General features: G+C 66.8%; 40 protein-coding genes, 2 tRNA genes and 1 pseudogene (1 of these 43 cut by a window edge). 15 read left to right on the forward strand and 28 right to left on the reverse strand.

Annotated features, from left to right (window positions below; translation table 11 throughout):
• The 10 genes from pheS to AC1DK4_RS06915 all read right to left on the reverse strand — a co-directional run.
• On the reverse strand, positions 1 to 985 hold the 5' portion of the coding sequence (gene pheS / locus AC1DK4_RS06870; protein ID WP_441616420.1) for a phenylalanine--tRNA ligase subunit alpha. 59 nt of this gene lie to the left of the window's left edge; 985 of the gene's 1,044 nt are visible here — the first part of the coding sequence; its start codon is at positions 983 to 985; its stop codon lies off the left edge, out of view.
• 320 nt (positions 986 to 1,305) lie between these two features.
• Positions 1,306 to 1,662, reverse strand: a complete 357-nt coding sequence (gene rplT, locus AC1DK4_RS06875; RefSeq protein ID WP_092595867.1) for a 50S ribosomal protein L20 — start codon at positions 1,660 to 1,662, stop codon at positions 1,306 to 1,308.
• 28 nt (positions 1,663 to 1,690) lie between these two features.
• Positions 1,691 to 1,888: a 50S ribosomal protein L35 gene (rpmI, locus tag AC1DK4_RS06880; RefSeq protein ID WP_006575466.1), complete on the reverse strand. Its 198-nt coding sequence runs from the start codon at positions 1,886 to 1,888 to the stop codon at positions 1,691 to 1,693.
• 169 nt (positions 1,889 to 2,057) lie between these two features.
• Complete coding sequence (infC, locus tag AC1DK4_RS06885) at positions 2,058 to 2,579, reverse strand: translation initiation factor IF-3 (RefSeq protein WP_477131442.1); 522 nt, start codon at positions 2,577 to 2,579, stop codon at positions 2,058 to 2,060.
• A 45-nt stretch (positions 2,580 to 2,624) separates the two neighbouring features.
• Positions 2,625 to 4,532: a threonine--tRNA ligase gene (thrS, locus tag AC1DK4_RS06890; protein ID WP_441616423.1), complete on the reverse strand. Its 1,908-nt coding sequence runs from the start codon at positions 4,530 to 4,532 to the stop codon at positions 2,625 to 2,627.
• Positions 4,533 to 4,917: 385 nt separating this feature from the next.
• Positions 4,918 to 4,994 (reverse strand) — tRNA-Val (locus tag AC1DK4_RS06895).
• Between the two features lie 97 nt (positions 4,995 to 5,091).
• Positions 5,092 to 5,168, reverse strand: a tRNA-Val gene (locus tag AC1DK4_RS06900).
• 21 nt (positions 5,169 to 5,189) lie between these two features.
• Positions 5,190 to 7,412 (reverse strand): RelA/SpoT family protein, encoded by a 2,223-nt coding sequence (locus AC1DK4_RS06905; protein WP_441616425.1) that lies wholly within the window; start codon positions 7,410 to 7,412, stop codon positions 5,190 to 5,192.
• Positions 7,413 to 7,428: 16 nt separating this feature from the next.
• Positions 7,429 to 7,791 carry a RidA family protein gene (locus AC1DK4_RS06910; RefSeq protein WP_441616427.1) on the reverse strand — a complete coding sequence of 121 codons (363 nt, stop codon included), beginning with the start codon at positions 7,789 to 7,791 and terminating at the stop codon, positions 7,429 to 7,431.
• Positions 7,792 to 7,854: 63 nt separating this feature from the next.
• Positions 7,855 to 8,739 carry an alpha/beta fold hydrolase gene (locus AC1DK4_RS06915; RefSeq protein WP_441616429.1) on the reverse strand — a complete coding sequence of 295 codons (885 nt, stop codon included), beginning with the start codon at positions 8,737 to 8,739 and terminating at the stop codon, positions 7,855 to 7,857.
• A gap of 201 nt (positions 8,740 to 8,940) precedes the next feature.
• Between AC1DK4_RS06915 and AC1DK4_RS06920 the strand changes: the two genes are divergently transcribed.
• On the forward strand, positions 8,941 to 9,729 hold the full coding sequence (locus tag AC1DK4_RS06920; protein WP_441616431.1) for a 3-hydroxybutyrate dehydrogenase: 789 nt from the start codon (positions 8,941 to 8,943) through the stop codon (positions 9,727 to 9,729).
• Positions 9,730 to 9,744: 15 nt separating this feature from the next.
• A complete protein-coding gene (locus AC1DK4_RS06925) occupies positions 9,745 to 10,212 on the forward strand; it encodes a DUF411 domain-containing protein (protein WP_441616433.1) in 468 nt (155 codons plus the stop codon).
• Between the two features lie 135 nt (positions 10,213 to 10,347).
• On the opposite strand, the gene AC1DK4_RS06930 is transcribed toward AC1DK4_RS06925, so the two are convergent.
• Together AC1DK4_RS06930 and AC1DK4_RS06935 are read right to left on the reverse strand one after the other, a co-directional pair.
• Positions 10,348 to 10,986 carry a CoA transferase subunit B gene (locus AC1DK4_RS06930; RefSeq protein ID WP_441616435.1) on the reverse strand — a complete coding sequence of 213 codons (639 nt, stop codon included), beginning with the start codon at positions 10,984 to 10,986 and terminating at the stop codon, positions 10,348 to 10,350.
• Between the two features lie 11 nt (positions 10,987 to 10,997).
• On the reverse strand, positions 10,998 to 11,699 hold the full coding sequence (locus AC1DK4_RS06935; RefSeq protein WP_441616437.1) for a CoA transferase subunit A: 702 nt from the start codon (positions 11,697 to 11,699) through the stop codon (positions 10,998 to 11,000).
• A gap of 176 nt (positions 11,700 to 11,875) precedes the next feature.
• Here AC1DK4_RS06935 and AC1DK4_RS06940 point away from each other — a divergent pair, with 176 nt between their 5' ends.
• Positions 11,876 to 12,421 carry a PAS domain-containing protein gene (locus AC1DK4_RS06940; protein ID WP_441616438.1) on the forward strand — a complete coding sequence of 182 codons (546 nt, stop codon included), beginning with the start codon at positions 11,876 to 11,878 and terminating at the stop codon, positions 12,419 to 12,421.
• A gap of 26 nt (positions 12,422 to 12,447) precedes the next feature.
• Here AC1DK4_RS06940 and AC1DK4_RS06945 read toward each other — a convergent pair whose 3' ends face one another.
• The 7 genes from AC1DK4_RS06945 to AC1DK4_RS06975 all read right to left on the reverse strand — a co-directional run bounded on the left by AC1DK4_RS06945 (position 12,448) and on the right by AC1DK4_RS06975 (position 19,091).
• Positions 12,448 to 12,846 carry an acyl-CoA thioesterase gene (locus tag AC1DK4_RS06945; RefSeq protein WP_441616440.1) on the reverse strand — a complete coding sequence of 133 codons (399 nt, stop codon included), beginning with the start codon at positions 12,844 to 12,846 and terminating at the stop codon, positions 12,448 to 12,450.
• A 61-nt stretch (positions 12,847 to 12,907) separates the two neighbouring features.
• The gene (locus AC1DK4_RS06950; protein WP_441616442.1) at positions 12,908 to 13,555 is read right to left on the reverse strand and encodes a hypothetical protein; all 648 of its coding nucleotides are present in this window, start codon (positions 13,553 to 13,555) and stop codon (positions 12,908 to 12,910) included.
• 410 nt (positions 13,556 to 13,965) lie between these two features.
• Positions 13,966 to 14,670, reverse strand: coding sequence for a DUF2968 domain-containing protein (locus AC1DK4_RS06955; RefSeq protein ID WP_441616444.1), 705 nt, complete (start codon positions 14,668 to 14,670; stop codon positions 13,966 to 13,968).
• 273 nt (positions 14,671 to 14,943) lie between these two features.
• Positions 14,944 to 15,972 carry a DctP family TRAP transporter solute-binding subunit gene (locus AC1DK4_RS06960; RefSeq protein WP_441616446.1) on the reverse strand — a complete coding sequence of 343 codons (1,029 nt, stop codon included), beginning with the start codon at positions 15,970 to 15,972 and terminating at the stop codon, positions 14,944 to 14,946.
• A gap of 112 nt (positions 15,973 to 16,084) precedes the next feature.
• Positions 16,085 to 17,389: a TRAP transporter large permease gene (locus AC1DK4_RS06965; RefSeq protein ID WP_441616448.1), complete on the reverse strand. Its 1,305-nt coding sequence runs from the start codon at positions 17,387 to 17,389 to the stop codon at positions 16,085 to 16,087.
• Positions 17,386 to 18,015, reverse strand: coding sequence for a TRAP transporter small permease (locus AC1DK4_RS06970; protein ID WP_441616450.1), 630 nt, complete (start codon positions 18,013 to 18,015; stop codon positions 17,386 to 17,388). The genes AC1DK4_RS06965 and AC1DK4_RS06970 overlap by 4 nt, the downstream gene beginning before the upstream one ends.
• Before the next feature lie 290 nt (positions 18,016 to 18,305).
• A complete protein-coding gene (locus AC1DK4_RS06975) occupies positions 18,306 to 19,091 on the reverse strand; it encodes an SDR family oxidoreductase (RefSeq protein ID WP_441616452.1) in 786 nt (261 codons plus the stop codon).
• 344 nt (positions 19,092 to 19,435) lie between these two features.
• Between AC1DK4_RS06975 and AC1DK4_RS06980 the strand changes: the two genes are divergently transcribed.
• On the forward strand, positions 19,436 to 21,115 hold the full coding sequence (locus AC1DK4_RS06980) for an electron transfer flavoprotein-ubiquinone oxidoreductase (protein WP_441616454.1): 1,680 nt from the start codon (positions 19,436 to 19,438) through the stop codon (positions 21,113 to 21,115).
• Between the two features lie 106 nt (positions 21,116 to 21,221).
• Here the strand turns inward: AC1DK4_RS06980 and AC1DK4_RS06985 are convergent, their stop codons facing one another.
• Complete coding sequence (locus AC1DK4_RS06985) at positions 21,222 to 21,557, reverse strand: hypothetical protein (RefSeq protein ID WP_441616456.1); 336 nt, start codon at positions 21,555 to 21,557, stop codon at positions 21,222 to 21,224.
• 163 nt (positions 21,558 to 21,720) lie between these two features.
• Positions 21,721 to 22,617: a flagellar brake protein gene (locus AC1DK4_RS06990; protein ID WP_441616458.1), complete on the reverse strand. Its 897-nt coding sequence runs from the start codon at positions 22,615 to 22,617 to the stop codon at positions 21,721 to 21,723.
• A 320-nt stretch (positions 22,618 to 22,937) separates the two neighbouring features.
• On the opposite strand from AC1DK4_RS06990, the gene AC1DK4_RS06995 reads away from it, so the two are divergent.
• Positions 22,938 to 23,642, forward strand: coding sequence for a FadR/GntR family transcriptional regulator (locus AC1DK4_RS06995; protein ID WP_441616460.1), 705 nt, complete (start codon positions 22,938 to 22,940; stop codon positions 23,640 to 23,642).
• A gap of 79 nt (positions 23,643 to 23,721) precedes the next feature.
• Entirely contained in the window at positions 23,722 to 24,828 is a 1,107-nt protein-coding gene (locus AC1DK4_RS07000; protein WP_441616462.1) for an NAD(P)/FAD-dependent oxidoreductase, read from the forward strand.
• Here AC1DK4_RS07000 and AC1DK4_RS07005 read toward each other — a convergent pair.
• The 5 genes and pseudogenes from AC1DK4_RS07005 to AC1DK4_RS07025 form a co-directional block, all read right to left on the reverse strand.
• A pseudogene (locus tag AC1DK4_RS07005) lies at positions 24,756 to 25,987 on the reverse strand (MFS transporter); the annotation flags it as partial. The gene AC1DK4_RS07000 and the pseudogene AC1DK4_RS07005 overlap by 73 nt on opposite strands.
• A 79-nt stretch (positions 25,988 to 26,066) precedes the next feature.
• Complete coding sequence (gene aroC / locus AC1DK4_RS07010) at positions 26,067 to 27,185, reverse strand: chorismate synthase (RefSeq protein WP_441616464.1); 1,119 nt, start codon at positions 27,183 to 27,185, stop codon at positions 26,067 to 26,069.
• Positions 27,186 to 27,286: 101 nt separating this feature from the next.
• Positions 27,287 to 27,997: a glutathione S-transferase C-terminal domain-containing protein gene (locus tag AC1DK4_RS07015; RefSeq protein WP_441616466.1), complete on the reverse strand. Its 711-nt coding sequence runs from the start codon at positions 27,995 to 27,997 to the stop codon at positions 27,287 to 27,289.
• A 46-nt stretch (positions 27,998 to 28,043) separates the two neighbouring features.
• On the reverse strand, positions 28,044 to 29,942 hold the full coding sequence (locus AC1DK4_RS07020) for an MFS transporter (protein ID WP_441616468.1): 1,899 nt from the start codon (positions 29,940 to 29,942) through the stop codon (positions 28,044 to 28,046).
• A gap of 175 nt (positions 29,943 to 30,117) precedes the next feature.
• Positions 30,118 to 30,564, reverse strand: coding sequence for a CBS domain-containing protein (locus AC1DK4_RS07025; RefSeq protein WP_441616470.1), 447 nt, complete (start codon positions 30,562 to 30,564; stop codon positions 30,118 to 30,120).
• A 273-nt stretch (positions 30,565 to 30,837) separates the two neighbouring features.
• Here AC1DK4_RS07025 and AC1DK4_RS07030 point away from each other — a divergent pair, with 273 nt between their 5' ends.
• The 3 genes from AC1DK4_RS07030 (at position 30,838) to AC1DK4_RS07040 (ending at position 33,393) form a co-directional block, all read left to right on the forward strand.
• A complete protein-coding gene (locus AC1DK4_RS07030) occupies positions 30,838 to 32,148 on the forward strand; it encodes an O-acetylhomoserine aminocarboxypropyltransferase (RefSeq protein ID WP_441616472.1) in 1,311 nt (436 codons plus the stop codon).
• Positions 32,148 to 32,972 carry an alpha/beta fold hydrolase gene (locus AC1DK4_RS07035; protein ID WP_441616474.1) on the forward strand — a complete coding sequence of 275 codons (825 nt, stop codon included), beginning with the start codon at positions 32,148 to 32,150 and terminating at the stop codon, positions 32,970 to 32,972. Before AC1DK4_RS07030 ends, AC1DK4_RS07035 begins: the two co-directional genes overlap by 1 nt.
• 103 nt (positions 32,973 to 33,075) lie before the next feature.
• The gene (locus AC1DK4_RS07040; RefSeq protein WP_441616476.1) at positions 33,076 to 33,393 is read left to right on the forward strand and encodes an Mpo1-like protein; all 318 of its coding nucleotides are present in this window, start codon (positions 33,076 to 33,078) and stop codon (positions 33,391 to 33,393) included.
• Between the two features lie 39 nt (positions 33,394 to 33,432).
• Here the strand turns inward: AC1DK4_RS07040 and AC1DK4_RS07045 are convergent, their stop codons facing one another.
• Positions 33,433 to 34,824: a YihY family inner membrane protein gene (locus tag AC1DK4_RS07045; RefSeq protein ID WP_441616478.1), complete on the reverse strand. Its 1,392-nt coding sequence runs from the start codon at positions 34,822 to 34,824 to the stop codon at positions 33,433 to 33,435.
• Between the two features lie 190 nt (positions 34,825 to 35,014).
• Here AC1DK4_RS07045 and wrbA point away from each other — a divergent pair, with 190 nt between their 5' ends.
• From wrbA to AC1DK4_RS07060, 3 genes are read left to right on the forward strand one after another with little or no spacing between them, the layout of a single operon-like run.
• Positions 35,015 to 35,620, forward strand: coding sequence for an NAD(P)H:quinone oxidoreductase (gene wrbA / locus AC1DK4_RS07050; protein ID WP_441616480.1), 606 nt, complete (start codon positions 35,015 to 35,017; stop codon positions 35,618 to 35,620).
• A complete protein-coding gene (locus AC1DK4_RS07055; protein ID WP_441616482.1) occupies positions 35,617 to 36,048 on the forward strand; it encodes a DUF2069 domain-containing protein in 432 nt (143 codons plus the stop codon). The genes wrbA and AC1DK4_RS07055 overlap by 4 nt, the downstream gene beginning before the upstream one ends.
• Positions 36,049 to 36,067: 19 nt before the next feature.
• Positions 36,068 to 37,489, forward strand: a complete 1,422-nt coding sequence (locus AC1DK4_RS07060; RefSeq protein ID WP_441616484.1) for an FAD-binding oxidoreductase — start codon at positions 36,068 to 36,070, stop codon at positions 37,487 to 37,489.
• A gap of 24 nt (positions 37,490 to 37,513) precedes the next feature.
• Here AC1DK4_RS07060 and AC1DK4_RS07065 read toward each other — a convergent pair whose 3' ends face one another.
• Complete coding sequence (locus tag AC1DK4_RS07065) at positions 37,514 to 38,056, reverse strand: gamma carbonic anhydrase family protein (RefSeq protein WP_441616486.1); 543 nt, start codon at positions 38,054 to 38,056, stop codon at positions 37,514 to 37,516.
• A 345-nt stretch (positions 38,057 to 38,401) separates the two neighbouring features.
• Here AC1DK4_RS07065 and AC1DK4_RS07070 point away from each other — a divergent pair, with 345 nt between their 5' ends.
• From AC1DK4_RS07070 to tssI, 3 genes are all read left to right on the forward strand, one after another.
• On the forward strand, positions 38,402 to 38,923 hold the full coding sequence (locus tag AC1DK4_RS07070) for a TetR/AcrR family transcriptional regulator (RefSeq protein ID WP_441616488.1): 522 nt from the start codon (positions 38,402 to 38,404) through the stop codon (positions 38,921 to 38,923).
• A 387-nt stretch (positions 38,924 to 39,310) separates the two neighbouring features.
• The gene (locus tag AC1DK4_RS07075) at positions 39,311 to 39,829 is read left to right on the forward strand and encodes an Hcp family type VI secretion system effector (RefSeq protein WP_441616490.1); all 519 of its coding nucleotides are present in this window, start codon (positions 39,311 to 39,313) and stop codon (positions 39,827 to 39,829) included.
• Positions 39,830 to 39,930: 101 nt separating this feature from the next.
• Positions 39,931 to 40,997 (forward strand): type VI secretion system tip protein TssI/VgrG (tssI, locus tag AC1DK4_RS07080; RefSeq protein WP_441649727.1); only part of this gene is annotated, 1,067 nt, incomplete at its 3' end.

Here is a 40,997-nt window from a genome sequence, read left to right on the forward strand (position 1 = left end):
TGCCGTAGCGGAGCATGGTCAGGCGTTCGAGGCCGGAGCCGAAGGCGAAGCCGATGTAGCGCTCGGGGTCCAGCCCCATGTTGCGCAGCACGTTCGGGTGCACCTGGCCCGAGCCGGAGATCTCCAGCCACTTGCCCGCATTTTTCCCCTCCTCGAAGGCCATGTCGATTTCCGCCGACGGCTCCGTGAACGGGAAATACGACGGGCGGAAGCGCACCTGGATGTCATCGCGCTCGAAGAACTTGCGCAGGAAATCTGCGTAGACGCCCTTGAGGTCGGCAAAGCTCACGTCCTCGCCGATCCACAGGCCTTCGACCTGGTTGAACATGGGCGAGTGCGTGGCGTCGCTGTCGACGCGGTAGGTGCGCCCCGGGCAGATCACCTTGATCGGCGGCATGTCGCGGCCCTTGTACTTCTCCACGTGCATGCGCGCATAGCGGACCTGCATCGGGCTGGTGTGGGTGCGCAACAGCAGGAGCTTGTCCTCGCTGTCGCGGCCGTCCACGTAGAAGGTGTCCTGCATCGAACGGGCCGGATGGTTGTCCGGATTGTTCAACGCGGTGAAGTTCATCCAGTCGGTCTCGATCTCGGGGCCGTCGGCCACGTCAAAGCCGACCGAGCCGAAGATCTGCTCGACGCGTTCCCAGGTACGCATCACCGGGTGCAGGCTGCCGCGCGCCACCGCGCGGCCGGGCAGCGTCACGTCGATGGCCTCGGCGGCCAGCCGCGCGTTCATCAGTGCATCGGCCAGCGCCTGGCGGCGCGCGTTCAGCGCGGCTTCGACCCGCTGCTTGGCCTGGTTGATGCGCGCGCCTTCGCTCTTGCGCGTTTCCGGGTCGAGCTTGCCGAGGCTCTTGAGCAACTCGGTAAGCGCGCCGGTCTTGCCGAGAAAGCGGGCTTTCTCGTTTTCCAGCGTGGCGTTGTCGTTGGCGGCGGCGAAGGCGGCCTGGGCGTCGGCGACGATTTGATCCGGATCCAGAGACATGGCGGCGGTCGGCGATAGATTTGGCGTCCGGGTCACGCGGGGCCCGGGCGTGGGGTTGGCACTAAGTGCGATGTAGATGCCGGGCCCCGCGCGGCACCGGGCGGCGCGGAGCTCGTTTCGGATGCCGTCTTGCCCACCGCGCTTCGCAGCCCGGCGTAGCACACGCAAAAACGGCATTCGAAATAAAAACGGGGCTCGGTGAGGAGCCCCGTTTCTTGCAGGTCCGCCGGAAGTCGAGTCCGGTGGAGATGCTGTCGACCTTGCGGTCGGTGCTTGCCCCCGGCCTGCCACGCGGTTAGCGCGGCAGGCCGGAGCCGGCATCAGGCAACGGAGGCTTTCACCTGGTTGACGATGGCGGCAAAGGCAGGCTTGTCATGGATAGCCATGTCCGACAGCACCTTGCGGTCCAGTTCAATCGAGGCCTTCTTCAGACCGTTCATGAACACGCTGTAGGTCATGCCATGCTCGCGCGTAGCAGCATTGATACGCGCAATCCACAGAGCGCGGAACACGCGCTTCTTGTTGCGGCGATCGCGGTACGCGTACTGGCCAGCACGCATGACCGCCTGCTTGGCGATACGGTAGACGTTATTGCGACGGCCGCGGTAACCCTTGGCAGCGTCAATGACTTTCTTGTGGCGGGCCCGTGCAGTGACCCCACGCTTTACTCGAGGCATGAAATGCTCCTTTCGTTTTCGTTAGGGGTTATGCGTAAGGCATCATTGCGCGAACGGACTTCAGGTTCGTCTCATGGACGTCCTGGGTGCCGCGCAGTTGACGCTTATTCTTGGTGGTCTTCTTGGTCAGAATGTGACGCTTGAAGGCCTGGCCACGCTTGAACGAACCATTCGGACGCGCAGTAAAGCGCTTGGAAGCGCTTTTCTTGGTCTTCATCTTCGGCATGAAAAACTCCAGCTCTTTGACATGCATGCAGGTGGCCGGCTAGCGCCGACGCTTGCATAACCCGCATCCACTTATTGTTGCGCGAGGCCGCGAGCGGCCATCTGCGCTGCATTCGCACGCCGCCACGCCCGGCGGAATTCTCCACCGGGCCGCGGCAACGCGCAGAATCTTACTTCTTCTTCTTGGGAGCCAGCACCATCACCATCTGGCGCCCTTCCATCTTCGGCATCTGCTCGACCTGGCCGACTTCTTCCAGATCCGCCTTCAGGCGTTCGAGCACACGCGCGCCGATTTCCTGGTGCGCCATCTCATGGCCGCGGAAACGCAGCGTGATCTTGGTCTTGTCGCCGTCTTCAAGGAAGCGCTTAAGGTTGCGCAGCTTGACGTTGTAGTCGCCATCATCCGTACCCGGCCGGAACTTGACTTCCTTGACCTGGATGATCTTCTGCTTCAACTTGGCGTCGTGCGCGCGCTTGGCTTCCTCGTACTTGAACTTGCCGTAGTCCATGATACGGGCAACCGGAGGCACCGCGGTCGGCGCGATCTCCACCAAGTCCAAGTCCTTATCCTCAGCCAGGCGAAGCGCGTCCATGAACTTGACGATGCCGAGTTGCTCATTATCAACCCCGACCAGGCGCAATTCGGGTGCGCTGATTTCGCGATTGATGCGATGACCTTTGTCTGTAGCGATGTTGCGTTACCTCAAGAAGACAAAAAACAAGCCGTGCTCATCCCATCAGGCTTTGCTGGCAACGTCCTGTTGCAGACGCTCCACAAACGCGGAAACAGGCATCACACCCAGATCCGCATTGCCACGGGCACGCACGGCCACTTGATTGGCATCCCGCTCCTTGTCGCCCACCACTAGCAGGTAGGGAATCTTCTGAAGGGAATGCTCGCGGATTTTATACGTAATTTTCTCGTTACGCAAATCCGCCTTAGCCCTAAATCCTTGTTTTTGCAGAAGTTGCACGACGTTTTCGGCATATTCTGCCTGTGAGTCGGCAATATTCAGCACTACGACCTGATCCGGCGCCAGCCAGGCTGGCAGCGCGCCCGCATGGTTTTCCAGCAGGATGCCCAGGAAGCGCTCGAAGGAGCCCAGGATGGCCCGGTGCAGCATCACGGGACGCTTGCGCGAATTGTCCTCGGAGACGTATTCCGCACCCAGGCGCTCCGGCAGCACCAGGTCGAGCTGCAGCGTACCGCACTGCCACGAGCGGCCGATGGCATCCTTGATGTGGTATTCGACCTTCGGGCCGTAGAAGGCACCCTCGCCCGGCAGTTCTTCCCACTCCACGCCACAGGCGCGCAACGCCAGCCGCAGGCCTTCCTCGGCGTGATCCCACACCTCGTCCGAACCGGCGCGCTGCTCGGGGCGCAGCGACAACTTGACCGCCACGTCCTTGAAGCCGAAGTCGTCGTAGACGGAGAAGGCCAGCTCGTTGAAAGCCTTGGCCTCGGCGACGATCTGCTCTTCGGTGCAGAAGATATGCGCATCATCCTGCACGAAACCGCGCACGCGCATCAGGCCGTGCAGCGCGCCCGAGGGCTCGTTGCGGTGGCAGGCGCCGAACTCGGCCAGGCGCAGCGGCAGGTCGCGGTAGGAGCGCAGGCCGTGGTTGAAGATCTGCACGTGGCCGGGACAGTTCATCGGCTTGATCGCGTAGTCGCGCTTCTCCGACTCCGTGACGAACATGTTCTCCTTGTAGTTCTGCCAGTGGCCCGACTTCTCCCACAGCGAACGGTCCATCACCTGCGGCGTGCGCACTTCCTCATAACCGGCCTGCGTCAGGCGGCCGCGCATGTATTGCTCCACCGCCTGCCACACCTGCCAGCCCTTCGGGTGCCAGAACACCATGCCAGGCGCCTCTTCCTGCAGGTGGAATAGGTCGAGCAGCTTGCCCAGCTTGCGGTGGTCGCGCTTCTCGGCTTCCTCCAGCATGTGCAGGTAGGCTTCCTGGTCTTCCTTCTTGGCCCAGGCCGTGCCGTAGATACGCTGCAGCATCTCGTTCTTGGCGTCGCCGCGCCAGTAGGCGCCGGCCACCTTCATCAGCTTGAAGACCTTGAGCTTGCCCGTGGAAGGCACGTGCGGGCCGCGGCACAGGTCGACGAACTCGCCTTCGCGGTACAGGCCGATTTCCTGGTCCTGCGGAATCGAGGCAATGATCTCGGCCTTGTACTTCTCGCCCATCGACTCGAACAGCTTCACCGCCTCGTCGCGACTCCAGACCTCGCGCGTCACCTTCTCGTCCTTCTTGGCGAGCTCGGCCATCTTCTTCTCGATGGCAACGAGGTCCTCGGGCGTGAAGGGGCGCTTGTAGGCGAAGTCGTAGTAGAAGCCGTTCTCGATCACCGGACCGATCGTCACCTGCGCTTCCGGATACAACTCCTTGACGGCGTAGGCCAGCAAGTGCGCCGTCGAATGGCGGATCACGTCGACGCCGTCGGCGTCCTTGTCAGTCACGATGGCCAGGCCGGCGTCCTGCTCGATCAGGTAGCTCGTGTCGACCATGCGGCCGTCCACCTTGCCGGCCAGGGCCGCCTTGGCCAGGCCGGCGCCAATGCTCTGCGCCACTTCTGCGACCGTCACCGGGCCGGGAAACTCGCGGCGGGAACCATCCGGCAGCGTGATTGCGATCATCTTGCACCTCATCAGGAATCCGCCCGCCGGTCTCGTTGTCTCGGCAAGCGGATGAAAAGCATCTTGTAGCACCGGGCGACCATGCATCGGCACGGGCCAGGCAGCGGGGACTTTCACCCGGTCGGATCCACCGGGGACCGGGCAGCATATCAGGCAGCTAACGAGCGACAGACGAAAAAAAACGCAGCCAAGGCTGCGTTATTCTCAATTCAACCCCGGACGATCCGGGATCAAGGCGCACCTCGACTACTGTCGCTAATTAGCGGTAGTAGTTCGCGATGTCTTCATCATGGCGCCTTCCATTCCTGTGAACGGGTTGAACCGGGTACTGCGATACTGCGTTTGCTGCTGCTTACTGCCAAGCTACTTCTTGCTGCAATGCTTTTGGTAGGCTCGATTGGACTCGAACCAACGACCCCCACCATGTCAAGGTGGTGCTCTAACCAGCTGAGCTACGAGCCTACTGCCACACTACTGCCGCCTTACTTCATTACTTCATTACTTCTTTTTCTGCTGCACGCTAGTGCACTACCAGAATTGCTTACCACTGCGAATTCATTGGTAGGCTCGATTGGACTCGAACCAACGACCCCCACCATGTCAAGGTGGTGCTCTAACCAGCTGAGCTACGAGCCTAGCGAAAGCGCGAGTATAGCATCACTTTCTTTTCGCCTGCAAGACCCCTGCCACGTCTTCTATCAATCCGAGTGCGCGCTGCAACTGCGTCGCCTCCGACACCTCGGCCGTGAACTGCATGCGCGCCACGCCCTTGCTCGACAGCGTCTTCACGCCGGTAACATTGATCTTCTCGCGCGACAGCACTTCGGAGATATCGCGCAGCAGGCCTTGCCGGTCGACTGCCTCCACGTGGATGTCCACCGGATACACCGCATCGCTCTTCTTGCCCCACTCGGTCTGGATCACGCGCTCCGGCGCGCGCGCCGAAAGCTGGCAGAACGTGTGGCAGTTGCGGCGGTGAATGGAGACGCCGCGCCCGCGCGTGACGAAGCCGACGATATCGTCCGGCGGCGCCGGCTTGCAGCACCTGGACATCTGCGTCATCAGCGAGTCCACGCCCACCACCAGCACGCCGCTCTTGGCGCCACGCGCCACGCTGGTGGCGCGGCTCTTCTTGGTGACGGCCTCTTCCTCGCTCAGCGCGGTGACGGGCCCCGCGCCTTCCGGATGGCGCAGGGCCTGCTCCACATGGCGCAGGCTGAATTCTTCCTTGGCGACGGCAGCGAACAGGTCGTCCGGCGTCTTGAAGCCAAGCCGCGTGGCCAGGTCGTCGAGGTTGACCGCGGTCTTGCCTTCGCGCTGCAGCGACTTGTCGATCAGCGCCCGCCCCTGCGAAATGGTCTCCTGCGAGTCGAGCGCGTTGAACCAGGCCCGCACCTTGGCCCGCGCGCGCGGCGCGGCAAGATAGCCGAGCTCGGCGTTGAGCCAGTCGCGCGACGGCCCGCCCTGCTTGACGGCGATGATCTCCACCGTCTGCCCGTTCTTGAGCGGCGTATTGAGCGGCACCATGGTGCCGTCCGCGCGCGCGCCGCGGCAGCGGTGGCCCAGGTCGGTATGCAGGTAGTAGGCAAAGTCCACCGGCGTGGCGCCCTGCGGCAGCGCGACCACGCGCGCCTGCGGCGTCAGCACGTAGATGTGGTCGTCGATGGCGGCGTGCTTGAGCTGCTCCCACGATTCATCGTGCGCCACCGAGTGGTCGGCGTCGTCTTTCCAGGCCAGCAGCTGGCGCAGCCAGGCGATCTTCTCGTCGTAGCGCTCGCTGGCCGAGAACTGGCCGCTATAGCCCTTGGAACCGGCCTCCTTGTAGCGCCAGTGCGCCGCCACGCCGTACTCGGCGAAATGATGCATCTCCTGGGTGCGGATCTGCACCTCGAAGGCGCGCCCGTCGTCGCCGATCACCACCGTGTGCAGCGACTTGTAGCCGTTGGACTTGGGCCGGGAGATATAGTCATCGAACTCGCGCGGGATCGGCTGCCAGATATGGTGCACGATGCCCAGCACGGTGTAGCAATCCTTGATGTCGTCCACGATCACGCGGAAGGCGCGCACGTCGTAGAGGTCGGCAAAGTCGAGTTCCTTGCCGCGCATCTTCTTCCAGATGCTGTAGATATGCTTAGGCCGGCCCGTCACCTCGGCGCGGATGCCGGCCGTCTCGAGCTCGGATTGCAGCCGCGCGATGGCGCTGGCGATATAGCCCTCGCGCTCGATGCGCTTCTCGTCGAGCAGCCTGGCGATGCGCTTGTAGGTATCGGGCTGCTCGAAGCGGAATGCCAGGTCCTCCAGCTCCCACTTCATCTGCCAGATACCGAGCCGGTTGGCCAGCGGCGCGTAGATGTCCAGCGTTTCGCGCGCCACCCCGGGCAGCGGCTGCGCCTTGACCTGCGCCAGCCAGCGCAGCGTCTGCAGGCGCGAGGCCAGCCGCACCAGCACCACGCGGATATCCTGCGCGAAGGCAAGCAGCATCTTGCGCAGCGCTTCCACCTGTTCCTGGCGCGCGGCGATCTCGTCCTTGGTCGTTTCCGGCGCCCCGCTGTGGCCCACCGCGATGGCGCCGATGCGCAGCAGCTGGCGCACGCCCTTGACCAGCCGCGCGACTTCCTCGCCGAAGCGTGGCTCGATTTCCGCCTCGCAGCCAGGCACGAAGGCCGCCACCGCAAACAGGCACGCGGCGGCGCGCGCGGCATCGTCGACGCGCAGGCCGTCGAGCACCTTCAGCATGCCCTCGGCATGCGTCAGCACGGGCTCCCCGGTCGGCAGCAGCGCGGCGCTGCCGCGCTCGCGCACATAGGCCAGCGCCCGCTCCACCAGTCCGGCATCGGGCGTACCGGCAACCTGCCCGGTCAGGTCAGTCGACGTCACCATCTTGCAGCACCAGCCCTCACTTGAGCGCGGCGGTCACGACCACTTCGATCAGGTACTGCGGATTGGCCAGGCGCGCTTCCACCGTAGCGCGCGGCGGCGTGTGGCCCTGCACCACCCACTCGTCCCACACCTCGTTCATCTCGCCGATGTTGTCCACATTGGTAAGGAAGATCTGGCATGAGAGGATCCGGCTCTTGTCGCTGCCGGCTTCGTTGAGCAGCCGCTCGATATGGCCCAGCACCTCGCGGGTCTGGCCACGCAGGTCGGCGGCGGGATCGACTTCCGGCACCTGGCCGGCAAGGTAGACCACGCCGTTGTAGATCGCGTATTCGGACAGGCGCTTGCCCACGTGGGCGCGCTTCAGTTCATCGGTACTCATGGCAATACTCTGGTCTCTGATGCTTGGTTCATTCGCTTGAAAGGCGGCCGGCCCCGGCCGGCCTCAGGCCGCGCCCAGGAAAAACTGCTTGGCGATGGCCACCTGCGCCGGATCGATGAAGGTCGGCGCATGGCCCACATCCTGCACCTCCACGGCACTGACATTGCGCCCGCGCGCCACCATCTCGGCCACGGTCTCGCGCGTGAGCAGGTCGGACTGGGCGCCGCGCACCACCAGCGTCGGCGCCTGGATGGCCTCGAACATATGCCACAGCGCCGCCTCGCCCGCCGCCACCTGCTCGGGCGTGGTCTCGCGGAACGGCAGCGCCATCGCCGGATCGTAATGCAAGCCCCATTCCAGGCCTTCGGCGCCCTGCACCGGCTTGAGGATGGCGCCGTTGAGCTCGCGCCACTGCTCGGGCGTATGCCGGCCGAACGAGGCGCTGATGGTCTGCAGGTAGGCCAGGCCTTCCTCGAAGGTCTTGAAGCGCACCGGCAGGCCCAGGTAGGCGCCGATCCGCTCCACCGCCGAGGCCGCCAGGCGCGGGCCCACGTCGTTGAGCAGCAGCTTGCGCACCGGCGACTTGGGCAGGCCGGCCAGGCCCATGCCGATCAGCCCGCCCATCGAGGTGCCGAACCAGTCGACCTGCTCGACGTTGAGCCGCGCGATCAGCGTGATCATGTCCGACGCGTACTGCGGCACGACATAGCGGCGCGGATCGGCCAGCCAGTCCGAGCGGCCGCGCCCGACCACGTCGGGGCAGACCACGCGGTACTCACCGCACAGCGCGGCCGCCACGGTATCGAAATCGCGGCCGGTGCGCGTCAGGCCATGCACGCACATCAGGACACGGGGATTGGCGGGGTCGCCCCACTCGTGATACGCCATGCGGTGGAGCCCCGCCGGGCTGATGCACTGGACGAAGCCGAGGCGCGGACTGGCTGACATCTGAACTCCCTGGCAAGACGTTATCGAAGCAGCGCCGCCGGCAGGCGGCGCGCGATTGGGCAAAGCTGGATTGTACGCTGCAGCAGTTACAATGCCACAGCATCGGGCTGGCGCCGCCACGCATGCGCTGCCAGCGCGCGCAGCCGCGATCTTCGGACAACCACACTCCCGCGTCCATTACATTTTCCGACGGAGACATCCATGCTTGAAGGCAAGACGGCACTGGTCACTGGCTCGACCAGCGGTATCGGTCTGGGCATCGCGCAGGCGCTCGCCGCCCAAGGCGCCAATATCATCGTCAACGGCTTCGGCGACGCCGAGGCCGCCAAGCGCGAAATCGCGCAAGCCGGCGCGCAAGCCGGCGCGGGCATCCGCGTGGGCTACCACGGCGCCGACATGAGCAAGTCCGCCGAGATCGAGGACATGATGCGCTACGCCGAGGCGGAATTCGGCGGTGCCGACATCCTCGTCAACAACGCCGGCATCCAGCACGTCGCCAATATCGAGGATTTCCCGCCCGAGCGCTGGGATGCCATCATCGCCATCAACCTGACCTCCGCCTTCCACACCACGCGCCTGGCGCTGCCCGGCATGAAGCGCAAGGACTGGGGCCGCATCATCAATATCGCCTCCGTCCACGGCCTGGTGGCGTCGGCGCAGAAGTCGGCCTACGTGGCCGCCAAGCACGGCATCGTCGGCTTCACCAAGGTGACCGCGCTGGAGACCGCGCAGACCGGCGTTACCGCCAATGCGATCTGCCCGGGCTGGGTGCTGACCCCGCTGGTGCAAAAACAGGTGGAAGCGCGCGCGCAGAAGGACGGCATCCCGGTGGAACAGGCCAAGCAGGACCTGGTCATCGAGAAGCAGCCGTCCGGCCAGTTCGTCACGCCGGAGGAGCTCGGCGCGCTGGCGGTGTTCCTCTCCAGCGATGCCGCGCGCCAGGTGCGCGGCGTGGCCTGGAACATGGACGGCGGCTGGGTGGCGCAGTAAGCGCAGGGAGCCGCCATGCAAAGACGCCGCTTCATCGGGGCCCTGGCGACGGGCGCCACCGCCGCGCTTGCGCTGCGCGGCGCCCAGGCCGCGCCGGTGCTGGCCATCGAAGTCTTCAAGAACCCGGATTGCGGCTGCTGCGAAGGCTGGGTCGAGCACTTGCGGGCGAATGGCTTCGCCGTCACGGTGCGCAATGTGGACGATACGGAACCGCATCGCGCGCGGGCCGGCATTCCCGCGCGCTTCGGATCCTGCCACACCGGGCGCATCGCCGGCTACGGCATCGAGGGGCATGTGCCCGCGGCCGACATCAAGCGGCTGCTGGCCGCCAAGCCTGATGCCGCGGGCCTCGCGGTGCCGGGCATGCCGGTCGGCTCGCCGGGCATGGAACAAGGCCCGCGCAAGGACCCGTTCGACGTCCTGCTGATCCGCAGGGATGGCGCAGCCTCGGTCTTCGCCAGCTACAACCGGCGCAGCGCATAAGGCAAGAATGGCCGCGTCGCGGCCATTCCGGGGTGCGGGCGAGGCCCGTGCGAGCGCCATCTCCGCGCTGGTATGCTCCCCGCTCCCGCAAGCGGGAACGGGGAGACTACACATGGCATTGCTGCCATCGGCAGATCAGAGCAGCGTCGCGCCGGTCTTGCTCTGGATCTCTTCGCGGCTTACGCCAGGCGCCGTTTCCACCAGCTTGAGACCTGCATCGGTGATGTCGATCACGCCGAGGTCGGTGATGATGCGGTTGATCACGCCCACGCCCGTCAGCGGCAGGTTGCAGGACTTCAGGATCTTGATGTCTTCGCTGCCGTCCTTCTTCTTGGCGGTGTGCTCCATCAGCACCACCACACGGCCGACGCCGGCAACGAGGTCCATCGCGCCACCCATGCCCTTGACCATCTTGCCCGGGATCATCCAGTTGGCCAGGTCGCCGCGCTCGCTGACCTGCATCGCACCCAGGATGGCCAGGTTGATATGACCGCCGCGGATCATCGCGAACGAGTCCGCCGAGGAGAAGATCGACGAGCCCGGCAGCGTGGTCACGGTCTGCTTGCCGGCGTTGATCATGTCGGCGTCGACTTCCGCCTCGGTCGGGAACGGGCCGATGCCAAGCAGGCCGTTCTCGGATTGCAGCCACACCTCCATCCCTGCCGGGACGTGGTTTGCCACCAGGGTCGGCAGGCCGATACCCAGGTTGACGTAGAAGCCGTCCTGCAGTTCGGTCGCGGCGCGCGCCGCCATTTCGTCACGTGTCCATGCCATGATGTCTCTCCTCAGCTGGCGGCACGCACGGTGCGCTGCTCGATGCGTTTCTCGGGGGTGGCGTTCACCACGATGCGCTGCACGAAAATGCCCGGCGTATGGACCTCGTCCGGGTCCAGCGTGCCGGTCTCGACCAGGTGCTCGACCTCGACCAGGGTGACCTTGCCCGCCATCGCGCACATCGGGTTGAAGTTGCGCGCCGTGCGGCGGAATACCAGGTTGCCTGCGCGGTCCGCCTTGTAGGCCTTGACCAGCGCCACGTCGGCAGTCAGGGCGCGCTCCATCACGTATTGCTGCCCGTCGAACTCGCGGATTTCCTTGCCTTCCGCGACGATGGTGCCGACGCCGGTCTTGGTAAAGAAAGCCGGGATGCCCGAGCCGCCGGCGCGCAGCTTCTCGGCAAGCGTGCCCTGCGGCGTGAATTCCAGCTCCAGTTCACCGGCCAGGTACTGGCGCTCGAACTCCTTGTTCTCGCCCACGTAGGACGAGATCATCTTCCTGATCTGGCGCGTGGCGAGCAGCATGCCCAGGCCGAAGCCATCCACGCCGGCGTTGTTCGAGATGCAGGTTAGCTGCTTGGCGCCGCTGTCGCGCAGCGCCTCGATCAGAGCCTCGGGGATGCCGCACAGACCGAAGCCGCCGACCGCGATCGTCTGGCCGTCGCGGACGACGCCCGCGAGCGCCTCTGCGGCGCTGGCGTAGACCTTGTTCATCTTTATCTCCTTCCTCGGTGATTTTCCTGTCGCTGCGCCCGCCTTCCGGAGTGCCGCCGGCGAGCCACGCAGGGAAATTGTAACGGTACAATCGGGCGGAGATCGCCCGCTGCCCAACGTCCGACAGCATACGCATGGGCGGCATCCCGCGCCAATACGTAAAACTACATAAGCCAATGTCCGCCATCGACTACCAGACCGCCTTCCAGCTCGCCCCCGTCGGACTCGTGCTGTCGCGCGAGCGCGTGATAGAGGACTGCAACGACGAGCTGTGCCGCATCTTCGGCACCACGCGGCAGGCACTGCTCGGGGAATCGTTCCAGGTACTCTACCCCACCGCCGACGAATTCGAGCGCACCGGCGCACGGATCGTGCCGATCATGAACGCAAAGGGAGCCTACTCGGACGAGCGCATCATGAAGCGCGCCGGAGGCGAACTGTTCTGGTGCCACGTCACCGGCCGCTCGCTGGACCGACAGACTCCGCTTGGCGCGGGCATCTGGACCTTCGAGGATCTCTCGCAGAAGCGTCCCGTCACCGCCGAACTGACGGCGCGCGAGCGCGATATTGCCGCGCAGCTGGTGGACGGCAAGACCAGCAAGCAGATCGGCAAGCTGCTGTCGATCAGCCCGCGCACCGTGGACATCTACCGTGCGCGCCTGATGAAGAAATACGGGGCCCACACCGCGGTGGACCTGGTGCAGCGCCTGGTCAACCACTGAGCGGCGCGGTAGCGCCCCGCCCGGCCCTACGCCATCAGCGCCCGGATCGCCGCCGGTACCGGAACCGATTTTTCCGCCTCGTAGTCGCACCACACCACCTTGGCGCCGCCCTCGGCGTAGACCACGTCAGGCTGGTCCGTGCGGCGGATCTCCATGCGGGTCTCGAAGCTGGTGCGGCCCAGTTCGCCGGCGGACATGCGGCACTCGATGTCGCCGGGATAGCGCAGCTGCCGGATAAAGGTCATGTGCGCATTGATGATGACCGGGCCGTGGCCGGCGGCATCCTTGCCGCCATGCCCGAGCGACTCGAACCAGGCGATGCGCGCCTGTTCCAGGTAGCGGAAGTAGACCGTGTTGTTGACATGGCCCATGGCGTCCATGTCGCCCCACCGGATGGGCATGCGCAGAGTGAATACGGGTTTCATGGCCGCTAGCCTACCACCCGTGGCGCGTTGCTTCCATCGGCCAAAGCGATGATTCCAGGCCTCAGCCGCCGCTCAGGCGGGTGTGCGCGGGCAATTCGAATGGCGTATCGGGCGGCAGGTAGGCAGACGCGCTGGGACGTGGCCAGCCCTCGAAGGCGCCGGACTCCGGCGCCTCGTCGTCGCCGGCCGGATCGACGGCAACGCCGTAGTGCCCGAAATCGTTGCGGCTGGCCACGGCTCGCGCCGGCACCGGCCGCGGCCGCATCGGCAACCGGGGCTCGACCTGCGGCGCATTCGCGGCGGGGGCGGCGGCACCGAGTGGGACGGGAGGCCGGGCGGCGGCGGCAAATGCCGAAACCAGCGGCGACACGGCCGCAACGGCCGCGACGGCCTCGGGGACGAAGGACGGGACAGCTTCCGGCTCGCCCTGCGCCACGGGCACCGGCACCGGCGATTGCGGGGCAACCACAGCCGGCGTCTCCGGGGCAGCCACAGCCGGCGCCTGCTTCGTCAGGACGGCCGGCGAGGCTTCGTCGCGCAACGCCACGCTGGCAAGCCAGGCCACCAGCACCAGCATGCCCCCGCCCAGGGTGCCGGCCACCAGGCTGCGCTGCCGCGCCAGGCGCAGCACGCGTGCCTGGCGCGGTCCGGCTTCCGCCAGATGCCGCCTGACGGCGGCGGTGCGCATGGCCTCAAGCGACTCGCGCACCGCGAAATTCGTACCCCACGGCGGCGGCACGTCATGGCTTGCCGGCAACGGCGAGGCGCCGGAAGCCGGGCTGGAAGCTCGGTTGGCAGCTGGACTGGTGACAGATCTGGCGAGAGAGCTGGAACGGGACACGGCGTACCCCCTGGAGCGCGATGGCGACACAGTCTCGCCGGCCCGTCCGGAAGAAACTGTCAGCGCAGGATCTTAGGCCCGCGACGACGGCATGCGATTCGGACGAAACGCATTCTGGCTGGGGAAAATTCGGAAAACGCCGCCAGCGGAGGACGGCTTCGGCATCAGCCGCAGGGGAGGCGGGATGGGCTCCACCCGCGGCGCCACCGGCGGCAAGTCCGGCGGATCGGGACGAACTGCCGGCAGCCCGCGCCACAGGTGGCGGGCGGCCCGGCCGCTCAGTGGCGCGGCTGGCGGCTGCCGTGCGCCGGCGGCGAGGCCAGGCCAGAATCCACCAGCGAAGACTCCATGCGGCGGATCTGCTGCTGCAACTGATCCAGACGGACGCGCGAAGCACGGCTCTCGACTTCGGCGCTCTGCACTTCGGCACGGTTGGCCTGCTGCTCTTCGGCAATGCGCTGGCGCTGGGCCTGCATCACCCGCAGGTCTTCATTGAGGGCGTTGGCACGCGCCTCGGTGTCCTGCAAGGCACGGTCATAGGCACGCTTCTGCGATGCCAGCACCTGGCGCCGGATATCATCGCTGGCCCAGGCCGCGCTCTGCCTGGTCACCTGGCGGTAAGCCTGCTCGGCGGCGCCGATCGACTCGAAGCGGAAGACCCGCCACAGATTCTTCTGATAGAACAGCGCCACGTAGCACACCACCTGATCGTCGGCCAGCATCAGGGTGGTGCCGTAGTCGCCGTTGTAGCTGGTGCGCAGCTCGCGCACGGTGCGGTCGCGCAAGCGCTGCTGCAGTTCGGACACCAGCCCCAGCGAGGCAGACGACGCCTGCAGGTTGTCGGCCGGTGCCGCACCCGCGCCCAGCGACGCTGCCGATGCCGTTACGGGCTCGACGGCCGCCAGCACGCCAGCGGCGGACATCGACAACGCCAGGCCGATCAGGCTGGCTAGCAAGGGGGCGCGGCGGGAGTTGTTCAACATGGCGTTCCGGCTTGGACTGGGCGAGGGTTCGGGTTCTGGGACATAACCATGGCGGCAAAGCCACGGCAGCATGCCAAGGACACCGTCGCGACCGCGATGATGCGCCACGCGCACACGGTCACCGGCGAATTCTAGCAAGCATGTGTATTAACGGCCGCGTTTTGTCACGCTTGATAGCAAATGCAGCCTTACCTCGCAACAAAAAAGGGGGGAAGCGTCAGCCTCCCCCCCTTTGGACCAAACCTTTGGACCAAGCATGAACGACCGTTGCGCTCAGCGCTTGGCGATCGAGGCTTCCGCCTTGGCCACCAGGTCGGTACCGATCTGCTTCTTCCACTTGTCGTAGACCTTGGCGGTCGCCTTGCGGAAAGCGTCGTGCTCGGCCGGCGTCAGCTGGGTCACCTTCACGCCATGGGTCTCCATGTCCTTCCAGGCCGGGGCGCCGGCTTCCACCAGGCCCTTGCGCGCCAGTGCCGTCTCCTGCTTGCCGGCGTCGATGGCAGCAAGCCTGACGATCTCGCGGTCGGCCGGGGTCCAGCTTTCCCAGATCTGCTTGTTGACCACGAAGATCAGCGGGTCGGCCACGTAGCCCCAGGTGGTGACGAATTTCTGGCCCACGGTGTAGAGCTTGGCGGCGGCGAACACCGACTGCGGGTTCTCCTGGCCGTCCACCGCGCCCGAAGCCATGGCCGGCTGCGCATCGGCCCAGCTCATCTGCGTCGGGTTGGCGCCCAGTGCGTTGAAGGTCTCGATGTACAGCGGCGAGCCCACCACGCGCAGCTTCATGCCCTTGAGATCTTCCGGCTTGCGGATCTCATGCTTGGAGTTGGAGACTTCGCGGAAGCCGTTCTCGCCCCAGGCCAGCGGCACCACGCCGGCCTTGTCCAGCGTGGCGAAGATCGACTTGCCGACATCGCCTTGCGTGAGCGCGTCCAGCGCCTTGTAGTCCGGCATCAGGAACGGCAGCGAGAACAGGTTCAGTTCCCTGACCTGGGGCGACCAGTTGATGGTCGAGCCTACCGCCATGTCGATCACGCCCTGGCGGATCGCCGAGAACTCGCGGGTCTGGTCGCCGGCCACCAGCGAAGTACCCGGGTAGAGCTTGATATTGATGCGGCCGCTGGTGCGCTGGCGCACCAGGTCGGCCCAGATCTCGCCGCCCTTGCCCCACGGGAACGCGGGACCGAGCACCAGCGACATCTTGTATTCGGACTTGTAGCTCTGCGCCATGGCGCCAGCGGGCGCGAGGGCAGCGGCGGCGATGGTGGCTGCCAGCGACAGCATCAGGGCACGACGTTTCATCTGTTCTCTCCTCTCAGGATGTGTTGTGCGTTTCTTATGTACTGCTCCAGCACTGCCCGCGGATGGCGGCCGGGGCAGCATCGCCGCCCCGTCGCAACACGGTCAATGCCGCTCAATAACCGAGACGGTCCGGCAGCCAGGTCGCCAGCGGCGGATAGGCCAGCACCATCAGCATGGCGATGAACATGGCCAGCAGCATCCAGACCACCCAGGGCACGGTCTCTTCCATGCGCACGCGCGCGATCCGGCACGAGACCATCAGGTTCACCGCCAGCGGCGGCGTGAACTGCCCCAGCGCCACCTTGAGCGTGAGCACCACGCCGAACCACACCGGGTTCCAGTGGAAGGCGTTGGCGATCGGCAGCAGCAGCGGCACGAAGATCAGGAAGATCGAGATGCCGTCGAGGAACATCCCCACCGTCATCAGCAAGGCCACGATCAGCGCCAGCACGCCGTACTCGCCCAGGCCGGAATGCGCGATGGCATTGGCCAGCGGATCGATCACGCCGAGCGTGGACAGCGCATAGGCGAAGATGCCGGCCAGCGCCACCACCAGCAAGATCACCGCGGAGGTCTCCGCCGCCTCCTGGAAGATCACGAAGAGGTCGCGCATGCCGATGCTGCGGTAGATCACCATGCCGACGAACAGGCCGTACACCACCGCCACCACGGCGGCCTCGGTCGGCGTGAACCAGCCCGCGCGCATGCCGCCCAGGATCAGGAACGGCGCGACCAGGCCCCAGGCCGCCTCGCGCAGGCTCTTCCAGAACGGCGGGCGCGGCAAGCCGGCCTCGATGGCGCCCATATTGTGCTTGCGCGCCAGCCACACCGCCGGCACGATCAGCGCCAAGCCGGCCAGGATGCCGGGGATCATGCCGGCGGCAAACAGTGCCGGCACCGAGGCGCCGGGCACCAGCACGCTGTAGATGATGAAGGCCACCGAGGGCGGGATCAGGATGTCGGTAGCGGCGGCCGCGCCGACCACGGCCGCGCTGTACGCGCCGGGATAGCCCGCGCGCGACATCGCCGCGATCATCACGCCGCCCACCGCCGCCGCGTTGGCCGGGCCGGAGCCCGAGATGCCGCCCAGGAACATCGCCACCAGGATCGCCACCAGCGGCAGCATGCCGGGGCCGCGGCCGACGATGGCAATGGCGAAGGTGACCAGCCGCTGCGCCACGCCGGAGCGGTCGAAGATCGAGCCGACCAGCACGAACATCGGGATGGCCAGCAAGGGATACTTGGCCAGCCCGGCGTAGAAATTCTGCGGCACGGCCAGCAGGCCGAACATCTGCGTGTCGAGGTTGGACAGGCCGATCGCCACCAGGCCGCCAAGGCCCAGCGAGACGCCGATCGGCACCCCGAGCATCATCAGCCCGAGGAACACCACGAACAAGGTAATCGCAACGAGAGTCATGGCGCGGACTCCGACGCCGGCGCGCCATTGACGCGCTGCGCATGCAGCGCCCTGAGCGCGCGCAGGTTGCGCGCCGCCAGGCCCAACGCCCGCAATGCGATGGCCCCCGACAGCACCGGCAGCCAGACCGAGTACCACCAGCTCGGGATGCCGATGCCGGGCGACGTTTCGCCGAAGGCGTACTCGTCCCACGTCACGCGCGCGCCCAGCACCGCCAGCGCGACGAACATGACCGCCACCATCAGTGCCGAGAACACGCCAAGGCGCCGTTGCCGCGCCGCGCTGCCGCGCTCGAAGAAGAACTCGATGCGGATATTGCGGTCGCGCGCCACCGCCGCGCTGCCGGCCACCAGGGCCAGCACGATCATCAGGAAGACCGAGAATTCCTCGGTCCAGGCAAACGATTCGTCGGTGAAATAGCGCACCACCACATTGGCGAACGTGATGCACACCAGCAGCGCCATGACGATCACGCCGATCCAGTCCTCGATGCGCGGCGGGACCCTGAAACCGATGTCGCCGCCGTCCGTGGTGTTTTCCAGTGGCTGGCTGGCACCAGCTTCGTCCGGCACGGCCGTGACGTGTTGCGGGCCGGCATCGCGCCGCCCCTCCCTGTCTGCTTGCATCTCCCCGGCCTCCGGTCCGGTCCGCGCGGCACGCCGGCCGCTTGCGGATTTTCTTCTGAATTATGTAAAGACTTAATCTCAAGACATGGCGGATTATGCCAAGTCTGCGCAACATGGGGGAATTTTTACGCCCGCCAGCGACCGCAGGCCGGGCTGCCGCCAGGCCATTCGCGCCTCGCGCCCAAGGGGACCGGATAAGCCCTGGGCCGGGAAAACGCGCGTCCCGCCCGCACTTCTGGCGCGCAGCGGGACCGGCCTGGCAGGACGCGGGCGAAGCCGCCCGCGTCCGCTTACACCATGCCGTCGTCGGCGGTGATCACCGCGCCGTTGATGAACTGCGACTGGTCGGAGGCCAGCAGCAGCAGCAGGCCATCGAGATCTTCCGGCTTGCCCACGCGCTTGCGCGGCAGCATCTGGATCAGCTTCTGGCCGGCATCGGTATCCCAGTGATGGTGATTGATGTCGGTATCGATATAGCCCGGGCAGATCGCATTGACGTTGATGCCGTGGCGCGCCCATTCGAGCGCCATGGCCTTGGTCATGTGCACCACCGACGCCTTGCTCATGCAGTACACGCCGATCTGCGACAGCACCTTGAGCCCCGCCACCGAGGCGATGTTCACGATGCGCGACTGCGGCAGCGGATTGCCGTTCTTCTCGGCGCCCTTGGCGCGCGCGATCATGCGCTTTGCCACTTCCTGCGCCACGAAGAAAGCGCCGCGCGTGTTGGTGTCGAAGACGAAATCGAAGTCGTCCGGCGTCACATCAGTCAGCTTCTGCGTGGTGGAGACGCCCGAATTGTTGACCAGGATATCGATCGCGCCGGCCTCGGTCTCGGCGTGCGCCACCGCGGCGCGGATGCTGTCCGGATCGGTCACGTCAAGCCGCACCACATGGGCGCTGCCGCCTTCGGCCTCGATCGCGGCGCGCAGCTCCTTGAGACGCTCGGTACGGCGCGATGCCAGTATCACCTTGGCGCCCGCGGCCGCCATGACGTGGGCAAAGCGCGTGCCCAGACCGCTCGAAGCGCCCGTTACCAGCGCAACCTTGCCTTCCAGATTGATCGACAAACCCATGATGACCTCTATATTCGGAGCCCCCGCCGTCACCTGCCATGGCCCGGGCCGGGGGGCGCTCCTCACGAAAACTGCCTGGCAAAACGAAAGGCAGCATATCAAAAAAAAGAACGGTCGTTCCAAAAAAAATCTTGCCTGACCATGGCGAGTCCCGGACAATGCCGGAGATTCTAAGAACTCGGGCCTCAAAGGGAAAGAGGAAAAACGCGCAGATGGCCGCGATTGGCTCTGCGCCACCACTTTCCGCGTCGCCTTGACCGGCCCGGCCACCGCATTCCCCGAATCACCGCACACGGATTTCCCACAATTGCGCGCAAGTTGCCAAGAATAGAGGGTTAGAGACAATGAATCAGCAGCAGCTCCTGGAGCAATACGGCCCCCGCGAGGCCATGGAATACGACGTTGTCATCGTCGGCGGCGGTCCCGCCGGCCTGGCAACCGCCATCCGCCTGAAGCAACTCGCCCAGGAGAAAGGCAACGACGTCAACGTATGCGTGCTGGAAAAAGGCTCCGAGCCCGGCGCCCATATCCTGTCCGGCGCCATCATGGACCCGCGCGCGCTGAACGAGTTGTTCCCCAACTGGAAGGAACTGGGCGCGCCGCTGAACCAGCCCGTGACCGAGGACAAGTTCCTGTTCCTCGATGAAACCGGCGCCAAGGGCGCCCCGCTGCTGCCCGACTGCTTCCAGAACCACGGCAACTATATCGTCAGCCTGTCGAACTTCGTGCGCTGGCTCGGCCAGCAGGCCGAAGCGCTCGGCATCGAGATTTTCCCGGGCTTCCCGGCCGCCGAAGTGCTCTACAACGAGGACGGCTCGGTCAAGGGCGTGGCCACCGGCAACATGGGGATCGACAAGGACGGCGAGCCCACCGAGAACTTCCAGCTCGGCATGGAGCTGCACGCCAAGTACACCATCTTCGCCGAAGGCGCGCGCGGCCACCTCGGCAAGCAATTGATCGCCCACTTCAAGCTCGACGACGGCAAGGACCCGCAGAGCTACGGCATCGGCCTGAAGGAGCTGTGGGAGATCGATCCCGCCAAGCACCAGCCCGGCCTGGTGGTGCACACCGCCGGCTGGCCGCTGGACCCGGCCACCTACGGCGGCTCCTTCCTCTACCACATGGAAGACAACAAGGTGGCGGTCGGCTTCGTGGTCGGCCTGGACTACACCAATCCCTGGCTGTCGCCGTTCGAGGAATTCCAGCGCTTCAAGACCCACCCGGAGATCCGCAAGTACTTCGAAGGCGGCAAGCGCATCGGCTACGGCGCGCGCGCCATCACCGCCGGCGGCCTGCTGTCGCTGCCCAAGACCGTGTTCCCGGGCGGCGCGCTGGTCGGCTGCGACGCCGGCTACCTGAACGCGTCGCGCATCAAGGGCAGCCACGCCGCCATCAAGACCGGCATGATGGCCGCCGAAGCCGCCTACGACGCCCTGCAGGCCGGCCGCCAGCACGACGAGCTGACAGCCTACCCGGTGGCGTTCGAGAACAGCTGGCTGCACAAGGAACTGCTGCAGGCCAAGAACTTCAAGCAGTGGTTCAAGAAGGGCCGCACCACCGCCACGCTGATGACCGGCATCGAGCAATGGCTGCTGCCCAAGCTTGGCATCCGCAACCCGCCCTGGACCATCCACCGCACCAAGCCGGACCACGTCTACCTCAAGCCAGCCGCCGAATGCGAGCAGATCGCCTATCCGAAGCCGGATGGCAAGCTGACCTTCGACCGCCTCAGCTCGGTGTTCATCAGCAACACCAACCACGAGGAAAACCAGCCGGCCCACCTGACGCTGAAGGACGCCAGCGTGCCGGTCAACGTCAACTGGGACAAGTTCGCCGGCCCTGAGAGCCGCTACTGCCCGGCCGGCGTGTACGAGTTCGTCAAGAACGACGACGGCAAGGAACGCCTGCAGATCAATGCGCAGAACTGCGTGCACTGCAAGACCTGCGACATCAAGGACCCCACGCAGAACATCGTGTGGGTGACGCCGGAAGGCGGCGGCGGCCCGAACTACGTGGGCATGTAAGCCAGCGCGGCGCCCCCTTGCCTTCGGGCCCCGGGGCGCGGCAACAAAAAAACGGCACCGTAACCCGGTGCCGTTTTTTGTTGGCGGGATAACTGGCCCGGCCGCCTCAGGCCCTCGATGCCTGCGTCTGCGGCAACGTCAGTGAATCGTGGAAGAGCGGCCTGTCCTCGGAGGCTTCCCCCATCCACCCGATCACATCCGCCACGCCGGCGATCAGGCTCACCAGAGCCGGGCCGGCCAGCGGCACCTGGCCGATGCCGTCGATCAACTCCAGCACCGCCTCGGCCACACCACCACGGCCTTGCGCGCCGATCGCGGTACGCGTCGCCACCTCGTCCGGCGACATGGCAATCACGCCACCGGCCGCCGGCATGGCAACGGCAAACAGGCAAGCCGCGGCAAGCGCGCACAGGCGCGCGCCGCAACGAATATTGCGCTTCATACGGTCTCCTGTCGGGCGCGGCGACGACCAAGGCCGGCAGGCCCGTCCGCGCCCCTGTTTTTCTGCTGCGAGCAGTAAAGACGAAGCGCGCGTTGGCGGCAAGATGGCGCGTTAGGCGGTTGACTCCAAACGCCGGCATGAACGGGCCGGCGGCACTGCGCCATCAGGCCGGGACCTGCATGCTGGCGCTGGTCAGCAACTGCTCGTAGATATAGCACTGCAGCAGGGTCAGCTCGCGCTCGCCCAGCACGTCGAAGGCCACGCCGAACACCGGGAAGCCGGAAGCGGCGGAGATCGGGGTCGCGTTGCGCGCCACGCCATCGACCATGATCTCGCTGTCGAGCGCGGCGGTCCGCAAGTGGAAGCACAGCCGCACCGGCGTGCCGGGCGCGGGCACGGCATCGGCGGCCTCGATCTGCGCGCCGCCGGTGCTGAGGTCGGTCAGCATCACCAGCCGCGACGCCTTGCGCTCGTGCGGCGCGCCGGCCTCTTCAGCGGCGCCCTCCTCTGCGCTCCCCGGGTCCACCATATAGGCAGCCAGCCGTGTCGGCACGCGGGTTGCCTTGCGCACCGGCAACTGCTGCATCTGCGCCGGCGCGGACAAGACCAGATAGCGGAACGGACTGCGGCAGATCGCGGTCACCGTGCATTCGAAGCTGAGAATGGCGTGGCCGGAGAAGCCACGCAGCAGCACGGTTTCCCCCGGCTTCATCTGCAGCTCCTTGCCGCCCAGCTGCGGCCAGGTCACGAACATGCCCTGGTCGACAAAGCCGATCAGGCGGCTGGCCGCCGCGCGGCCGACATGGCCCTGGGTCTTGATCTGCAGCAGCGTGCCGACCTGCAGGCCAAAGGGCCCGGCGCTGGCCTGGCGCTCGTTGTCGGCGGGTTCGCCGGGTTCGTCCGCGGGCCGGCAGACCGCGCCGTGGCGGAACACCAGCGCGACGTCGCGATCCTCGGGGATCACGCTGCCGCTGCCGAGCACGAGGTTTCCGCTTTCGTCCAGCAAGGACCAGGGCAACGGCTGGCCAACCGGGAGATCGTCAGGAGTAAGTGCAATCATGGGAAGCAGCGGTAGACGCCCATCTGTGGGACGTGACAGATCCAACGGCAAGCCGGCGGGACGCATGCCCCCCGGCCGCCACCTAGCGAAGCGCTCAGCGCGTGATGCGGCTGCCCGGGGCCGCCGCCAAACCGCGCGGGCGGACCGCCATGCAGGCGTCCGCGATGTCCCAGGTGAATAGCGCATCTCATCTGACTTGCTATCGGCCGCCGCCGGAAAACCTTGAGCACCGGCTTGCACCGCATCAGCCTTGCGCCTTGACGCCGGCCGGCTTTCCGCCGAGAATGCCGTAAAGCTGTCTGACAGCCTTACAGATAACCATGACAATCCTGAACCGCCCCGAATCGCTGGCCTCCCGCATTGCCGATGCCCTGCGCGCCGACATCGCCACCGGCCGCTTCGCCGCCGGCGCCCGCCTGCCGGCCGAGGCCGCGCTGGGCGAGACCTTCGGCGTGAGCCGCCCCATCGTGCGCGAAGCCATCGCGCAGTTGAAGGCGGACGGCGTGCTGGTCACCCGCAAAGGCTCCGGCGCCTATGTCTCGCAGACCCCTGGCGGCCAGGTATGGCGCATGCCCAGCGCGCCACAGGGCGGCCCGACGCTCGTGCAATTGTTCGAACTGCGCATGGTGGTGGAGTGCGCCTGCGCCGAAATGGCTGCCCTGCGCCGCTCGGAGAGCGACCTGCAAGCCATCCGCGCGGCCCTGGCCGCCATGCGCGAGCACGGGCAGGACTTCGCCAGCGCCGCGGCGGCCGACGTAGCCTTCCACCATGCCATCGCCCAGGCCGCGCACAACCCCTGCTTTACCGGCCTGACGGACTTCGTCGGCCAGCATCTGCTGTCGGCGCGGCAAACCGCGTGGGAAAACGCCGCGCGCTTTCGTGGCGGCTCGCTGGGTGCCGACGGAGAACACGCGGCGCTGGTCGAAGCCATCGCCGCCGGCAGCGCCAGCGCCGCACGCCAGGCCGCGCGCCGGCACCTGGCTGCGGCGGCAAAACGCATGGGGCTGGAGCTCGGCCAGTCCTGACGCGACCGCGAGACGACAGAGAATCCGCCGCCAGGCGCGCGATGCACGGCGGCACAAGCAACGACACAAGGGGAGGACGATGGAAAAGGTAGATTGCGTGGTGATCGGCGCGGGCGTGGTGGGCCTGGCGATCGCCAGGGCGCTGGCCATGCAGGGCCGCGAGGTAATCGTGCTGGAAGCCGAGAATGCCTTCGGCACCATCACCAGCGCGCGCAACAGCGAAGTGATCCACGCCGGCATCTACTATCCGGCGGGCTCGCTGAAGGCGGAAATGTGCGTGCGTGGCAAGGCGATGCTTTATGACTATTGCGCCTCGCACCACGTCAGCCACCAGCGCTGCGGCAAGCTGATCGTGGCGACCACGCAGGGCCAGGTCGCCACGCTGGAAGGAATCCGCGCCAAGGCCGCCGCCAACGGCGTGCACGACCTGCAGCTGATCAGCCAGGCCGAGGCGCAGGCGCTGGAGCCCAACCTGCATTGCCACGCCGCCCTGCTCTCGCCCTCCACCGGCATCGTCGACAGCCATGGCCTGATGCTGGCCCTGCTGGGCGACGCCGAGAATGCCGGCGCGATGCTGGCGGTACAGTCGCCGGTGGCGCGCGGCGCGATCACGCCGGACGGCATCCGGCTGGAGGTCGGCGGCGCGGACGGCGCGGCCGACACCACGCTGCTGGCCCGTACTGTCATCAATTGCGCCGGGCTCACGGCACCGGCGCTGGCGCGCAGCATCGAAGGCATGCCGCCCGCGCACATTCCTCCGCAGTACTACGCCAAGGGCTGCTATTTCACGCTGGCCGGGCGCGCGCCGTTCTCGCGGCTGATCTACCCGGTACCGGAAGCCGCCGGCCTGGGCGTGCACCTGACCATCGACCTGGGCGGCCAGGCGCGCTTCGGCCCCAATGTGCGCTGGATCGACGAAATCGAGTACGGCGTGGATCCGTCCGACGCGGACAGCTTCTACGACGAAGTGCGGCGCTACTGGCCCGCGCTGGCCGATGGCGCGCTGCAGCCGGGCTATGCCGGCATCCGCCCCAAGATCAGCGGCCCCGGCGAGCCGGCCGCCGACTTCCGCATCGACGGCCCGGCCACCCATGGCGTGCCGGGGCTGGTCAACCTGTTCGGCATCGAGTCGCCGGGGCTCACCTCATCGCTGGCGCTGGCCGAGCGCGTGGCGAGCCTGCTTTGAGCGCCTAGCTTCCGGCGCCGGCGCTCTCGGCAGCCTCGGCGGCCTCGGCCCGGAAAGTCATCAGCGCGCACAACGCGCCGCCGGCGGCCGCCAGCGCGGCGAGGCCGAAGGTATGGGAGGGCCCCAGCGCCTTCCAGGTCCAGCCCATCGCCAGGCCGCCCAAGGTACCGCCCAGGCCGTAGGAGATCCCGGTGTAGAGCGCCTGGCCGCGCCCCTGCAAGGGACCGCCGAACCAGCGCTGCAGGCGCTTGAGGCTGGCGCTGTGATGCGCGCCGAAGGTGGCCGCGTGCAGCACCTGCACCAGCGCCATCAGCCACGCCAGCCGGGCCAGGTAGCCGGTCAGCCCGAAACGCAGCGCGGCCAGCACGAAGGTGCCGGCGAGGATGGCGCGCAGCGGCAGCGCGGCGAACAGCCGGCCCTGGTAGAAGAAAAACACGATCTCCGCCACCACTCCGATGGTCCACATCACCCCGATGGCGAACTTGCTGTAGCCGAGCTGCTCCAGGTAGAGCGAATAGAACACGTATAGCGCGGCATGGGCGAACATCATCAGGAAGGCCGAGCCGAAGAACCAGCGCACATCGGCACGCCGCAGCAGCGGCAGCGCCGGCGGCGGCTTCACGCGCGGGCCCTCCTCGACGGCGTCGCGCATGCCGAATACCACCACCAGGAACAGCGCCAGCATGGCGCTCGCCAGCCACGGGAAGGCTTCCATGCCGAGCCGCTCGAACAGTGCCCCGCCCAGCAGCACGGCCGCGATAAAGCCGGCCGAACCGAACATGCGGATGCGCCCGTAGCGGTGATCGAAGGCGCCGTAGCGGCGCAGCGTGGAAATGGTGAGCGCGTCGCCCAGCGGCGACATGGCACTGGTGATCAGGTTGAGCCCGATCATCATCGCCATCATGCCGCCATAGCTGGTAATGCCGGGCACCATCAGGAAGGCAAGCAAGGCGGTGACGCCGGCCAGGCGCAGCAGCCGCACCCGGGTATGCATGACATCGGACAGCCAGCCCCAGAAGTACGGTCCGACGATGCGGCTGACCTGGAAGCATGCCATCAGCACGCCGATCTGCACGGGCGTGAAGCCACGCCCGGCGAAGAACAGGCTTACATAGGGCGAGATAACGCCGACATAGCCATAGTAGCCAAGATAGAACAAGCCGAAGCGCGTCTCGGAGACGCGCGCGGCCTGCGCGCTACCGGCCTTCTCCTTGGCCTGCGGCCGGGCCTGCGCCAACTCAGCGCGGCTGGCCGGACTGCGGCGCCTGGGCGGGGATGCGCGGCGTGTCGACCTTGACGTCGCCGCACTGGGCGCGCTGGCGCAGCGCATGGTCGATCAGCACCAGCGCCAGCATGGCTTCGGCGATCGGCGTGGCGCGGATGCCCACGCAGGGATCGTGGCGGCCGAAGGTTTCCACGGTGGCCGGCTGGCCGGTCTTGTCGATCGACTCGCGCGGGGTGCGGATGCTGGAAGTGGGCTTGATCGCCAGCGAGACGGTCACGTCCTGGCCGGTCGAGATGCCGCCCAGCACGCCGCCGGAGTTATTGGTGCGAAAGCCCTCGGCGGTCAGTTCGTCGCCATGCACGCTGCCGCGCTGGCTGACGCTGTCGAAACCGGCGCCGATCTCCACGCCCTTGACGGCATTGATGCCCATCATGGCGTGCGCGATATCGGCGTCGAGGCGGTCGAACAGGGGTTCGCCCAGCCCGACCGGCACGCCGCTGGCCACGACTTCGATGCGCGCGCCGACGGAGTCGCCGTCGCGGCGCAGCGCGTCCATATAGGTTTCCAGCTCCGGCACGATCTCGGCATTGGCCGCGAAGAACGGATTCTGCGGCACCTCGGCCCAGTCCGTGAACGGCACGCGGATCTCGCCAAGTTGCGACATATAGCCCCGGATCTCGGTGCCGTACTGCTCGCGCAGCCACTTCTTGGCCACCGCGCCCGCCGCCACCACCGGCGCGGTCAGGCGTGCCGACGAGCGGCCGCCGCCGCGATGGTCGCGGATGCCGTACTTCTGCCAGTAGGTGTAGTCGGCGTGGCCCGGGCGGAAGGTCTCGACGATATTGCCGTAGTCCTTGCTGCGCTGGTCGGTGTTGCGGATCAGCAGGCAGATCGGCGTGCCGGTGGTCTTGCCTTCGAACACGCCGGACAGGATCTCGACCTGGTCGGCCTCCTGGCGCTGCGTGACGTGACGCGACGTGCCCGGCTTGCGGCGGTCCAGGTCGATCTGGATGTCGGCCTCCGTCAGGGCCATGCCCGGCGGGCAGCCGTCCACGACCGCGCCGATGGCCGGGCCGTGCGATTCGCCGAACGTGGTGACTGTGAAGAGCAGGCCGAGGGTATTGCCGGACATGATGGAGATCCGCGACAGCGCGTGAAAATTGGAGGACGGGCTACATTGTAAGGCCTTTGCCGCCCATCCGGCCCCGCCCCTGCCTGGCGCCTCCGATTCCGCTATGCGGACGCGGCTTCCGGGTAGTAGCGCCCGCGCATCCGTGCCACGTAGGCCACCAGGTTGGGATGCGACTCCGCCGCCGCGCGGATCGGCGTGTCGAATACCGGGCACAAGGCGCCGGCGATGAAGGCAAAGACGGTGGCATCCGCGCCGCAGGGCCGCTCGCCCAGCAGGAAGGGCTTGTCGCCCAGCAGGTCGGACACGGCGGCCACGTCGCGCGCGGCAATGGCCGCCAGGTCGGCCGCGCTATGGCGGCCCAGGCCCTGTGCCCACAGGATGCGGCGAATACGGGCCCGCACGAAGCGCATCGCCAGCCCGCGCAGGGGCCAGGGCACCGCGCGGAAGAACATGGCCGGACCCTTGGCGAAATTGCCGTCGTGGTTCCAGCGCGCATCGGCAACCGCCCAGTAGAAGTTGTCTTCGAGCATCTTTTCCACGGCCCAGGCCGTGCCGCGGTCGGCCGGCGAGAGGCCATCGTCGAAGTCGACGTGGTAGGTCTTTTCGAGATGCCAGCGGATCAGCGTGGAATCCGCCACCACCCTGCCCTCGTCGTCGAGAAAGGGCAGCTTGCCCTTGGGCGCGCGCCGCAGGCCGCCCTGGGCGGTGCGGTAGGGCAGCCCGGCCAGCTTGAGCAGCATCTCGGCCTTGGTGACAAAGGGACTGGCGTCGGGCAGGCCGAACGCCGGCCCGAAGGTATAGAGCGTAATCACGATTGGTGATTCCTTTCGGCGGATTGAGCGGGAGGCTGGCGACGGCCTAGCGCCACTCGCCGCGCAGGCCCTGCACCACCTGCTGCAGGCTTTCCGGCGTGGCCTGCTCCGGCGCGATCGGGTCGCCCACCACCAGTTCGAGCCGGTTGAGGATGCCGCGCCGGAACGGCCTGGACATGGCCGCACCGCCCTTGCGCGAGAAAAAGCTGCCCCACAGCCCGCGCAGCGCCATCGGCACCACCGGCACCGGGGTACGGCGGATGATCTGCTGCACGCCCTGCTTGAAGGGATTGATCTCGCCGTCGGCGGTGATCTTGCCTTCAGGGAAGATGCAGACCAGGTCGCCCTCGCCCAACGCGCGCGCCACCTCGTCGTAGGCGCGCTCGAGCATCTGCGGATCTTCGTGCGCGGGCGCGATCGGGATCGCCTTGGCCTGGCGGAAGAACCACGACAGCAGCGGCACCTTGAAGATGCGGTAGTCCATGACGAAGCGCACCGGACGCGGACTGCCAGCCATCAGCACCACCGCATCGGCAAAGCTGACATGGTTGCAGACCAGCACCGCGGGCCCTTCGGCCGGGATGCGCTCGGCGTTGACCTGCTGCAGGCGGTACACCGTGTGCACGAGTATCCAGGCGACGAAGCGCAGCAGGAATTCCGGCACCAGGCTGTAGATGTAGATGGCGACCACCGCGTTGAGCAGCCCCACCACCAGGAACAGCTGCGGGATGCTGTAGCCAGCCTGGGTCATGACCACCGCCAGCAGCGACGAGGCAATCATGAAAAAGCTGTTGAGGATGTTGTTGGCCGCGATGATGCGGGCGCGGTGCGTGGGCGCGCAACGGCTCTGGATCAGCGCGTACAGCGGCACGCTGTAGAAGCCGCCGAACATTGCCAGCAGGAACAGGTCGACCAGCACGCGCCAGTGGCCCGGATCGGCGACGAAGCCGGCCAGCCCGGAAAGCTCGGCATGGTGCTCGCCGCGGCTGCCGAAGAACAGGTCCAGCGCGAACACCGTCATGCCGATCGAGCCGAACGGCACCAGCCCGATCTCCACGTGACGCCCGGACAGGCGCTCGCACAGCAGCGAGCCGGTGCCGATGCCCAGCGAAAACACCGCCAGCAGCAGCGTCACCACGTTCTGGTCGCCGCCCAGCACGTCCTTGGCAAAGCTGAAGAACGAGGTCAGGAAGGTCGCGCCCAGGAACCACAGCCAGGAGATGCCCAGCAGGCTCAGGAACACCGTGCGGTCGGTGCGCGCCAGCCCGAGGTTGCGCCAGGTCTCGGTAAAGGGGTTCCAGTTGATGCGCAGGTCCGGCTGCGGCGCCGGCGAATCCGGCACGCGCGCGGACACCATGCGCCCGGCCAGGGCCAGCAGCACGCAGGCAGCGCCCACGTAGATCGGCCCCACCACCTTGCCGTCATGCGCGAGGCCGGCCAGCTCGCCGCCCAGCAGGGTGCCGAGCAGGATGGCGACGAAGGTGCCCATTTCCACCAGTCCGTTGCCGCCCACCAGCTCCGTTTCGTCCAGGTGCTGCGGCAGGTAGGCGAACTTGACCGGACCGAACACCGTCGAATGCAGGCCCATCAGGAAGGTGCCGAGGTAGAGCAGCGGCGCGCTGTGCCAGGCGAAGCCGGCCAGCCCCAGCGCCATGATGCCGATCTCCAGCGTCTTCACCAGCCGGATCAGCCTGGACTTCTCGATCTTGTCGGCGATCTGCCCGCTGGTGGCGGAGAACAGCACGAAGGGCGCGATGAAGATGGCGGAGATCAGGAACGCCGCGCTCTTGGCGTCGACGCCCTCGAACAGGGCCGTGTGGTAGGTGACGAGGGAAGTGAAGGCAACCTTGAACAGGTTGTCGTTCATGGCCCCGAGGAACTGGGTCCAGAAGAACGGGGCGAAACGGCGCGAGCGGAGCAGTCGAAATTGGTTTTGTTGGCTCATGTAGACAGGAAAAAGGTGACCCCGGCGAACCGGAAGCCCGGGTAAGGCCCCCGCGACACTGCTGGCAATGCCCTGCCGCCGCGGGCATGCCCGCGGCGCTTGCTTGCGCTTGTTTCGCCGCGGCGCCGCCCGTCCGGCGCCCCGCGGTACTGCGGCCGCGCACCAGCCCCCGATCTCAATCCGTCTTTTCTTCCGGCCAGTCGCGGATATAGGCCTTGAGCATGCGGTTCTCGAAACTCTGCTCCTCGACCACGGCCTTGGCCACGTCGTAGAAGGAAATCACGCCCATCAGGGTGCGGTTGTCCAGCACCGGCAGGTAGCGGGTGTGGCGCTCCAGCATCATGCGGCGCACTTCGTTGACGTCGGTCTCCATGGTGCAGGTGAGCGGCGCGTCGTCCATCACCTTGCGCAGGCTGAAGGTACCCACCGAACCGTTGTTGGCGGCCAGCGTATTGATGATTTCGCGGAAGGTCAGCATGCCGACCAGCTCGCCGTACTCCATCACCACCAGCGAGCCGATGTCGTGCTCGGCCATGGTCTTGACCGCCAGCAGCAGTGAGGTGTCAGGCGTCACGGTAAAGAGCGTATTGCCCTTGATCTGCAGGATGTCGCTGACTTTCATGGTGGTCTCCGCTTGCTGAATCTACTGTATGTATATGCTGGTGTACTGCCGCTATCGTGCCGGTTCGCTGCCGGTTCGCTGCCGGCCGCGACCCGCACGGGCGCGGCACGGACGTGGAGCGGCACCGCCGGATGGGCCGATGCTAGCCGAAACCGGCCGCCCAAGTAAAGCGCGCGGGCCTCGAAACCCGCCCCGGCGCTTCGTTTGCCGCGCCCCGGGGCGCGGCAGCGGATGCTACGATGCGCACCGGAGACAACTCTTGCCCTGGAAGCCATGTCCGGTACCCGTTTCGACACCCTGGCGCTGCACGCCGGCGCCGCCCCCGACCCCGCCACCGGCGCGCGGGCCACGCCCATCCACCTGACCACGTCCTTCGTCTTCCGCGACAGCGAGCATGCCGCCTCGCTGTTCAATATGGAACGCGCCGGCCATGTCTACTCGCGCATCTCGAACCCCACCGTGGCGGTGTTCGAGGAGCGCGTCGCGGCGCTGGAGAACGGTGCCGGCGCGATCGGCGTGGCCTCGGGCCAGGCCGCGCTGCACCTGGCGGTGGCCACCCTGATGGGGGCCGGCTCGCACGTGGTGGCGTCCAGCGCGCTGTACGGCGGCTCGCACAACCTGCTGCACTACACGCTGCGCCGCTTCGGCATCGAGACCACCTTCGTGCAGGCGCGCGACATCGACGCCTGGCGCGCGGCCATCCGGCCCGAGACCAAGCTGCTGTTCGGCGAGACGCTGGGCAATCCCGGCCTCGACGTGCTCGACATCCCGACCCTGGCCGAGCTCGGCCGGGACAACGGCATCCCGCTGCTGGTCGATTCCACCTTCACCACGCCCTACCTGCTCAAGCCATTCGACCACGGCGCCGGCCTGCTCTATCACTCGGCCACGAAGTTCCTGGGCGGCCACGGCACCACCATCGGCGGCGTGCTGGCCGAAGGCGGCACCTTCGACTTCGAGGCGTCCGGGCGCTTCCCCGAGCTGTCCGAGCCCTATGCCGGCTTCCACAACATGGTGTTTACCGAGGAAAGCACGGTGGCGCCCTTCCTGCTGCGCGCCCGCCGCGAAGGCCTGCGCGATTTCGGCGCCTGCCTCAACCCGATGGCCGCCTGGCAGTTGCTGCAGGGCATCGAGACCCTGCCGCTGCGCATGGCCCGCCACGTGGAAAACGCCCGGCGCGTGGTGCAGTTCCTGGTCTCGCACCCGATGGTCGAGTCAGTGGCCTACCCCGAACTCGAGTCCCACCCCGACTACGAACTCGCCAAGCGCCTGCTGCCGCGTGGCGCGGGCGCCGTGTTCAGCTTCAACCTCAAGGGCAACCGCGCCGCGGGCCAGCGCTTCATCGAAAGCCTCGCGCTGTTCTCGCACCTGGCCAATGTGGGCGACGCCCGCTCGCTGGTGATCCATCCCGCCTCGACCACGCACTTCCGCATGGACGCCGCGGCGCTGCAGGCCGCGGGCATCGGCGAAGGCACCATCCGCCTGTCGGTCGGCCTGGAAGACCCGGACGACCTGATCGACGATCTCAAGCGCGGCCTCAAGGCCGCCGAGCGCGCCATGAGCGGCAAGGGAGGGCAAGCCTGATGGAACTGACGATCGCGGGCCGCAAGGCCTACGCCTATACCGGCGGCAAACCCTTCAACCCGGCCCTGCCGTGCGCCGTGTTCGTGCACGGCGCGCAGAACGACCACAGCGTGTGGGCCCTGCAGACGCGCTGGTTCGCCCACCACGGCTTCGGCGTGCTGGCGGTAGACCTGCCTGGCCACAACCGCAGCGAAGGCGAGCCGCTCAAGACCATCGAGGCCATGGCTGACTGGGTGGCGGAGCTGGTGCGCGCCGCCGGCGTAACCGCGCCGGCCCTGGTGTTCGGCCACAGCATGGGATCGCTGATCGCGCTCGAAACCGCGGCGCGCCACCCGGATGCGGTGCGCGGCATCGCCCTGCTCGCCACGGCTTTTCCGATGAAGGTGTCCGACGCGCTGCTCGAAGCGTCGCTCAAGCAGGTGGACCAGGCCATCGCCATGGTCAACGACTGGTCGCACTCCAGCCTCGCCAACAAGCCGTCATCGCCAGGGCCGGGCTCGTGGATGCAGGGCGGCAGCCAGCGCCTGATGGAGCGCGTGGCGCAGCGCAACCCGCAGGGCCATGTCTTCCACAATGACTTCTCGGCCTGCAACGCCTACGCCAACGGCGATGCCGCGGCCACCGCGGTGCGTTGCCCGGCGCTGTTCGTCAGCGGCAGCAAGGACATGATGACCTCGCCCAAGGCTGCGCAGGCGCTGGCGGCAAGGATGGCGTCGGCGAGCACCGTCACGGTGCCGTGCGGGCACGCGCTGATGGGCGAGCGGCCCGACGAGGTGCTGGACGCGCTGGCTGCGTTCGCGCGCAAGGTCGTGGCGGCGGCCTGAGCGGGCCGCGGCCTGGGCGCGGGGACCGGGAAGATCCTCTCTGGACACTTCCCGCGCCCCGGCTAGACTGGAAGCACCCGAGAATCCCAGCAAGGAGCCTGATATGTCCCAGGCGCATGCCCGCGAGTTCGAGAACTTCGCCGCCTTCTACCCGTTCTACCTGAACGAGCATCGCAACCTCACTTGCCGCCGGCTGCATTTCGCGGGGTCGACGGTGGCGCTGCTGTGCCTGCTGGCGCTGGTGCTCAGCGGCAACTGGTGGTGGCTGGCCGCGGCGGCGGTCTCCGGCTACGCCTTTGCCTGGGTCGGCCACTTCGTCTTCGAGAAGAACCGCCCCGCCACGTTCCGCCATCCGCTCTACAGCCTCATGGGGGACTGGGTGATGTACGCCGACATCTGGCGCGGCAGGATCCCGCTCTAGCCGACGCCAGCCATCGGCGCAGGCCATCGGCGCAGGCCATCAGATCTGGCCGTGCCAGCCCGGCGGCACCACCTCCAGCGTGCGGCGCGCGCCCGCTGCCGGCGATGAGGCGGACGCATCTTCCCGCGCCTCCCGCGCTTCCTGCACTTCCTGCTGCACTTGCTGAGCTTGCTCCGCCTGCCGGCGCCCGAACACGGCCTCCAGTGGCTGGTCCAGGCGCGGGTTGTCCAGCACCTGCTTGAGCACGTCGGCACCCTCCAGTTGCTGCGCCAGCGCCGTGCGCGGCAGGCGCGGCAGGTTCAGCACCAGCCTGTCGTGCAGCGACCTCAGCGTCACCTGGGCGGGATCGCACAACAGCGCCCAATGGGCCTGCCCGCCATCCTGCGCCAGCTTGCCGACCAGGTGCATCGCCTTGAGCTTGCCCAGCAGGCCAGCCAGATAGTCGGCTTCCACCCTCAGCTTGCGCCCGAGATCCAGTTCCCCGATGCAGCGTGGCACGTCCTCGCGCGCGCGATACAGCAGGTAGAGCACGCCAAGCGCGTCGAAGAACTCGCTGCCGGCAAAGGTGCGGCGCCGCCAGTAGCCCTGGCGGATCACCGGCAGGTTGGCTGCGATGGTGGCGCCCAGCAGCGTGACGAGCCAGCTCAGGTAGATCCACAGCAAGAAGGTGGGGAGTGCCGCAAAAGTGCCATAGACCGCCGTGTAGGTCGGGATATGCATGACGAAATAGCCAAAGCCACGCTTGGCGCATTCGAAGGCCAGGGCGGCGACCAGGCCGGCGGTGATGGCGTCGCGCCATTCCACGCTGGCATTGGGCACGGCAATGTACAGGAGGGCGAAGGCGAGCGCGGACAGCACCACCGGCGTCAGGCTCACCATCAGGCCGAGCCCCAGCGGCATGGTGCCCACGTAGCCGGCCGAGACAGAAATCAGGTAGGAACTGATCGACAGGCTCGCGCCGATCAGCACCGGCCCCAGCGTCAGCACCGCCCAGAACACCAGCACCCGCTGCGCCAGCGGGCGCCGCTGCTTGACGCGCCAGATCGCGTTGAGCGCGTCTTCGACCGTCAGCATGGTCAGCACCGAGGTCACCATCAGGCCGCCCAGGCCGACCGCGGTCAGGCCCTTGGCGTTCTTGGCAAACTGGCCCAGATAGCTGGTGATGGAATTGCTGACGTTGCCGGGAATCAGGTTCTGGAACAGGAAGGTCTCGATGGCGCTGCGGAACTCGCGGAACACCGGGAACGCCGCCAGCAGCGCAAATGCCACCGTCAGCACCGGCACCACCGCCAGCACGGTGGTGAAGGTGAGGCTGGCCGATACCTGCGGCAGCCGGTCCTCGCCCGCGCGACGCAGCGCGTAGCGGGTGAGCGCGCGCAGTTTCTGCAGATTCCATTCCCTGCGCAGGCGAACGATGCGGGCGGCGAACATGCGGGGACTAACTCCTTACCTGATTCAGTGAAAGCGCGCCGGCACACTGCGGCGGCAGCCCTGGCGGCACCCCTGGACGGGCCACGCCGGGGCCACAACTATAATACGCGCATTGCCCTGCGCGCCGCGCCGGGCACCAACCCGGCACCAGAGCCGCCGCCGCCCGGCGCGGCACGCCGCAGCCTCGTCAATGACCGAAATCCTCGTCCTCTACTACAGCCGCCACGGCAGCACCCGCAAGCTGGCCGAACTGATCGCCAACGGCATCGACAGCGTACCCGGGGCCCATGCCCGGCTGCGCACGGTACCGCCGGTTTCCACCGTCAGCGAGGCTACCGCCCCCGACATTCCCGGCGAAGGCCCGCCCTATGCCGAACTGCGCGACCTGGAAGAGTGCCAGGGCCTGGCGCTGGGCAGCCCCACCCGCTTCGGCAACATGGCCGCGCCGATGAAGTACTTCCTCGACGGCACCGTGGCGCAATGGCTGTCGGGCGCGCTCAGCGGCAAGCCCGCCTGCGTGTTCACCGCCACCGGCAGCCTGCACGGCGGCCAGGAAACCACCCTGCTGTCGATGATGCTCCCCCTGCTGCATCACGGCATGCTGCTGATGGGCCTGCCCTATTCGGAGAGCGCGCTGATGACCACCACCAGCGGCGGCACGCCTTATGGCCCGAGCCACCATGCACGCGTGGACAACAGCGCACCGGTCTCCGAGGACGAAGCCGTGCTGGCGCGCGCCATGGGCCGCCGCCTGGCCGAGACTGCCGTGCGGCTGGCCGCCGGGAGCCGCGCATGAGCGCCGCCGAGACGGCCGGCGCCGGGGGCGCCGACGGCGCGCTGCACAGCGCCGCGCTGTTCCGCCTGAGCGCCGGCAGCCTGATCGCGCTGATCCTGTTGTGCATCGGCTGGGAATGGTTTCTTGCCCCGCTGCGCCCAGGCGGCTCGTGGCTGATCCTGAAATTCCTGCCGCTGCTGCTGCCGCTGCGTGGCGTACTCGCCCGCAACCGCTACACCATGCAGTGGTCGTCGATGCTGATCCTGCTGTTCTTTACCGAAGGCATCGTGCGCGCCACCAGCGACCGCTCGCCCTCCTCCACGCTCGCGTGGATCGAGGTGGCGCTGTCGCTGCTGTTCTTCTTCGCCACCATCCTTTACCTGCGCCCGTACAAGCGCCGCGCCAAGGCGCTGCAGCCGGGCAAGCCGCGCAAACAGGCTCGCAAGTAGCCGCACCGGACCCACCGCCATGAACGCCACGCAGCTCGAATCCTTCCTTGCGCTCTGCCGCGCCGCGCTGGGCAGCCAGCATGTGCTGACCGAAGACGCCGACAAGGCTCCCTACCTGACCGACTGGCGCAAGCGCTATACCGGCGAAGCAGTCGCGGTGCTGCGCCCCGGCAACACCGAAGAGGTGGCCGCCGCCGTGCACGCCTGCCACGCGCACAAGCTCGCCATGGTGCCGCAGGGCGGCAATACCGGGTTGTGCGGCGGCGCCACGCCGGCGGCGGGCACGGAATCGGTGGTGATCTCGCTGCAGCGGCTGAACCGCGTGCGCCAGCTCGACCCGCTCAACAACACGGTCACCGTGGAAGCCGGCGTGATCCTGCAGCAGCTGCAGGATGCCGCGCGCGAGCACGGCCGCCTGTTCCCGCTCAGCCTGGCGGCCGAAGGCAGCTGCACCATCGGCGGCAACCTCGGCACCAACGCGGGCGGCACCGGGGTGCTGCGCTATGGCAATACGCGCGAGCTATGCCTGGGGCTGGAAGTGGTGACGCCCGCCGGCGAGATCTGGGACGGCCTGCGCGGCCTGCGCAAGGACAATACCGGCTATGACCTGCGCGACCTCTTCATCGGCGCCGAAGGCACGCTAGGCATCATCACCGCCGCCGTGATGAAGCTCTATCCGCTGCCGCGTGCGCGCGTGACCGCGCTGGCCGCGGTGGCCAGCCCGCGCGCCGCGCTGGCCCTGCTGGCCATCGCCCAGCAGCGCGGCGGCGCCTTGCTGACCGGCTTCGAGCTGATGTCGCAGACATGCCTGTCGCTCGTCACCACGCACTTCCCGCAACTGCGCTACCCGTTCGACCGGCCGCACCCGCAGGTCGTATTGCTGGAGCTGTCCGACAGCGAAAGCGAGGACCACGCGCGCGCCATCTTCGAGGCGATGATGGAGACCGCTTTCGAAGCCGGCGTGGCCGCGGATGCGGTGGTCGCCGAATCCGTGCAGCAGTCGCGCGACTTCTGGAACCTGCGCGAGCACATTCCGCTGGCGCAGGTGGAGGAAGGCAAGAACATCAAGCACGATATCGCCGTGCCGATCTCGCGCGTCGCCGATTTCATCGACACCACCGACGCGCTCATCCAGCAGGCCTTTCCGGGCGCGCGCATGGTCACCTTCGGCCATCTCGGCGACGGCAACCTGCACTACAACGTGTCGCCACCGGTGGGCGAAAACCACGACGCCTTCCTCGACAACAGCAAGGCCATCAACGCGATCGTGCACGACAGCGTGCACGCCCACCGCGGTTCGATCTCCGCCGAGCATGGCCTGGGCCAGCTCAAGCGCGAGGAAAACCGCCGCTACAAGAGCGAGGTGGAACTGGCCATGATGCGGGCCATCAAGCAAGCGCTGGACCCGCAAGGCCTGATGAATCCCGGCAAGGTCATCTAAGCCGCACCGCGGACAGGGCGCGCTTCAGGCGTCGCCCTGCTCCGCGATATGCTGGTCCTTCAGTTTCACGTAGTTGGCCGCCGTGTAGCTGAAGAAGGCGCGCTCCTTCCCGGTGAGCTGCCGCGCCTGCCGCGCCGGGCTGCCGACGTAGAGATGGCCGCCTTTGAGCACCTTGCCCGGCGGCACCAGGGTGCCGGCGCCGAGAATCACCTCGTCCTCGATCACCGCGCCGTCCATCACGATGGCGCCCATGCCGATCAGGATGCGGCTGCCGACCGTGCAGCCATGCAGCAGCGCCTTGTGGCCGATGGTGACATCGTCGCCGATCGTGAGCGGGAAACCATCCGGATTGAACGGCCCCGCATGCGTGATATGCAGTACGCTGCCATCCTGCACGCTGGTGCGCGCGCCGATGCGGATGCGGTGCATGTCGCCGCGGATGGTCACCAGCGGCCAGACGGAACTGTCGGCGCCGATCTCGATGTCGCCGATCAGCACGGCACTGGCATCGACGAACACGCGGTCGCCGAGTTGGGGGGCTTTGCCCTGGAAGCTGCGGATGGTCACGATGAAATCCTGGAATACGGGAATACGGGAATGCCGGAAAACTGAACTGCCTTCTCTGCTGTACCGCCGATAATTGGATGAGCGCGGCGGCCCAGGCACCGGAACACGGCCCGGCGCCGGGGCGAGACTCTCATGAATTGCATTCCGGCTGCAAGTCCCCAGGCCTGCGCCACAGCCAGCCACTGGCGCAATTGCGCCTGGAACTGCGCCAGCGCCTGTTGGACGGGGCAATGTGCGCCAGCGTGACCTCGCCTTGCTCGCGGGCCGCCCGTACTGCCCGGCAGTGCGTCACCAGCTCCGTCGCGCCAATGTCCACCGTGCCGGCCAGGCCATGCGCCAGCCCGCTTGCGAACCGAAGGAATCGACGGCTTCTCGATTGCCGCCGTCGCAGCAGGATCGGGCTTGCCGGTAGCCAATATCTACCGCCGCTTTCGCGCCAAGGAAGACATCCTGGCGGCCATCAAGCAGGAAGTAACCGACCGGATCGAGCGGGCCGTCATCGAAAGACTGCAAAACGAACAGTTCACCGATATCCGAGGCCTGGTGCTCGCGCTTGTCGATGCATTGGTGAAAGGGTTTTGCCGTGATGAACCGTTGCATAAGGTCTTGTCCGATCCTCGCGTGAAATCCGCGGCATTGAGCCAGATAGGCACTCTCGGTCGACGGCATATCTACCTTCAATATCGCGCCTCCCTTGGCTCAATTCTTCCGCCGCTGACGGCAGCCCGTGCCAACTTGATCGCGGCCTTTTCATTTCAGATCATTGCTTCAGCGCTTGTTGGAAAGGTCAGCGAGAATGACGGGGCGTTCGTTTCCATGTCCTGGAAGACTGTCGGTACCGAAGCCGCGACGGCTGCGATCGCCTAGATGAACCTCTTTTTTTCGTGGGTTATCGCATGCGCTCATGCGACGCCTACCGCATCACCGACAAGGGCGTGCGGGCCATTTCTGGCTGGATTTTTTATTCGTAAAATCAGCACGTTAGAAGACAACCGGGTCAACCTTGGCTCAATTCCCCCAAAAAATATGAGTCATCAAGCCAATCCTGGCTCAATCCTCCCCGAAAACCGCGGATGGCGGAGCCTGCGGGAACCCTGGGCCGCTCGGCCAATTCCGAAATTACTACATAACTCGTTGTTTCTTAAAGTGTCTTTAAGCCACTAAGGAGATTGGCATGGCGTTTGCGATAGACCCTCTGTCATCAGCGATGGCATCCCGGCCCATCAGGCCATTTTCACGACAACGGAGTCTGTCATGCCTACACCCGCCTATATCAGCATCCAGGGCAAGACCCAGGGCAACATCACCCAGGGCGCCTTCACCGCCGACTCGGTCGGCAACGTCTACGTCGAAGGCCACGAGGACCAGATCCTGGTCCAGGAAATCGAACACCGCATCGCCACCCCGACCGATCCGCAGAGCGGCCAGCCCTCGGGCCAGCGCGTGCACAAGCCCTTCACCTTCACCAGCCCGCTGAACAAGTCCACGCCGCTGCTGTACCAGGCCCTGGCCACCGGCGAGATGCTGCCGACCGTGGAAATCAAGTGGTACCGCACCTCCACCGAAGGCAAGCAGGAGCACTTCTTCACCACCAAGCTCGAAGACGCCACCATCGTCGACATCAACCAGGTGCTGCCGCATGCGCAGGACCCGAGCAAGGCGGAGTACACCCAGTTGGTCAAGGTCGCCATGGCCTACCGCAAGATCACCTGGACGCATGCCATCGCAGGCACCGAAGCCTCCGACGACTGGCGCAAGCCGCAGGAAGCCTGACAGCCCGGGCGAACCCATGCAGCCGGCGGCACGCGCCGGCCGCGTTTTCCTCTGGCCAGTAAACGATCGGTGCTCGCGCCCCGATCGGCAAGGAGCACACCATGGCACGCCAGTCCGACCTGCGCTTCAGCTTCGCCGTCGTCGGCGGGGTGGACTTCGAGGTCATCGAGTTCGATCTCGACGAAGCCCTCTCCGAGACCTTCCGCCTCGACGTGCAGTTGGCCCATGCCGACCCCGACCTCGACTTCGCCACCATCCTCGACCAGCCCGCCCTGCTCACCCTCTGGCGTGGCGACGAACCGGTGCGCCATGTCCATGGGCTGGTCAGCCGCTTCGAGCAAGGCGACACCGGCTTTCGCCGCACGCGCTACCGCGCCGTGGTCGAGCCCGCCCTCGCCCGCCTGCGCCTGTCCTCCGACTGGCGCATCTTCCAGACCCTGTCCGTGCCCGAGATCCTCCAGCACGTGCTCAAGGACCACGGCCTGACCACCCACTACGAGCAGATCGTCACCACCGAGCACCTGCCCCGCGAATACTGCGTGCAGGCCGGCGACACCGACCTGCATTTCCTCGAACGCATTGCCCGCGAGGAAGCCTTCTACTTTGCCTTCCGCCATGACGCCGACGGCCACCGCATGATCCACAGCGACCGCCTGTTCGTGCAGGGCCGCATCGCCGGCGGACCCGTGCGCTACAACCCCACCCCCGGCGGCGACCAGCCCGAGCCCGCCCTGCACCGCTTCACCTACACCGAGAACGTGCGTACGGCACGCCAGACCCAGCGCGATTACACGTTCACCCATCCACAGTACGACCAGGAGCATTCTCGCCTCGGCTCCGACCTAGATCACCAGGCGTCCGCCTACGCGCGTTACGACTATCCCGGTCGCTACAAGCGCGACGAAGCCGGCAAGCCCTTCACCGAAGCGCGCCTGCGCGGCCACCGCCGCGACGCCCGCCTTGCCCGCGTGGAGGGCGACGACCCGCGCCTCGTGCCAGGCCTGTCCTTCGAGCTCACCGGCCACCCCCGCGACGACATGAACCACGGCTGGCGCCCCATACGCATGCGCCACCACGGCGTGCAGCACACCAGCCAGGCCGAAGAGAGCGCCGGCAGCGAACAAGGTACTCGCTACAACTACACCGCCGAACTGGTCCCCGACCGGAC

The organism is Cupriavidus sp. 05N38, assembly GCF_056397345.1.

Excerpts from the sequence above, each read along its gene's own strand:
- AC1DK4_RS06975 (WP_441616452.1), bottom strand. The coding sequence starts at position 19,091 with ATGGGTTTGTCGATCAATCTGGAAGGCAAGGTTGCGCTGGTAACGGGC.
- AC1DK4_RS07020 (WP_441616468.1), bottom strand. The coding sequence starts at position 29,942 with ATGAGCCAACAAAACCAATTTCGACTGCTCCGCTCGCGCCGTTTCGCC.
- AC1DK4_RS07040 (WP_441616476.1), top strand. The coding sequence starts at position 33,076 with ATGTCCCAGGCGCATGCCCGCGAGTTCGAGAACTTCGCCGCCTTCTAC.
- rpmI (WP_006575466.1), bottom strand. The coding sequence starts at position 1,888 with ATGCCGAAGATGAAGACCAAGAAAAGCGCTTCCAAGCGCTTTACTGCG.
- AC1DK4_RS06925 (WP_441616433.1), top strand. The coding sequence starts at position 9,745 with ATGCAAAGACGCCGCTTCATCGGGGCCCTGGCGACGGGCGCCACCGCC.
- AC1DK4_RS06915 (WP_441616429.1), bottom strand. The coding sequence starts at position 8,739 with ATGTCAGCCAGTCCGCGCCTCGGCTTCGTCCAGTGCATCAGCCCGGCG.
- rplT (WP_092595867.1), bottom strand. The coding sequence starts at position 1,662 with ATGCCTCGAGTAAAGCGTGGGGTCACTGCACGGGCCCGCCACAAGAAA.
- AC1DK4_RS06990 (WP_441616458.1), bottom strand. The coding sequence starts at position 22,617 with ATGATTGCACTTACTCCTGACGATCTCCCGGTTGGCCAGCCGTTGCCC.
- AC1DK4_RS07075 (WP_441616490.1), top strand. The coding sequence starts at position 39,311 with ATGCCTACACCCGCCTATATCAGCATCCAGGGCAAGACCCAGGGCAAC.
- AC1DK4_RS06985 (WP_441616456.1), bottom strand. The coding sequence starts at position 21,557 with ATGAAGCGCAATATTCGTTGCGGCGCGCGCCTGTGCGCGCTTGCCGCG.
- wrbA (WP_441616480.1), top strand. The coding sequence starts at position 35,015 with ATGACCGAAATCCTCGTCCTCTACTACAGCCGCCACGGCAGCACCCGC.
- AC1DK4_RS07025 (WP_441616470.1), bottom strand. The coding sequence starts at position 30,564 with ATGAAAGTCAGCGACATCCTGCAGATCAAGGGCAATACGCTCTTTACC.
- AC1DK4_RS06940 (WP_441616438.1), top strand. The coding sequence starts at position 11,876 with ATGTCCGCCATCGACTACCAGACCGCCTTCCAGCTCGCCCCCGTCGGA.
- aroC (WP_441616464.1), bottom strand. The coding sequence starts at position 27,185 with ATGTCCGGCAATACCCTCGGCCTGCTCTTCACAGTCACCACGTTCGGC.
- AC1DK4_RS06980 (WP_441616454.1), top strand. The coding sequence starts at position 19,436 with ATGAATCAGCAGCAGCTCCTGGAGCAATACGGCCCCCGCGAGGCCATG.
- AC1DK4_RS06935 (WP_441616437.1), bottom strand. The coding sequence starts at position 11,699 with ATGAACAAGGTCTACGCCAGCGCCGCAGAGGCGCTCGCGGGCGTCGTC.
- thrS (WP_441616423.1), bottom strand. The coding sequence starts at position 4,532 with ATGATCGCAATCACGCTGCCGGATGGTTCCCGCCGCGAGTTTCCCGGC.
- AC1DK4_RS06910 (WP_441616427.1), bottom strand. The coding sequence starts at position 7,791 with ATGAGTACCGATGAACTGAAGCGCGCCCACGTGGGCAAGCGCCTGTCC.
- AC1DK4_RS06930 (WP_441616435.1), bottom strand. The coding sequence starts at position 10,986 with ATGGCATGGACACGTGACGAAATGGCGGCGCGCGCCGCGACCGAACTG.
- AC1DK4_RS07045 (WP_441616478.1), bottom strand. The coding sequence starts at position 34,824 with ATGTTCGCCGCCCGCATCGTTCGCCTGCGCAGGGAATGGAATCTGCAG.
- AC1DK4_RS06995 (WP_441616460.1), top strand. The coding sequence starts at position 22,938 with ATGACAATCCTGAACCGCCCCGAATCGCTGGCCTCCCGCATTGCCGAT.
- AC1DK4_RS07060 (WP_441616484.1), top strand. The coding sequence starts at position 36,068 with ATGAACGCCACGCAGCTCGAATCCTTCCTTGCGCTCTGCCGCGCCGCG.
- AC1DK4_RS06970 (WP_441616450.1), bottom strand. The coding sequence starts at position 18,015 with ATGCAAGCAGACAGGGAGGGGCGGCGCGATGCCGGCCCGCAACACGTC.
- AC1DK4_RS06960 (WP_441616446.1), bottom strand. The coding sequence starts at position 15,972 with ATGAAACGTCGTGCCCTGATGCTGTCGCTGGCAGCCACCATCGCCGCC.
- AC1DK4_RS06955 (WP_441616444.1), bottom strand. The coding sequence starts at position 14,670 with ATGTTGAACAACTCCCGCCGCGCCCCCTTGCTAGCCAGCCTGATCGGC.
- AC1DK4_RS07035 (WP_441616474.1), top strand. The coding sequence starts at position 32,148 with ATGGAACTGACGATCGCGGGCCGCAAGGCCTACGCCTATACCGGCGGC.
- AC1DK4_RS06920 (WP_441616431.1), top strand. The coding sequence starts at position 8,941 with ATGCTTGAAGGCAAGACGGCACTGGTCACTGGCTCGACCAGCGGTATC.
- AC1DK4_RS06905 (WP_441616425.1), bottom strand. The coding sequence starts at position 7,412 with ATGGTGACGTCGACTGACCTGACCGGGCAGGTTGCCGGTACGCCCGAT.
- AC1DK4_RS07030 (WP_441616472.1), top strand. The coding sequence starts at position 30,838 with ATGTCCGGTACCCGTTTCGACACCCTGGCGCTGCACGCCGGCGCCGCC.
- AC1DK4_RS06965 (WP_441616448.1), bottom strand. The coding sequence starts at position 17,389 with ATGACTCTCGTTGCGATTACCTTGTTCGTGGTGTTCCTCGGGCTGATG.
- AC1DK4_RS06945 (WP_441616440.1), bottom strand. The coding sequence starts at position 12,846 with ATGAAACCCGTATTCACTCTGCGCATGCCCATCCGGTGGGGCGACATG.
- AC1DK4_RS07055 (WP_441616482.1), top strand. The coding sequence starts at position 35,617 with ATGAGCGCCGCCGAGACGGCCGGCGCCGGGGGCGCCGACGGCGCGCTG.
- AC1DK4_RS07000 (WP_441616462.1), top strand. The coding sequence starts at position 23,722 with ATGGAAAAGGTAGATTGCGTGGTGATCGGCGCGGGCGTGGTGGGCCTG.